Below are 57,671 nucleotides of genomic sequence, written 5' to 3'. Positions count from 1 at the left end.
ACTGAATATTTACAGACATTAAAAGAGCTGCTGCGAGTACAACAACAAGACGAATTGAATCTTTTTTTAGGTTTGCCTTCATTTAAAATCCTCTGACAAAATATATTAATAATATACGCATATATTTGATGCGTTTTGTTATATAATCTCAGTATAATGCAGAAAAATAGCAATAACAACAAATAGATTGATTTATAATATCTACTGTGATAACTTTGTTGTGCAAATAATGAAAGCAGGGGACACCTAATATGTCAAATAATGATAACAAAATTAAGTATGGATTATATGGCAGTTTCTTCAAAAGATTGCTGGACATAATAATATCCCTGCTTGTACTGATATGCTTTTCCTGGTTGTATCTGATACTTGTAATCCTTGTGAGAGTTAAGCTTGGAAGTCCTGTCATTTTCAAGCAGCCCCGTCCCGGTAAGGATGAGAAGGTCTTTAATCTATATAAGTTCAGAACCATGACAGACGAAAGGGATGCAAAGGGAGAGCTTCTTCCGGATGAAGTAAGGCTTACAAATTTTGGTAAAAAGCTTCGAAGCACAAGTCTTGACGAACTTCCGGAGTTTTTCAATATCCTTAAGGGGGATATGAGCTTTGTGGGACCAAGGCCTCTTCTTGTGAAATATCTTCCTCTTTATAATGAAGAACAGCATCATCGTCATGATGTCAGGCCCGGACTTACTGGATGGGCACAGGTGAATGGACGTAACCTCCTTAGCTGGGAGGATAAATTTGAGAAAGATGTTTATTACGTAAGAAATCTTTCCTTCGCACTTGATGCAAAGATTATAATTATGACAATTAAGGTAGTACTTGATCACAGCGATGTTAACAGCGCGACGGATGCCACAATGGAGGCATTCACGGGAACACCAAAGGAAAAAGAAAGTGATCAGTAAGGAGCATTAAAATTATGAATATATTGTTTTGCAGTGTTGGTAGAAGATGTGAGCTTTTAAAGGACTTCAGAAATACCCTTGGTGATAAGGTAAGGCTTGTGGTAACGGATAACAGCCCCTATGCACCTGCCCTTGCTTTTGCTGATGCCAGCTATCAGGTTCCTTTAATAACAGATCCTACTTATATCGGAATAATCCTTGATATCTGTAAAAAGGAAAAGATAAATGCGGTTACGACTCTGATCGATCCGGAGATATCTATTCTTGCAGATAACCGTGCAAAATTTGAAGAGATCGGTGTGGAGGTTCTTGCTCCCTATAAGGAGACAGCGGACCTTTGCTTCGATAAATATGAGATGTTTAAGTACCTTAGTGATAAGGGGATTAATACTGTTAAGACCTATGGCAGCTTTGCAGAGTTTCATGAAGATTATAAAAAGAATGCCATATCACTGCCCGTTTTCGTAAAGCCGAGAACAGGAAGCGGAAGCGTTGGTGCCAGAAGAGTAGATACAATAGAGCTTCTTGAGGAAGTAACAGCAACTGATCCGTCGCTTATCATCCAGGAGCTTATGACCGGAAACGACATGGATGCAGATGTCTATGTTGATACCATTTCCAATGAAGTAGTGGCGATTTTTTCAAAGAAAAAGATATCAACTACAATAGGCGGTGCCAATAAGACAATATCCTTTAAGGATGAAGCGCTTTTTGATTTTGTAAAAAATGCCCTTAAGGTATTTAGATTTAACGGACCTCTTGATATGGATCTGTTTTATCAGGACGGAAAATACTATCTGTCAGAGGTTAATCCCAGGTTTGGAGGAGCTTATCTTCACGCCTACGGAGCAGGAGTTGATTTCCCTGCTTTCATATATAAGAACGTCCATGATAAGGAGAAAAATGAGCCTGTTATAGGACAGTATGATGAGGATGTTGTCATGATGATGTATGACAGCGTGGTTATCGATACGCTTTCTAACATAAAGGGCAGAATGCAATGAGAATTCTAATTTTGACCAATTATGCCAACGGTCTGTTTCTTTTTAGACGAGAGCTTCTGGAAGCATTTCTGGCGGACGGACATGAAGTTATTGTGTCAGTTCCTCCGGACGAAAATGTGGCAAAGCTTGAGAAAATAGGCGTTAAAATTGCAGAGACAAATTTCAACAGACATGGAATGAATCCTGCAAAGGATTTTGCCCTTATGCTGGCGTATAAGAAGCTTATTAAGGAGCTTAAGCCCGGATTTGTGCTGACCTATACCATAAAGCCAAATCTCTATGGAGGAATGGCAGCAAAGCTTACCCATACTCCCTATATCTGCAATATTACAGGCCTTGGAATGGCTATTGAAAACGGCGGAATCATGAGTAAAGCACTTATAGCTTTTTATAAGACTGCTACTTCCGGCGCAAGAAAAGTGTTTTTCCAAAACGAGCGTAATAAGAAATTCATGCAGGACAGAGGCGTTGCCCGTAAAAATGCCGGTCTCCTTCCGGGATCCGGAGTAAATCTGGCTGAGCATCCTTTTAGGGAATATCCTTCGGAAGCAGAGGGCATACATTTCCTTGCTGTGATAAGAATTATGAAGGATAAGGGAATATCTGAGTATCTCGAGGCTGCAAGGACCATTACCTCAGAATACGAAAATGTCCACTTTGACCTTGTGGGAGAATATGAAGAGGATGAGTGGGGGAACTATGAGTCTCTTATAAAGGAGATGGAGGAAAAGGGCATTATCACCTACCACGGACACCTTGACACTGTTGAGCCTATTATGTCGAAGAGTCACGTTGTTATTCATCCCTCCTATCATGAGGGAATGTCAAATGTGCTCCTTGAGGCAGCAGCCTGCGGAAGGCCTATCCTGTGCTCTGACATTAACGGATGTATAGAAGCAATCGAGCCTGAAAAAAGTGGCTTTACCTTTGAGATAAAGAGCGCAGAATCTCTGGAAGCAGCCATAAGAAAAATGCTCTCACTGTCAGAAGAAGACAGGGCTAAGATGGGAAAGCTTGGCAGAGAATATATTGAAAAGCACTTTGACAGACAGCTTGTTATAGATGCCTATAAAAACGTGCTTGAAGCTGCCAGGTAAGTTGACACGCAATTTGCATCAATCTTGAATCTTTGATTCAAGATTGTATAATATATTGGTAATATTCTATCTTACAGTCATGTGAGATAAGAAAATTTGACGAGGTATAAAAATGAGTTTATATGAGAGACTCCTTTCAGGAGAGGAGAAACTGTCACTTGTTGGACTTGGTTATGTCGGAATGCCTATTGCTGTGGCATTTGCAAAGAAAATCAAGGTAGTTGGATATGATTTCAATGCAGAGAAGGTTGCCCTTTATAAAAAGGGAATCGACCCTACAAGAGAGGTCGGAGATGCTGCAATAAAGGAGACAGCTGTAGATTTTACCGCTGATCCTGAGAAGCTGCGTGAATGTAAATTCCATGTAGTAGCAGTTCCAACTCCGGTTAACGAAGATCATACACCTGATCTCACCCCTGTTGAGAGTGCCAGCAGAACTCTTGGTAAATATCTCACAAAGGGTTCTATTGTAGTATATGAGTCAACAGTTTATCCCGGCGTAACGGAGGATGTTTGTGTGCCGATCCTTGAAAAAGAGTCTGGTCTTAAATGCGGAGTAGATTTTAAGGTTGGCTATTCACCTGAACGTATCAATCCCGGTGATAAGGTTCACAGGCTTGAGACCATAACCAAGATTGTTTCAGGTATGGATAAGGAGACTCTTGAGGAAGTAGCAAACGTTTATAAGCTTGTTGCTCTTGCAGGTGTTCACGAAGCTGAGAGCATCAAGGTTGCAGAGGCTGCAAAGGTTATCGAGAACAGCCAGCGTGATATCAATATCGCTTTCATGAATGAGCTTTCAATGATCTTCCACAAGATGGATATAGATACAAAGAGCGTACTTGAAGCAGCAGGAACCAAGTGGAATTTCCTGAACTTTAAGCCTGGACTGGTAGGAGGTCACTGCATCGGTGTAGATCCCTACTACCTTACATATAAGGCAGAGTCCCTTGGCTATCACAGTCAGATCATTCTTTCGGGACGCCGCATCAATGATGACATGGGTAAATACATTGCAGAGTCCTGTGTGAAGAAGCTGATTGCAGGTGATGTTCCTGTTAAGGGTGCAAGAGTTGGAATTCTTGGTTTTACCTTCAAGGAGAACTGCCCGGATACAAGAAATACCAAGGTAATTGATATCTATAATGAGCTTAAGGAGTACGGTATTGATCCTATCGTAGTTGATCCTACAGCTGACAGTGATGAAGCAAACAGACTTTACGGAATAGCCTTTGATACTATGGATGATATCCATGATATGGACGCTGTCATTGTGGCGGTTGCACATGAGGAGTTCCTTGGAATCACTAAGGAAGATATTAAAAAGTGGTATGCGCCTTCTCATACGAAGAGAGTATTCCTTGATGTTAAGGGAATTTACAATAAGAATGAGTTCGATGAAGCAGAGTTTGCTTACTGGAGACTTTAATTAAATGGGGGAATGCCGCCACCTTAAAAAGTGGCGGCGTTGTTGTATGAAGATATTAATTCGAATGGATGATATCGCGCCGGGTATGGATATGGGCAAATTCAGAAGATTTAAGAGACTTCTGGATGAGTACAATATCAGACCTCTTATAGGCGTGGTACCGGATAATAGGGATCCGAAGCTCAAGGTGGAGACTGAGGAGCCTGATTCAAAGCAAAAAAAGGGGATGGATGAAGAAGCAGAAAGCGAAGAGAATCCATATTTCTGGAGAATGGTGAGGGACCTTCAGTCAGAGGGATGGATTATAGCAATGCATGGTTTTCATCACGTTTATACCACCAAGAAGGGCGGAATGCTGCCTTTAAATAAACAGTCTGAATTCGCAGGAATTCCATATGAAAAACAGCTGGAGATGATTAGCGAGGGCAAGAAGATTCTGGAGAGCCACGGAATTGCCACAGATTTTTTCATGGCGCCAAGTCACAGCTATGACAGAAATACCATAACAGCTCTTGTGGAGAAGGGCTTTAGAAGAGTGACAGATGGTTTTGGAAGGAATGCCTACAGACGTTTTGATATGACCTTCTATCCTATTTCATATAGGAAGGACAGTGCTCTGACAGACGATCATGAAGGCTACACCACGTTTGTCGTTCATACAAATACCCTTACCAATGAAGATTTTAATTATTATTCCAAAGTCTTTGAGACGGGAAAGGTTGTCAGCTGGAATGAATGGCTTATGACCGACCCTGTGGAAGCAGGAGAGCTTCAGGGAATTAAGGAATACATTCTTGCAAGGATTAAATATATTTTAGTGCACAAGAGGTGGTAACAATGGCTGAGCCTATTCGAATATTACATGTTTTTGGTACATTGGGTCTTGGCGGAGCCGAGAGCCGAATAATGGATCTTTACAGACATATTGACAGGGATAAGGTGCAGTTTGATTTTCTTGTTCATTCATCAGCTGAGCCTACAGGTAAAAAGTGTCCCACATCCGATGAGCTTATGGCTGTTCGAAAGCCTGATTATTTCGATGCGGCAGTAAGGAAGCTTGGCGGAAATATCTACTGTGTTCCCAGATATCATGGAACTAACTTAAGGGATTATAAAAATGCGGTCCGTATGTTTTTCATGCAGCATAGGGGCGAGTGGAAAATGGTGCAGGGACATATGACAAGTACCGCTGCCATTTATCTTCCTATTGCCAAGACCTGCGGCATCGGAACTACAATAGCCCATGCCAGAAGTGCAGGAGTCGATCCCGGTATTAAGGGAATAGTAACCAAGATTATTCGTCATCCTTTGAGTAACACTGAGACCTGTGACCTTAGATTTTCATGTACAGAGAATGCGGCAAGAGCAGTGTTTGGAGATACCCTTACAGATGGCGGTCTTGTCAGAATAATTCCAAATGCCATAGACCTTAGAAGGTTTATTTATAATCCCGAGGCTAGAGAAAGGATCAGAAAAGAGCTGGGGCTTTCCAATGCAATAGTTATCGGTCATGTGGGCCGTTTCCACTATGCAAAAAATCATGAGTATCTGATAAAGGTATTTGCAGAGTTTTTGAGGATTCTAAGTCACGATGAAGCTAATTCCTTCAGTATGCTCCATGGCATGAGGATAAGGCTTTTGATGCTGGGTGAAGGCGAGCTGATGGATACAATGAAGCAGCTCTGTCACGACCTTAAGATTTCGGATAAGGTAATCTTTGCAGGCAATAAGAGTAATGCCAATGAATATTATCAGGCAATGGACTATTTTCTTTTCCCTTCACGCTACGAGGGTCTTCCCGGAACAGTAGTGGAGGCGCAGGCAGCAGGACTTCAGTGCCTTGTATCAGATTCCATTACCCCTGAGGTTGATATTACACCTCTTGTAAGCAGGATGAGCATCGAGGATGCACCTGCAACCTGGGCAAGAAAGATATTAAATGATCTGATGCTAAGTGGCATAAATGATGATGAATACGGCATTCCCATCGGAGACAGGGAGGCTTCATCAGGACCGATCACAGCCCAGATTGGCGCCGCAGGCTTTGATGTTAAGACTCAGGCAGAGATGATGTCGAAATTCTATTTAACAGGAAAATTTTCATGAAGAATATATGGAAGCATGTCACTGTAAATCAGTGATGTGCTTCTTTTTTTGCTGCGAGCGAAAGCGAGGGAAGAACATCCTTAGTTAACCGGTGTGTAGACATTTGTTGGACAGCAGGTGTTAGAATGCAGGTGTTAGAATACAGGTGTTTAATTTTTGAATAAGTTAGTGTATTATTTGTGTTTTTTTATAGGGGGAAATAGTAATGCCAAAGAAATCTTTGAAAAATGACAAAAACGGAATAAGTCTGTTTAATTACACCATTGCTGTAAGATCTGACTATTTTAGAAGACTGAGATACGTAGATATTTTCAGTGATGGAAATCAGGTTCCCAAAATGCCCGATGACCTTGAGATAGCAATTGATTATATAGCAATGACAGATGAAGAGCTTAAGGCAGAATATGATAAGCTTCTTGCTGATAATCCGAGCCTTTGGGAATACTCTTCAGGAGTGGATGATCAACCAAAAGGGGCGATGTCCCTTCCAAGACATATAAGAAATACCGGAGACAAAGATGTCCTCACAGAGTATTTAAAGGAAAATGAAGATAAGCTTAATTATGAACAGCAGTATCTGATAAACAGACGTATTAAAGCTACGGATAAAAAGCTTCAAAGCCAGGCAGAAAAGGCTCAGCAGATGGAACAGGAGGCTGATTTATATATTCTTCCTGAGGTTCATACTGAGATGCGTTTAGATGGTGATGAGGCCATAGAACTTACCGGCGTTCATCAGGAAAGTAAACAGTCCAGCGGAAACGGGTGCTGGTCTGTTTTCCTTGCAAATGCTGCAGGAAGCAGAGGAGTAGATATTACTCAGGAGGATATTCGTAGTTACAGACCTGAGCTTAAACCTGAGGCTGGGACAAAGGCAGATGTTTTTACTGATGATGCTTACAATACTGACAGTATTAATAATGCCTTGGAAATGGGCGACGGAGTCCTTGCCTATATGCCGGGTCAGATGCTGAGCGAGTTGGAGATAGCAAAATACAGTGATATCCACAAAAATAACGGTATAACACGTCGGCAGTTTGAAGAAAAAGCTATTACACAGCTTAAAACAACCATTAAGCATGCGCTAAAAGAAGACAAATCCCCGGTAGGACTGCTGGAAGCAGGTCACTATCTGACTATTGTCGGAATAGACGGAGACATTATTAAGTACAAGGATTCAGCAGGAGTAGATCCCGATCCTGATCATACTTATGAAGGCTCGCTAACAACGATAGCTACATCTGTGCTTAATGATCCGGAAATATCCGGAATACAGCTTACCTGGATGAAGGACGTTCAGCTATCAAAGGATGGCAGAACTATTTTTGGTGTGCCCAGCGATTATGTCCGCATGAGTCCGGACGGAACAGTTCAGGGACAGCCTGATCCCATACGACTTGGCGGCGGAATGCCTGAAGAAGGTCTGCAGATACAAAGCGTGGGTGTTGCGGTTTCCAGATATGCCGGAACAGAGGATACCAAACCTGAGCAGAATTACAGACCTGTTCTTACTGATGGAATTATAAAGACAGAGAAAGTATATCTTCCTAAGAAACTTAATGCCACATATCTGAATCAAAAGGCGGCTAATCGTTCAAATGAAGAAGAGAGACGCCTCCGAGAGGTTGATAACAATTACTATAATATGAACCGCCCATTGGAACCTGTTATGGCAGATCCCGGTGTGCCTGACTATGCACCTGCCATGGAGCAGGCTATGCAGCGCTATGAAAATGAAATCAATGAGTCCTGGAAGCATTCCATTGAGAACGGTATAGAGTTTATTAAAAACGGTGCCTCTGTTGAGTTTGATGATCTATCATTTATGACAACGGATAATCTTGATATTACAAAAATCAGCGATGAAGAGCGCCAGATAGCAACCAATGTATGTGAAGACATTTTCGGAACAGACAAGAGAGAGACATCTGTTTTTGATTCTGATAGTGTACTTAAGAAATTCACATATAAGAAAACTCCTGATGGTGAAACAGTGAACTTATGGGATGATGTAGAGTCGCAGCTTCGTAAGAACCCTGAGTTTGCAGGTTCAAATAATGAGGTTATCAGAAGCTTTATAAGACCGGTTATCCTTAGGGAAATGATGAACAAGGACAGTGCTCTTACCTTTGAAAATGGCGAAGGCAGTGTCAGAAATATTTTTGTAAATAAGTCAGAACAGGAAGTGTTCCCTGATATAAATTCAGTCCTTAAGGAAGATGAGTTTGTAGATAACACTATTAATTTGCCCAATGCTTATTATGAGGAAATTATCAATCCCTTTGGCAAGAATGATTTATTCTATGACGAGGAGGAAATAGACGACGAATTACCGGAGGCTGAGGCAGAAGGCAAAGATGCTGAGAACAAGCAGATTGTAAATGATAACGCTGATAACAAGGAGCCTCAAAATAACAGCGTAGAGAATAAACAGAATGTAAATAGTAACGATAATAATACTGACGCAAATAACGTAGATGATAAGAAAACAGATAACATCGTTAACATCAATGAAATGGCTGAGAAGGAAATCTACAAGGTTAGCGACATAGAAGATTACGATCCTGATGTTATTCTGAAATCTTTTGATGATGCGGGAACGGGCGCTGCTGATGGAAGCGAATTCCCCGAAACTAATCATGAGGCTCAGGGAGAGATGGATGCCTTTGCAGATTCGCTTCCTGTATCTGAGGATATGCGCCAGCCAAATCCCTTCGATGGTGTTAATCCGGAGGATGAAGCTACAAGTCCTTATAGTAAGGATGCCTGGGCTGAGCAGATCAATCCATTTGAGGACTATTCTGAAAATGTAGCCGGCGCTATGTATGCAGAAGCATCCAAAGTAAACGATGATGTAAAATTCTTCCGTGATCCCGAAAGAGAAGAAACTTACGCTGCACAGAGAAATACTGCAGAAAAGATCTGGTTTACAGAGTTTTATCTGGCTAAGGGTAAGGCTATCGAGGACACACACGGAATCTATACACCTTATGAACTTCAAAAAAAGAGTGACCTCATTGCAGATGCCATCGTAGATATAAATTCTTTTGAGGAGGCATTAGACGCTTTCGTAGCTATTGAGGCAAAAGCAAATATAGCTATAGGTAAGGAAGCAGCAAGGAAACAGCAGCAGCTCGAGCAGAGAGTAAGAATAAATACTGATAAGAAGCAGGCGGCGGATTATCTTGTTAAAGATGGTTCTTCCAAAGAAATTCAGTTAGGACGCGCCAAGAATGAAATGGAAGAGCTGATGCGTCAAAGGTTCCTTGAACTTCAGGGAGCAGAAGTTGATCCCTTCGGAAATATTGATTTTGACTCAGAACTGAATTATGCCCGTGAAAGATATCGCAAGGATTATCTTAAGGCAGCAGATGAGGGTGATTATGAGAGAGGAAGACTCATAAATGATGCAGATGAAATTGAAAGGCCTGAAGGAATTCTTCCTCCTGTAAAACATGGCAGGAATATTGATGAGTATGACAGGGTTCTCCATGCAAAGAAGCCTGTTGAAGTTGACGATATCGATACCATGGAAGATATATTTGACAAAGGGGCAAAAGCTGAGATGCCTACCAACTTTGTCAATACATATTATCAGGAACTTGACTCACTGCGAAAGCTTACGCCTGCCACGGAGAAGGTTAAAAAGACAATTAAATCAAGTAAGACCTTCTATAGAGCTCATAAACATGATTTGGATACTGTAGAAGATCTTGTATCAAATCTGTCGGGATATTATACAAAAAGTGAGACCGGTAATACCTATCCTCAGCTGGGAAATGCAGAGCTTTTGGAACTCCGCAGTGAATACATGCGGAATATTAATCGTATAAAGAATCTCCGTGATAATTACAGGGATTACAAAAATCATAAATATGAGAGCAAAGGAAGCAGAAAGCGTGTAACAGAAAATGACCTTAAGTCCTTTAATGATGCACTTAAATTATTGACAGATGATCTGCAGGTAATTGACAAGGCATTTAAGGCAAAGGAGAAGACAAGTCTTCCTCTTGCAGCATTCAAGCATTCAAAAGAACTGGAGAAGATCAATTATGTAAACGGTGTCTTCAAGCATCCGGGGCTCGTTGAATACAGTAGAATTTTTGTGAGAGATAATAAGACACCTGAAGAAATTCGCAAGCGTTTCGAGGAGTCTACTCCCGGCCAGATACTGACCGAGTACCAGACTGCTCTTGCTACGAAGACCTGGCTTTATGAGTATCTGCCTAAGGATAATAAGATTCCTGCAAACATAGAGAACACCTCTGATATAGAGCAGATAGAAAAATATATGAAGCGCAATAGTCTACTGCTCACAGATCAGGAGAAGGCTCATTTACAGGCTCATATTAATTCTGCAATTCGTGCCGAAAACATCAACGATATTGCAGAGAATAACTTTAATAATCTTGAGGATTACTACAAGGTTGGGAAGCCTACCGTTATCGTTACAGGTGAAGAAGGTGCCGAACTTGACATTCATCAGGAGGGCTTCCAGTCCAGCGGAAACGGATGCTGGTCTGTTGCCGGCGCCATGATGGTTAACAGCCGCGGTGGTCAGAGACTTGTAAAACAGGAGGATATCAGAAACTACAGGCCAAAGCTTGCAGAGGGTGAAGTATTCGACAAAAACGGAATGCTTGACAGTGCCTATAACGAAGACAGGGGCAAAAACATAATGGATATGGGTGACTCTATCCTTGAGTATGCACCTAACACCATGCTAAGACAGCTTGATATTGCTCCATACAGTGATATTGCAGAGAAAAAGGGCATTTCTCCAGACGAATACATAGAAAATGCTACTAACGCTATCAAGAAGCAGCTTTTATATAGCATAAAAGTTGACAGGAGCCCTGTTGCTTTCCTGAATGGTAGTCATTACATCACAATCACCGGAATAGACGGTAATATCATAAAGTACAAGGACAGCTCTGAAAATAAAGCTAAGAGGCTGGGAGTAAACGCAGATCATACTTATGTTATGTCCATAGATGAGCTTATAGGAGATAAACTCACAGGTCCTGCCGCAAAATGCGCTCCTTTGCAGTTTACATGGATGTCTGACATAAAGCTCAACAAGGATCTGAAGCAGATTCATGGAGTGCCCAGTAAGTATGCAACTGTTGCAACAGACGGAACAGTTTATCCTGCTCCTGATGCAATACAGGCTTTTTCAGATGCAGAAAATACTGTTGCCAACAGAAACGGTGTGAGATTCTGTCGCCTTGGAGGAGATGAAGAAAATAATAAGTCAGGAGCTAGAAATGAAGATATCATCGGATCCGATGGTATTTTAAAGGTGGAGAAGGCTTATCTTCCCAAGAAGCTCAATATGATGTATCTCATGCATGAGGCTGAAAGAAGACCTCATGAAGAGGATGAGAGGCTTAATAATAACGATAAGGAGATGCTCGGAATAGACAGGGGCATTCCCTACAATCCGGAAGAGGTTATTGACCTTCCTGAAGTTCCTACAAATGACCTTGGACAGGACGGCCCCAGTGCAGGAACCGGAGACTTTGGAGCATCAGGTAAAGACGGAAAAGCACAAGGCGGACAGGACCACGAAGGAAGTAACGGGGACGCTGATTATGGTGATGAAATGTCTGAAGATAAAAAGCTTCAGATGGTCAGAGACATAAACAAAGTTGCAACGCAGCTTTCCGAAAAAATGGATAAATCCACACCCTGGTATATTAACAGCTTTACTGACGCACTATGGATAACTGATACAAGTGTTGATTTTGATGATCTAAAGGATGGTCTTAATAGTCTTAAAAGCCTTTCAGCAGATGCTTTGAAGGATGGCGGTAAGAATATCACAGATCAGAAGCTGAATGAGATGATGGAAGTTATGAATGCATCCATAACTTCATCTAAGGAGTATTTGAACTATAAATCCGATCAATTCAAGGAAGATGGTACCAGAAAGAACGGTAAATCCAAATCAGGCACAGAGCAGGCTAGAATAAAGGCAGTTGTTGAATCCTATGATGAACTGACCAAACTAAGTACAAGTATTACTGCGGTTGTTAAAAAGCAGAGTAAGGACTATTTGAAAATTCAAAAGAAGAAGGCAGCAGATAATACGAAGGATTATACAGATCTTTTGGTATCTACAAACTCTGTTGAAATTAATAAGCTTCAGGCTGATTCTTATAAAGACAGAGCCGAAATACCTGAGCATTATAAGAGACGACTTGTAAGGCTGGAAGCTATATATAGCAAGAAACCGGAATTCCTTGAAGAATTTCATAATAGACACGTAATTAAATATAAGGAAGTACAGAAAGGCGATAAGACAGAAAAGGTTTCGATATTTACTGAGCTCAAAGAGATTAAGGATGAGTTCAAACCCATAGGACCTGCAAGCAAAAATGCAAAACTTTCTGACAAAGATTTTGCTGCAATTGCCATGGCAGAATCTACAACGAAAGAGGTCTTCAAAGCAGAACTTGATAAGCTTAAAAAGAATAAGACATTTGATGGAATAAGTGAGGAAGTAATGATAAATAATTATGCTTCCCATACTTACAACTGTATCTGCGCTGAGGTCCTCTACAAACTTACGGATATTATTCCTTTTGCAGAGAAAGCAAGACAAAAAGCTGTAAAAGATCTTAAAGCTTATGAAGCAGGCGATAAGAAACCTCTCGCAACTGTTCTTGCAAATAGTCTGAATTTTATGACTGCTAAATGGAAAGCAGAACTGACGGCTACTAATGGTACTGAGGGAGAATTTGCCATAAATTCTGAAATGGGTCAGCGTATGTACAAAATGCTGGAACGTGACCCTGAGCTTATGGATCTTGCAAGGCAGGCAGGGCTTAAATCTGAAACATATTTTAACCTTAAGGCAATGGAAAAGCATGGCAGAACGATTATTAATGGTGATAACATGCGCAATGAGCTTTTACAAGCCAAAGAGAAAGAATTGTTAAAGGATAAACAGTGGAAGGACAAAGATGTCAAGGATGACCGTTATGCCGATTTAATCCTTACAGAGGCACTAAGACAGGAGAAGTTTAAAGCGGAAGCAAGGAAAGATAATTTGGTCTCAGAGATAAAAAAGCATAACGATGCGATGGACAAGGAGTTCTGCGAGAAGAGAAGAATTGCCACAGCCAGACAATTGATTGGAGTAATCAGGGCTTATAAGGACAAGGCAGATTTCAAGGATATTGCTGACAGATTTTACAGAGAATATAGGGCCGAAGGATTTACAGACAAGGATACTGTCGATAATAATGAAAAACTTGTGGACTTATTGGACAAGTATAATGCTGAGATATTCACTTATAAAGATAATAAGTATCGTAGTATGGAGGACCTGGAGAGGGAACTTATAGCCTACTACCATGATGAAATACATGCAATCAAAATAAGAAGAAGGCTTGAAGATGGGCCCTCCTTTGGTGACGAAGCATCTCTTGAATATGCTGTTGCTGAGACAAAGAAGTATTTAAATAAATGCGAAAAGAAAATGAAGGAGGGTATAAAACTCACTTCCGAAGAGGATGACAAGTACAGATATCTTAAGGATATTACTGACAGATATGCAGAACTTGGAGCAGACAATAGAAAGCTCGGCGAATTCGAAAGACAGAAGCTGGATGAGACAGGCCACATAAAATTGAGGCAGCTCCTTATCGCTAATGATCTATATTTGAAGAATGTAGATCAGAATGAGATTGCCGAACAATTTAACATTGTAGATCAACATGAAGACCTGAAAGAGAGATTTAAAGTCTTCATGAGATATAAGGGTCTTGATCAACTGTCTCCCAAGGAATTTGCCCGTGCTATTAACACTAATAGCAAGCTTATAGGTAGTAATCTCTTTGGCGATTTAATTCAGTTTGAAAGAGACTTAAAAGCAGGTAAGATCAAGCTTAATGAGCAGCCCGTCATCAATAAGGAAGCCGATAAACAGGTTGAGAATGCAGGTAAAGGAAAGAACAAGGCTGAGAACGTAAATGAAGCAAATAAGGTCACAGAAGCCCAGGGCGTAAAAGAAGTTGAGGATATGAAGATTGGCGAAGTTAAAAAGGTTACCGTCGATGACATATTGAAAGTCAAGATCGGCGAAGATGCCAAGCCCGGAGCTGATGCTTCCAAGATTACCGCGAACGACATACTGAATGTTGAGATATCTTCAGAAAAGAAACCTGCTGCAGGTGCAGACAACGAGAAAGTGCACAAGATTACAGCTGATGATATTCTCGATGTGAAGATAGGAGTGGACGAACCCAAGAAGGCAAAGAACAAAAAGATCGCTATTATGGAAGGCAGCGGAAATAGTCACTCTACCGGTAAAAAGAAAAACACTATTATTATGAACTGATATGTACCCTCTTTACTGGACAAAACAGTAAGGAGGGTATTTTTATGCGCTCAAACTTGTTTGTACAACTTGAACATATATGTTTAAAAAGCTATAATAGTGATAAATAATAAAAAGGAAGTCTGCGTATGATTGACATAGATTGTGAATATAAACTCAAAGAAGATATTGAGTTTATTATCGAAACAGAAAAAATAAATAAGATAGAATTATCAAAAAAGACTGGAATTTCCAGGGTGACATTGGATGGGGTTTCTAAAAACGGGACAATAACTGATAGTGTATGTGAGAAATTTTATTCATATGTTTATGAGAGCAACTATAGGATAAACGCTGTAAAAGAGGAATTGATAAAAGAAAAGTATGGTTACGTGCTTTTTCATGGGTCTAAAAATGGTTTATCACAGGTTACTGTAAACGGTTCCAGAAACAATTGTGATTTTGGTAATGGTTTCTACTTAGGAGAGACTTATGGTCAGGCATTATCGTTTGTTTGTGAAGGTGATAAATCCTCAGTATACTCATTTAGATATTCTCTCGATGATTTGAATGTTTGTAAGTTCGATTGCTCTATGGAATGGATGCTTGCGATTTGCTATCATCGAGGAACTCTTGGGGGATATTCGGATAATGAGAAGGTAAGAAGCATAATAGAAAAAATAAATAAGGCTGACGTTATCATCGCGCCTATCGCGGACAATAAGATGTTTTACGTTATGGCGCAGTTTACTGATGGTGAAATAAATGCTGATGTAGCTCTTCATTCATTGTCGGCATCGAAGCTTGGATTTCAATATATTTTTAAAACAGATAAGGCACTGGATAAGTTGATTCCAATTGAAAAGTATTATCTATGTATTCCTGAACGTGATGAATGCAAGAAATTACTCATAGAGCGAGGATTCGAAATTGATACTAAGTTAAAACTTGCAAAAAGAGAGTTTAAGACGGGGCTTTATATAGAGGAGATTTTTGATGAGAGAGTTTGACCACAATGGGCTGTTGCTTGCGGAATATCAAGGGAAACTGTTTGAAAAATCTAATGACTTAACTTGCTCTACAGCTATCTTTTTAAGGAGATTTCTTCATTCCGATTTACTAAAGTCTTTAGATACAAATAACCCATCGTTATTATCATTGGACGTGAATGAAGGCATTACAAGTATTATCCAGCAGTTTGGTGACACGGATTACGGAAAGATAAAGTACTCTAGAAGTTCATTATTCTGGATGGGATATATGTATCGATATATTTCATATACAAGAGAAGTTTCTACCAAATTTGTTATGGACTTATTCGCTCATAAGCAACTGAATGATGTATATTACACTTTTCATACTCAGGATCCGGAATGGTGCATCAGAAGCTTGCTTGATATCAATGATTTAGATGATGATATTTTTGATTGCAATTTGCGGTTAAAAAAGACAATAAAAGATAAAGGCGTGTATTAATCTTGTTTGTTTGAAATGTACAAACAAGTTTGATTTGCTTTATGCCTCTTTGTTTTTTAATTTTGCATTTATAAAATCTTCCCATTCTTTACAGATTTTGTCTGGTTGAACCCTTGACACTACAGATTTGGCGGTCTCTCCCAGTGTGGCTGCGAATTCGTTATCCTTTAGAATTCGTAACATGGCATCGGTTAGAGCTTTCTCATCCCTCACAGGAGTAAGGAGGCCGGATTTGCCATTATCTATGAGCATACGGGAACCGCCACAGGGACAGTCCGTTGAGATGCTGGGGATGCCAAGGGCCATTGCTTCTATAAGGGCATTTGGCATGCCTTCAAAATCAGAGGACAGCACGAACATGGCAGAGCCTGTGATTTCGTTTTTAAGATTTGAGCTTGGAGGTAAAATGAAAACCTTCTCTTCGAGATGATTCTCTCTTATGTATGATGTAAGGCCATCCAATATATCCCCTTCCTGGGAATCACCGTAGATGTACAGTGAATAGTCAGGATAGTCTCTTGTTATATTGTTAAATGCCTTAAGAAGAAGCAGCTGGTTTTTCTGAACCGAGATTCTTCCCACATTTACAATTTTCTTTGAATTAGCTCTACTTCCATCGGAGCTATTCATATCCGCATTAAGGTAATTTTCATCGATAGGATTAAAAATAATTGTTGACCTTTTCTGGAAATCTTCGGAAAAATAATGCATGGCATCCGGGGTCTGGAATACGCAGCCCACTGCCTTTTTCTCCATGTACCGGGTTGCAAGCTTATGAGGTGCATAGTCAACCTCCGGATTATTGCGGACAGAGACTATAAGAGGCGTGCGTGTCCCAAAGAGGCTGAAGGCACTTCTGAAATTGGCCTTGGCGCAAAAAGAGATAACAAGATCAGGCTTTTCGCTTTTTACGCAGTCACGAAGTTTAAAAAGTCTGGTGAAGGCCTTCTTGATGCGGCTGTCTTTTTCTTCGTCCTTGGTTAAGCCAACGGAAATACGCCTTACCTTTTCTGAAAGCTTATATTCATTTTCTGAAAACCACTGGGTTGCAACGATGACGTCGTGACCTGCATCAGCAAATTTTCCTGAGAGGATGCTGACTACATGCTCTGCGCCGCCGCGGCCCATGCTGTTTAAATGAAAAAGAATTTTCATGTTTAAATGTGCCCCTTGTTTTTTACAAGATCTGATAGGAAATCCTCATACCAGCTAACGAGCTGCTCAAGGTCGTAGCCGTGGGAACGGATGGATTCACGCTGGCAGGATCTGTCTGCCTGTTCATTTTTATTTCTTATACTGATAGCTTCATCAGCCCAGCTCTCTGCTGAGTCGGAAAGAGACTTTCTTGTGATAAGCCCAGCTGTTACAGATACATTCGGAGTGATGGTATCCGATATCAGCATGGGGAGTCCGCTTACCTGTGCTTCTATCAGAGTCAGCGGAAGTCCTTCAAACAGTGACGGGAATATCATCGTATCGAAGGCTGAAAAGAAAGCCTGCGCATCATGCCTTATTCCGGTCAGGATTACCTTGGTTACAAGATTGAGAGATTTAATCTTTTCCAGAATTTCAGGCTTTAAGTCTCCTTCGCCAAGACAGATGAGAACTGCTTTATCGTCCTTCTCTGCAATCTTTGCAAATACATCCATAAGGAAGGTGTGATTTTTTGATGCAATGAAGTTGGCGATATGGCCGTAGATATGCTTGCCCTCAAGATTAAACTCACGAATTATCTGCTCTCTGTATTCATTCCTGAACTCAAACTTGTTGAGGTCGATAGCATTGTTTATTACTTCAAAGCTCTTATTTCCATACATCCACCTGCCTGCATTTTCCGAGCATGCAAGCCTTACATCCGTGTTCTTAATAAGAATGGGTCTGCTTAGGAAATGAGTAAGCTTCTTGGGATCAGTTTCGTTGTGTGAATGACAAACAGTTATTGCACCTGCCTTTTTCGCAACCAGTAACTGCGGTGCCACAAGCGCATTGGCAGTATGCCTTATGACAATGTCATATCCTTCAGCACTTATGATATTGCTGAGCTTATTGAAATTCTGGATAGGATGAGCCATCATCCTGGGCAGCTGAAACACCTTTCCACCCATTTCTCTGATCAAGTCATCATAACCGCCGTTTCGCACATCATGAACCGCAAAATCAAACTGAAACCGTTCCTTATCTATGTTCTCATAGATATTCATTATGAAGTTTTCCATTCCGCCAGGATACATCGCCCCAACTATATGCAGAACCTTGATCTTTCTATCCATGTCCACCTCATAAAAGTTTGCTAAAAAAGTAAGAGTAGTATAACATATTTAAAGGATAATACATAGAAGGAGCGCCTATGTGCGGAATCTGCGGATATATTTCCAGAAACAGAATAACAGAAGATGAGCTTCGTGCCATGAATGACACCATAATACACAGAGGCCCCGATGACAGCGGAGTCGAGTTGTATTCCGGTAAAGATGGATACGTAATAGGCTTTGCGCAGAGAAGACTTTCAATCCTGGATCTGTCACCTCTTGGACATCAGCCAATGACAACGACAGATGGCAGGATTTCTGTCGTTTTTAATGGAGAGATTTATAATTACCGGGAGCTGAAAAAGCAGCTTTCTGATTACCCTTACAAATCAACCTGTGATACAGAGGTGATACTGGCGTCCTACCTTAAATGGGGAAGAGACTTTGTAAAGCACATCCATGGAATGTTTTCCATAGCTCTTTATGACAGGGAGAATCAGGACGTTCTTTTTGCAAGGGACAGAATAGGCAAAAAGCCCCTCTATTACTGGCTTGAAGATGGTAATCTTGTATTTGGTTCTGAGCTTAAGCCCATAATGAAGTGCCCGGGCTTTAAGGGACAGATAAGAACATCCATCATTCCAAGATACCTCTATCAGCAGTATATAAATGCACCGGAGACCATTTTTGAGAACGTATATCAGGTAGAACCGGGTCAGCTGCTTGTTTTCAATCAGGGCAATATCACTAAGGAAAAATATTGGAGCATCAGAGATGCTTATAAAGATAATGTAAACAGGAAGGTAGAGAGCTATGAGGAAGCCAAGGCAGGTCTAAAGCAGCGTCTTAAAAAGTCTGTGGCAGACAGAATGATAGCTGATGTGCCTCTTGGAACATTTTTATCAGGCGGCTATGACTCATCACTTATAACGGCCCTTGCTCAGGAGAATTCTGAGAGCCCCGTAAAGACCTTCAGTATAGGTTTCAATGTTCCAGAGTATAACGAGGCAGAATATGCAGCTAAGGTTGCAAAGCACCTTGGTACAGAGCATACAGAGCTTTATATAGATGAATCCGAGATGCTTGAGCTGGTGGACAGTATACCGCAGTATTTTGATGAGCCCTTTGCGGACGAGTCAGAGATTCCTACAATGCTGGTGTGTAAGCTGGCAAGGCAGAATGTAACCGTAGCCCTTTCCGGGGATGGCGGCGATGAATTCTACTGTGGCTACAATATCTATGACAGAGCAGTTCAGGCAAAAAAGCTTGACGGCGTAGGTGCAATAGTTAATGCCGTTGGTCAGATACCTCTTGGCAATGAAAAGCTCCTTAGAAAGCTTCCCTACAGTGTTCAGGCTGTGGCTGATAACAGAGATCCTGAGACAAAGACGCAAGTTTCTGCACCTAAATACATTCCTGCAGCCCATGCTTTTATTTCCGGCAGGGAAGAGATGGATCAGAGAATGACCTATGCGCAGTATATGAGCAGGGAGTTTTTAGAGGATGGTGTTTTCCCCTGCAAGTATCCTGTTGAGTCCTGCTACGGTGTGGAAAACTGGCAGGTTCGAAGAATGCTCCTTGATATGGATACATATCTTCCAAGTGACATTCTGGTTAAGATGGACAGGGCGGCCATGAAGTATTCTCTTGAGTGCAGATGCCCTATCATGGATACGGAGGTTATGGAGTACAGCTTCCGAATCCCTCATGAATTTAAATATAAGGACGGCGTTAAAAAATATATCCTTAAGGATATCGCCTATGACTATATTCCAAGAGAGCTTTTGGACAGGCCAAAGAAGGGCTTTAGTGTCCCTATGGATGCATGGCTTCGCGGTCCATTAAAGGACAGACTTATAGATTACAGTAATGAGAGCTTTCTTAAAAATCAGGGAATCTTTGATGCTGCTTATGCATCAGGTTTCATAAGAGATTTTCTTGTAAAGGGAGATGGAGGCTCCGGCAGCGGCGCCAATTTCTCCAACTTGGCATGGAGCTTTTTCATATTCCAGCAGTGGTATGAGAAGCACATTAATAATAATTAACGAGAGGTACCTATGTCCGCAAAAAAGGATTCGGGAAAAAAGCATATTGCAATGTATATCGGATCCCTAAATAAGGGCGGTGCCGAGCGCGTCATGTGTAACCTTGCAGAGTATTTTTATAATGAGGGCTACAGGGTTACGCTGGTTACCACATACCTTGCGGATGATGAGTACGAGGTAAAGGACAGAAAGTGGGAGCCTGTAACAGATACGGACAAGGCAGATGAAGCAGGACGCGTTATAGAAGTTCTGAATATGGATGAGCATATAAAAACTGTCCGTATGAAAGCTTCTGATAAACCGGGAATAGACAGGGTTTTCACAGCTCTTATGCCTGATGAAAAAGGCAAAAGAGTAGCTAATTTCAGAAACAGAGTAAAGAAACTAAGAGATACCTGGAAGACCTTAAAGCCTGACCTTATTCTCTCATTTCTCGGAAAAAATAATTGCATGGCAATTTACTCAGCAAGAGGCCTTGGGATTCCGGTAGTTGTTTCCGTAAGATCAAATCCCTCAAGAGAATATGCTTCTAAGGGGCTTAACCTTGCAATGAACATGCTGTTTCCAAGGGCAGCAGGTGTTGTGGTTCAAACTACGGGAGCTGCTGAGTATTTTAAAGACAGCATCAGGAAAAAGTGCAGGATACTTCCAAATTCAATAAATCCTTCTTTTATGAAGGGGGATATAGTGCCTTTTTCAGACAGAAAAAATACCATTGTCTCGGTTGGGAGACTGGATGATAACAAGAATCAGATACTTTTGATAAGAGCCTTTGGGAAGATCATGGATGAGTTTCCGGAATATAAGCTTGTCATTTACGGCGATGGCCCATCAAGGCAGAAGTTTGAGAAGGAGGCAGCTGAGATGGAAGCTTTTAAGACAGCTGTTTCAGGCAGCTCTGTAGATGGCAGCAAGACAGATGACAGCCGCATTATTTTCATGGGGAATGTAAGCGGTGTTGCGGATAAGATTCGCGATGCAGGGATTTTTGTTCTCACATCAAGGCAGGAGGGTATGCCAAATGCTCTTATTGAAGCAATGTCCATGGGACTTGCCTGCATATCAACGGACTGTCCCTGTGGAGGACCAAGAGACCTTATAAGAGATGGCGAAAATGGTATACTTATTCCAATGGGAGATGATTCTTCCATGGAGAACAGTCTTGCGGATGCTCTCAGAAGCCTTATGAGTGATACTGAGAAGAGCGCATCTATGGCAACGGCTGCAGCTGACGTTAGGAATAATTACAGTCCGGATAAGATTAATTCTTTGTGGAAAGAGTATTTTGAAGGATTGATGAAAAATACTTGAGGATATAATCAGTGAAGTTTAATTCGTTTATTTTTATATTTTGTTTCCTTCCGTTAACCCTTTTGGGCTATTTCGGATTGGAGAAATGGGGCAGGGATAAATACGCCAAGTGCTTTCTTATCCTTATGAGTCTGTGGTTTTACGGATATTTTAATCCGTCATATCTTGTTATAATCTGCGGTAGTATTGCTGTGAATTATGGCTTATACAGACTGATGGAGAAATTTGGCAGGCGAAAGATATATCTGTTTTTGGGAATAATATTTAATGTTTCCCTGCTTTTTTATTTTAAGTACTTCAATTTCTTTGTTGAAAACATAAATTTCTTTTTTAAAACGAACTTTGTTTTTGAAAAGGTTTTGCTTCCGCTTGGAATCAGCTTTTTCACTTTTCAGCAGATTTCCTTTATTATCGATGCCTACAAGGGAGAAGCGAAGGACTACTCATTTATTGAATATGCGCTGTTTGTGGCATTCTTCCCTCAGCTTGTGGCGGGACCAATAGTTTTACACAGTGAGCTGATTCCGCAATTTAGGGATAAGAGTAACAAGAGCTTCGACTACACCAACGTATCCATAGGAATAACTATGTTTACTGTAGGCCTGTCCAAAAAGATCCTTCTCGCGGATACCTTTGGGAAAGCAGTAGACTGGGGAATTCAGAAAGCGGCAGAAGTACCTGTTCATGAAGGTGCATTGACAATTTCAGAGATCATCATAGTGATGCTTTCGTATTCTTTTCAGATATATTTCGATTTCAGCGGATACAGTGATATGGCCACAGGACTTGGAAAGATGTTTAATCTTACGATTCCAAGGAATTTCAATTCTCCATATAAAGCCATGTCAGTATATGATTTCTGGAAGCGCTGGCACATAACTCTTTCAAGATTTCTTACGACGTATATTTACATTCCTTTGGGCGGAAGCAGGAAAGGAACCCTTAGAGCCTATATAAATACTTTTGTGGTATTCCTGGTAAGTGGTTTCTGGCACGGCGCGAATTGGACCTACATTATGTGGGGACTGGTTCATGGTGTAGCACAGTGTGTTAATAAGCTAACAGGTAAAGCCTACAAGGCATTTTGTGACAGCGTTGAGAGGTCTTTTTTGGGAAAGGCCGGAATCACAGTTGTTCGTGTGATTCAATGGATACTTAACTTCATATTCATTAATTTCACAATGCTTCTTTTCAGATCTGAAAGTGTCACAATGTTTATTCAGATTCTGAGAAGGCTTACGGTTCTTAATCTTGATGTTCGCTCAGACCTTATTGAGCCGTTCAGGATACCGAAACTGTACTACGCGTTAAGACCTTTTGGTATCGAAGTGTCAGATAACAATGTGCTTATGATAAGCATGTTGGCGTATATGATAGTTACTTTGATCATATGTCTTTGCTTCAAAAATAACTACGAAAGAAAATACAAGCTCAATGCGTTATCCCTTGTATCAGTATGGGGATTATTGATGCTGTGTATTGTTTCGCTGAGTTCTGTTTCAGCCTTTTTATACTTTAATTTTTAAGGACAGATTTGAATATGAATGGAAAAAAGTGGTTTATTTCTATTTTGATAATGACCATATCGGCGCTTACGATCTTGGCTGGATGTGTTTTTTGGACAGATCCCTTTTTTCATTATAGGAAGCCACGGGATTACTTTTTTTATAAACTCTATGATCAGCGTTCCCAAAATGATGGTATCACCAGACATTTTGATTATGATGCAATAATCACCGGAACATCCATGGCAGAGAATTTTCTGCCATCACAGTTTGACAGCCTGATGGGAACCAATTCCATAAAGGTTACCTATGCAGGGGCAACATATAAAGAGATTAACGATAATCTTAACGTGGCCTACGAGAGCGGTCATGAAATTAAGTATGTGCTCAGGCCGGTGGATTATACGCTTCTGATAAAGGATAAGGATGAGATGCGACTGGATATGGGTGAATATCCTGTTTATCTTACAAATAAGAATCCTTTCGACGACATAAAATATCTTATAAACAAGGACGTTATAGGAAGATATATGCTGCCGCTGTTCGTTGAATACTTTAAGGGAACTCCCGGCGGACATACAAGCTTTGATGAATACAGCTATAATGCCAATCTCCATACTTTTTCAAAGGATGATGCTTTGGTTGGAAGGACAGTATTTGAGGCACCTACGCAGATTAACTCTCTTACGGATGAAGAAACTACGATGATTTCGGAAAACGTCCGGGCAAATGTGGTTGATATAGCTGCAGCTCATCCGGAGACTACCTTTATATGTTTCTTCCCGCCCTATTCTATGGCTTATTTTGGCGGAATATGGGAATCCGGTGATCTTAATAAGATACTTACAGCTAAGCAAATGGCAACAGATCTAATGTTGGAGTATGACAACATTCATGTATATGATTTTGCAACTGCTATGGATATTACACAGGATCTTAACAGATACAGGGATGAAGCCCATTATGATCAATATGTGAACGAGTGGATCATAGAGCGGGTGGCCGATGGAGAAAACAGTGGAGAATCATCTTTCAGACTTATGAAGGATAATGCAGAGTCTGTTATTGAGGATGAAAGAGAGCAGTTTAATAATTATGACTATAACAGCCTTATAGATTAAGTACAGACTACCGGAGGAATTATATGTGCGGAATAGCAGGACTTTGCGGATATAGAGGCGATGCTGAAAAAAATATCAGAAGGATGAATGAGAGACTCCTTCACAGAGGACCTGACAGTGGGGATATCTGGAACAGTCCCGATGATATGGTGTGGCTTGGACACAGAAGGCTTTCCATAAGGGATTTATCTTCAAACGGATCACAGCCCATGCGCTCAAAGAGCGGTAAGTATGTAATCGTATATAATGGCGAAATATATAATACGGATAAGCTGTCGGAGCTTCTTATAGGAAAAGGCTATGTTACAGGCTTTAGGGGAACCTCTGATACGGAGGTTTTGCTTGAAGCCATCGAGTACCTTGGCATAAGTGAGACTCTGAAATTCTGTAAGGGAATGTTCGCCCTTGCCGTATATGATCTTGAGACCCATGAGCTTTGCCTTGCAAGGGACAGGATTGGTGAAAAGCCGCTTTACTACGGCTTTGTAAATGGCAGCTTTGTTTTTGCTTCTGAAATTACTGCGATCAGAGCCATAGAAGGCTTTAAGAACAGAATATTTGAAGAGGCTTTGAACCTGTATTTTGTTCATGGATATATTCCTGCGCCATATACAATTTACAATGATATCTATAAGCTCGAGCCGGGAACCATACTTCGTATCACTGCTCCTTTTTCATACTTTAGGCCCGTTCATGAGGACGATGACGAGGGAAAAATCACGGGAGTACAGAGATCCGGTGGCGAGTACAGATTCGAGACCTATTATGATATCACTGAGGTTGCAAGAAAAGGGCAGGAGAATCTTTTTAAAGGGACAGCTGATGAGGCAGCAGATGAGCTGGAGCGTCTTTTAAAGGAAGCAATTAAGGGACAGCTGGTTTCGGATGTGCCAATAGGAGCGTTTTTATCTGCAGGAATTGATTCAAGTACCGTGGTATCCCTGATGCAGGAGGTGGCAGAGGGGAAGGTTAAGACCTTTACCATAGGTATGGAGGATCCTAAGTATAATGAAGCGGAGATTGCAAAGGAGATCGCAAGGCATCTTGGAACCGAGCATACGGAGCTGTATATTACAGAGGCAGATGCAAAGGCGGTTATACCAAAGCTTCCGGCTATTTACGGCGAGCCCTTTGCTGATTCTTCCCAGATACCCACATACCTTGTAAGTAAGATGACAAGGGAGCATGTGACGGTATCCCTTTCAGGTGACGGCGGTGATGAGCTGTTTTGCGGTTACAGATCCTATGAATCCGTGCAGAGAATATGGAATAAGATGAAAGCAATTCCCGGCGGCGTAAGGAGCGGCGCGGGAAAAGTACTGCAGCATTCGAGAGCAGCAAGAAGGAATGATGTTTTCAGAGATAAGACAAGGCTGCTTCAGGCAAGAAGTCCCGAGGATCTTTACAGAATTCAGTTTGAAATGGTTCCGGGAGCCCTTAATATTGCAAGAGAAAAGGATATGCCTCCCTACAAGCTCAGTACTGCTGAGGGTGACAAACTTAGGGAAGTAAATCATGATATAATGCTAATGGATATGAGGATGTATCATCCGGATGATATCCTTGTTAAGGTGGACAGGTCCGGTATGGCGGTATCTCTTGAGAGCAGAATACCTATGCTTGATCGGGATGTAATGGAGTTTGCCTGGAGCCTTCCCCTTTCACTTCTTAGAGATAAAAACACAGGTACCGGCAAGATGGTACTAAGAGATGTTCTGTACAGACATGTTCCGAGGGAACTGGTGGACAGACCCAAGAAGGGCTTTTCCATTCCTGTTGCCAAGTGGCTTAAGGAAAAGGAGCTGCGTCAGTGGGCGGAGGATATGATATCCGTTGAGAAGCTTCAAAGAGAAGGCTTCCTTAATCCTGAGGCAGTAACAAAGGTGTGGAAGAAGTTTACAGAGGAGGACGGTCAGTGGCAGCCGCTTATCTGGTACATTTTGATGTTTGAGCAGTGGCTTTCGGAAAACAATTGATATATGTAGGCGTTTGGTATGGAAGAGAAAAATCATTACATGGAAGACATTCCTATAATAAAACAGAATACGCTGATATCCATAATCGTTGCCTGCTACAACGTTGAGCAGTTTTTGCCAAGATGTATAGAATCCATAATGGCACAAACCTACAAAAATCTCGAGATAATACTCATCGATGACGGTGCAAGGGATAATACGGGAAACATCTGTGATCATTATAAGACCCTTGATGAGAGAATCGTGGTGGTTCATCAGACAAACGGCGGGGCAGCCGTAGCAAGAAACGAGGGCATAAAGCTTGCCAGAGGGCAGTATATCGGCTTTGTAGACGGTGATGACTACATAGAGCCATATATGTATGAATATATGTTAAGCGCTATGCTGACTACAGATGCAGAGCTTTCCGTTTGCAGATACTTTGAGGACAGTCAGGAAGATCTGAAAAAGGCCAGAACCTACAGGAAAAAGGGACTGGTTCATATTAAAGATGACGGGAAGGCAAAGGAAATCGTAGAAAGAGGAGTAAGACTCCTTGAACTTACAGGAGGAGAGGCGCTTAAGGAGTATGTAGAAGAGAGCGATAAGATAGTCATCAGAAATGCTCCATGGAATAAGCTGTACAAGGCGGAGCTTCTTGATGAGGTATCTTTCCCCGTTCAGAGATATTACGAGGACATCCTTTTCTCGGCTCAGATTTTGTCTAAAGTAAGGAAAGTGGCATATATTGACACGCCTTTGTATCATTATATAATAAACAGAAAAGGTGGGGCCATGGGCGCCGGCCTTAGAAAAGAGATTCTCACAGAGCAGATTCCCTCGTATCATGCAAGGAGCGAATTGCTTGAGGAGATCGGAAGGCGGGACCTTGCCGCAAGCCATGATTATATGGTTTATAAGAAGCTTCTTCTTTTATATACCGAGGCAAGAAGAGATAAGACCGGAGAAAAGAAGAAATTCATGGAGCCTCTGGCAGAGGAGATCAAAACCTGTGCAAATCAGATGTACAGGGTGTTTTCATGCGATATAGCTGATCCGCACCAGAAAATGAGAATGGAATTATTTTTAAAGAACCCCAAATTTTATGATCTGTTCATGGATCTGAATGAGGGGATAGTTTTGCCTTTACGTCAAAAGTTTAGTGGGGGACACAAAAAATGATAATAATAAGGCTAAAAGGCGGTCTTGGAAATCAGATGTTCCAGTATGCCCTTTACCTGCAGCTCAAGGCACTTGGAAAAGAAGTAAAAATCGATGAGGTCAATGGCTTTAAGGATGATCCTCAAAGGGATCCCGTGCTTTATGATCTTTTCGGAATCACCTATGATAAGGCCACAGATGAGGAAGTGGTGGAGATTACTGATGCTCACATGGACCTTCTCAGCAGGATAAAAAGAAAGCTGTTTGGAAGAAAGTCCGCAGAATATCAGGATAACACAGGTAATTTTGATCCTAAGGTACTTGAGATGGACACAGCCTATCTTAATGGTTACTTCCAGTCTGATAAGTACTTCAAAGACAGGAATGTCCTTTCAAGATTAAAGAGAGAATTTGAGATAAAGCCGGAGGACTGCCTTACGACATCCAAATCCTGGGAGATATACAGGCAGATTCTGCAGAGTAATTCTGCCAGCATCCATGTAAGGAGAGGCGATTATTTAGAGCCCGGAACCGTAGAGACCTTTGGCGGAATTTGTGATGATGACTATTATAAGAGAGCCATCGACACAATGATAAGCAAGTATCCGGATGTAGAGTTTTTCATTTTTTCAAATGATAATGAATGGTATGAGACCCATGTATCAGGCGACAGATTCCACTATGTAGAGACCGGTGAGGAGAAAGAGGACGTAGCGGATCTTCTTTTGATGAGTCTTTGCAAGCACCATATTCTTGCTAATTCCAGCTTTAGCTGGTGGAGCGCATGGATGAATGATGCTCCGGAGAAAACAATACTTGTTCCTCCCAAGTGGCTGAACAATAAGCCTATGGAGGATATCTACACAGATCGCATGATCAAGGTGTGAGGGCAGGCGGCTGCTTTACATGCCGGTGATACCCGATCTGACATATTAAGGAGTTATATGAGTTTAGGAAAACCCTCTGAAAATAAGGCGGAGAACCTTAATCTTTTTCAGAAGATAAATTATATTTTTGATAAAAAGCAAAAGAAGTATCTTATACTTCTTGGATTTATGATACTTGTGGGAGGCGTCTTCGAGACATTCAGTGTCGGAATGATGGTTCCCGTTGTCAGTGTAATTCTTGATCCCGAATCCCTTCAAAATGCCATGGACAAAGCGCCTTTTCTAGCAAATCTGGCAGTGGGAATGGGGCTTAATACCGTAAAAAGACAGATATGTGCGATACTTGCATTTCTTATAGTTATCTATATTGTTAAGAACGCATATCTTCTTTATCTTACATATCAGCAGAACACTTTTATTGCGAAAACAAGAAATGACATGATCTCAAGGGTTATGCGAGAATTTTTGAACAGACCCTATGAGGATTACCTTGGTGCGGATATACCTACGGTATTCAGAATAACGGATAGCGATATACCGCACACCTTTTCATTGATGCTGGCTCTGCTCGGCCTTGCCACCGAGGGCGTGGTTTCACTGTTCCTTGGTATTTATCTTATTTACACCAACTGGCAGATGGCACTTTTAATTATTGTGGTTCTTGGAGCAATGACGCTTCTTAGCACAAAGCTCATTAAGCCAAGAATGAACAGCATAGGTAAGAAGAATCAGAATATACAGTCAAGGATTGCCAAGTGGAGAATCCAGGCTATCTATGGCCTTAAGGATGTAAAGGTCTTAAACAGACAGGATTTCTTTATAAGAAATTATTATGAATCCGGAAAAATAGGTGCTGAGACCGCGAGAGATTACACAGTACTTAATAACATGCCAAGACTCCTTATCGAGACAGTTTTCATGGTGGCTGTTCTTAGCTACATTATGTTCTACATAATTGGCGGCGGTGATGTGACGCTTCTTATTACACAGCTTACAGCTTTTGGTGTTGCGGCAGTAAGACTTATGCCAAGTGCAAATCGTATCAATACCTATATTACTCAGATTGCATACGAGGAGCCCAGCCTTGACTTTGTATATAACAATCTTACAGAGTCCATGAAGTCTGATAAAAAGATGGCTGCTGAGAGAATGGCAATTGCCGGTCCTGCCATAACGCTTGAGGACAAGATTGAGCTTAAGAATATTACCTTTGCTTATCCTGATGCTGAGAAGAATATTTTCACCGGTGCGGATATGATTGTCCCAAGGGGTAAATCCGTCGGAATCATGGGTTCATCCGGAGCAGGAAAATCAACTGTAGTTGATATTTTGCTTGGACTTTTGCATGTAAAAGAGGGTGAAATCCTCTGCGATGGCAAGAACATTTTCAGTAACTACGAATCATGGCTGGCGCAGGTTGGATATATACCTCAGAGCATCTATCTTATAGATGAATCAATAAGAGACAATATTGCATTTGGTATAGATGCTGCAGAGATCAGCGATGATAGAATCTGGGAGGTCTGCAGAGAGGCACAGCTCGAGGACTTTATTAAGAGTCTTCCGGAGGGGCTTGATACCAAGATCGGTGACAGAGGCGTGAGACTCTCAGGTGGTCAGAGACAGCGTATCGGAATTGCAAGGGCTCTTTACCACAATCCTGAGATCCTTGTTTTTGATGAAGCTACAAGTGCTCTTGATAATGAGACAGAGGCAGCGGTTATGGAGGCGGTGAACAGCTTCCACGGCAAAAAGACAATGGTTATTATTGCTCACAGACTTAATACTATAGAGAAGTGCGATATTATCTACGAGGTAAAGGATCAGAAGATAGTAAAATCCAGCCTTGAAGGTAAGACAATTATTCACGGGTGATTGCGGAATATGATAGGAACAGAGTTTATACCGGGTTATGGCCTTGGTAATCAGCTTTTCTTCTATGTGACTACAAGATGTATAGCCATGGAGAAGGGTGTGGATTTTGGCTTTATAAATCCGGGGCAGGTAGGAAATGTTTTTCATTCAAAGAGGGGAATGTACTTTATGGACATAGACCTCGGCACAGAGATACCTGCTGAAGATAAAAGTAAATATACCATAATAAACGAGAAGGATGACCGCCTTTATATGGGAAATTCCAAGCATGATATGGCAAACGGTTGCTATATATCAGGTGCGGACCCAAGACTTTTTGAGGTTTCTGACAATACTCTTATTTATGGCAACATGCAGGATGAGAGCTACTTTGAGAAGTACAGGGATAAGATCCGTGAATGGCTCCATGTAAAAGAGGAGGCAGAGTCCTACGAGTATACTGCGGATGACCTTTGCATTATAAATATCCGTGGCGGCGAATATACGGACCATCCGGAGCTTTATCTGGACAGATCTTATTTTTTAAATGCCATTAAAAACATGAAAAAGATAAATCCCGCCATGAGATTTATGATAGTCACAGAGGACGAGGAGGCTGCAAAGAAGGTGCTTCCTGAGTATGAGTGTCATCATTTCGATATGGGCAAGGATTATGTGACGATCAAAAACGCAAGATACCTTATTTTGTCAAACTCATCATTTTCAATAATGCCTGTGCTTAGCAGTACAGAGCTTAAATACGCCATAGCCCCCAAGTACTGGGCAAGACATAATGTATCCGATGGATTCTGGTCATCGGAGCAGAATATTTACAGCTTCTTGCATTATCAGGATAAGAAGGGCAAAATCTGGGAGGCCGATGAGTGCAGGAAAGAGCTGGCGGAGTACAAAAAGAGATCAAGACTCTACGCCAGAAGAAATGAGCGTCCCGGTAAGGTAAGATACTACTGCCAGATTATCAGGAGAAAATGCCTCTACGGCGTATTCTATTTAAAGAAGATTGTCAGGTCCTTAGAGCGAAGACTTGGAATCATTAAGACATGGAAACCGTGAAACGGAGATAAGTAAGTTGAAAAAGCTAACGCTGAAGAATGTTACTTTGGCTGCCATGACCAGTGTGAATGTCTATGAGACGGTGCAGGCGCTAAAGTACAGTATGAAGGATATTGAGTTTGGTGATGTGGTTTTTATCTCTGATAAAAAGCCCTTTTATCTGCCTTCCGATATCAGATTCAGTTATACATCAAAGCTCGACAGCATAGATAAGTTCAATTACAAAATGACCTATGAGCTGCATGAGCATATAAATACAGAATTTGCCCTGATAGTACACGCTGATGGCTTTGTAATAAATCCTGATAAGTGGAGGGATTCATTCCTTGATTACGACTATATAGGATCTCCATGGCCACTGCCTGAAAACGATTATGCCTACAGAGATGCGGATGGCAATATCTGCCGCGTGGGAAATTCTGTATCAATCAGATCCAAGCGTCTTATGGAATATCCATCAAAGCATAATTGTGAGTGGGTTCCTGTGGATGATGGATTTTACAACGAGGATATTTTTATCTGCTGTCATCTGAAAAAAGAGATGGAGCAGGAGGGCATACAAATAGCTCCCATGGAGGAAGCCATATATTTTGCAAGGGAGCATAATCTCCCTGAAAATGCAGGTATAACACCCTTTGCATTTCATAAATGGAGAGGAGAGAATGGGGACTATCCGAGATTTTACAGTCCCTATAAACGATTTAAGATGGCGGTAAGACCGCTACTTTTCTGGAGAAGGACGAAGAGCTGGAGAGAGAAACATGGTCTATGATCTGATACCTTTTTTTAATGAAATAGATATACTGCAGCTTCGTCTGAATGTGCTTGATCCTTACGTGGACAAGTTTATTATCGAGGAAGCAACTACTACTTTTTCGGGGCAGCCAAAGGAGCTGTGCTTTGAAAAAAACAAGGATAAGTTTGCAAAATTCCTTGATAAGATTGAATATATCGTGGTTTCTGAGGACAGGGATTTTGAGGTAACCCATGAAAGGGACTATTTTCAGAAAAATCATCTGCTTCAGGGTCTTAAGAATGCATCGCCGGATGATGTGATAATATTCGGAGACTGCGACGAGATTCCAAATCCCAAGGTGCTTGCAGATATAATAGAGCATTTTGATAAGACAAAGGTTTATCACCTTGCCCAGAGGAATTTTTATGCATTCCTCAATATGGAGGAGTCATCGGGCAAGCTTTTGTCCATAACGGGAGAATTCCCGGAGATACCTGTACCCGAGAGAAAATGGCTTGGCACCAAGGTCTGCAATATTGAGAATATTCCGGAGGAGGGCATCGTAAGACTTCGCGATCTTGTTCCGCCTGCGGATGAGCGTTCTGTGAGAGTAGCAGATGGTGGCTGGCATTTTGGATATATGGGCGGCTATAAGGAGAGTAATCCTGTTAAGAGAATTGGCGTTAAGGTTAAGGCTGCTGCTCATCAGGAGTACAACGACAGAGAGGTTCTGGCTGAGACCATGGATCATCTGATCCTTGGAAGGGATATTTTTGGAAGAGATGCCAGATTCACAAGGGTTGAGGTGGATGATACCTATCCCGGATATTTGAGAGAGCATCTGGATGAATACAGACATCTGTATATGCCGGTGATCACGCCATTTATGAGATTTACCCATAAGTTTGATATCACTGTTGGAAGATTTTGCAGAAAGGCATATCACAAAATTTTAAGGACTTTGAGGCACAGATAGGCGGTTTATGAGTATTACTTCAAGGTATAATAACTTTATATCGAGGTTTTCACCTATCAGGGATTTTGTTTTTTACCTGATGCTTACGACGGAGCTTCTTTTGGCAATTTATGAGAGAAGTGACCTTCCGCTTTCAACGCCGAGCTATGTTTTCAGAGCAACGTTTGTGATGACGCTGGTGGTTATTCTGCTTACAGAGTATTCGACCAGGGAATGGCTTGTTATCGGCATAACCGCTGCTTTTACATTTTTCTGTTACAGAGTTTGCGGTAACAATGATCTGCTGAGACTTTCTATGTTTGTAATATCATGTAAGGGAGCGGACTTAAAGAAGGCTCTTAAGTATTTCTTCTCAGTAAGTCTTGTGGGATATGCGGTAATCTTTATTGCTGCTCTGGCAGGTATTTATGGCAATGTGAGTATTACGGAAGAGTTTGGAAGAGCTGTCGGAACTGAGACAAGATACTCTTTTGGATTCGGCCATCCCAATACGGTGCATGGGATATTTTTTGCGCTGTCCATGCTTTTGATGTACCTGATTAAGGACGAGAGCAGGAAAAAGAGAGGTATAGCCTTCACTGCTATATTTGCGCTGAATGTTCTGCTATTTGTTTTTACAGATTCAAAGACCGGATTTTTTATTGTAGTATTTATGTTGATATGCTTTATCCCGACCCTTCTTTTTGATGGGGATAAACCGGGAATTATATATCTTGCAGGTGCGGGTATAAGTGTTTTATCTGTTGCTTTATCGGTTGTGGCAGCAGTTATAAGTAAATACACTTTTGAGAATAAGTCCACATTGGCAGCAGCCCTGGACAGACTTTTTACAGGGCGTATAATATCGCTGTACCAGAATACCAGGGATCACAAGGGTACCATTGAGACATGGACACTTTTTGGAGATTCAAATAGCGGAGAGTCATTCTTCGATATGGGATGGGTAAGGCTTTTTTACTGGTATGGAATAATACCGGCTATCATTATATTGGCGGTTCTGTTTATAATGATTTACAGGCTGTATAAGAAAAAGGATTATGATACCTTCGTGATGTTCGTTTCTATGTTTTTATATACAGTAGTGGAAGCGACATTTGTTTCATCGTATATAGGCAGAAATTTCATGCTTATAATATTAGGGGCATATTTATTTTCAATATGCCGGGAGGACAGTAATGCAGGGGAAAGATAAATATTTGCTGACATATCTGCTCTGGGGAATAGATATGGTTGCAATCGGACTGGCGTTTGTTATCGCAACCTATGTCAGATATTTTAACTTCAGGGATATGAGGGATAAATCCACCCACTTCTATATCTGTATTGTGCTGGTACTTGTTGGTACCGTGTACAACTTCGCACTTGATTACAACAGAGATTTTATAAAGCGCACTATATGGCGTGAAGGTACTGCTGTTTTCAAATATGAGATTGCAATTGTAATAGGAACAATAGCAATCGCCTATGGTTTACAGCTGGCTGAACAGTTTTCGCGTCTTGTTATGCTGTATTTTGGAATAATCGATTTTGTGCTTACGCTTTTATTGCACCAGCTTTTCAGGAGCATGCTTAAAACATATTGGAAAAGCGGTGATACAGCGGTAAAGCTTCTTGTTTTATCTGAAAAGGAGATTCTGATGCCTACAATCAGGCATCTGCAGCACAGAATTGAGATAAATTATTCAATTGTTGGTGCCGTGTGCCTTGACGAAGACCTTACAGGTGAAGTTATAAGGGGAGTTGAGGTAATCTCAAACAAGGAGGATTTTATCAGCAAGATAACCTCCATTCCTCTGGATGAAGTGTTTATTCATACACCGAACATCTCTCAGAAGTCACTTAATGATACCATCGAAGCCCTGGGCGACATGGGTGTGACAGTACATTATTGCGTTGAGCTTCCAAATATCTCGGGAAGTACTCAGGTAGGAACCTTTGGAACGTATTCAGTTGTATCCTACATTAACGGAACTGGTCGATACAGAGCACTTATTTTAAAAAGAGCCATGGATATAGTTGGAGCGCTGGTGGGACTTGCTATTACTGCAGTTGTTACTCCCTTTGTGGCACTGGCTATAAAGCTTGATTCTCCCGGACCTGTCTTCTTTTCACAGGTTCGAATAGGTAGAAACGGAAGACGCTTTAGAATTTATAAATTCAGAAGCATGCGCACCGATGCAGAGAAGATCAAGGAACAGCTTGAGGATCAGAATGAAATGAGTGGTCTTATGTTCAAGATGAAGGATGATCCCAGAGTTACAAAGGTCGGTGCATTTATCAGAAAGACCAGTATTGATGAGCTTCCTCAGTTCTGGAATATATTAAAGGGAGACATGAGCCTTGTGGGAACAAGACCGCCCACGGAGAAGGAATTTGAGGAATACAATCAGTACTATCGAAGAAGGATAAGCATGACACCGGGACTTACCGGAATGTGGCAGGTAAGCGGAAGAAGTGATATTGATGACTTTGACGATGTGGTTAAGCTGGACCTTCAGTATATTGATAACTGGTCCCTGGCACTTGATATACGAATCCTGATCAAGACTGTGGGCGTTGTGTTGTTTGGAAGAGGCGCAGAATAATCTTTTACCAGGAGGAACAGATATGGCAAAAGAACTCATAAGTGTCATCGTGCCTGTGTACGGAGCAGAGGCCTATCTTAATAAATGCGTAAACAGTATAATCACTCAGACCTATGAAAATCTGGAGATAATACTTGTTGACGATGGCTCCAAGGACAGGAGCGGCGCTATGTGCGATGAATTTGCAGCCCGCGATGACAGAATAAGAGTTATACATAAAGAAAACGGCGGCCTCATGAGCGCTTGGATGGCAGGAGTAGAGATATCTACCGGAGCATATCTGTGTTTTGTAGATAGCGATGACTGGATAGAAAACGAGATGATTTCTGACATGGCATCGTATATCCGTGGTAAGGGAGAGATTATCTGCAGCAACTGCCTTTTTGAGCATGACAACGGCAAGCTTGATCCTATTTATCATGGAGCAGCTCCGGGTGAATACACAGGAGAAACCCTGGACAAAGAGATAAAAAAAAGAATCCTTGGCAATGAGAACAGGATCATCACAATGTCCAGATGTATGAAGCTCACCAGCAGAGAGCTCATTACTGATAATATGGTGTACTGCGATAAGAGAGTCAGGATGGGGGAGGATATGAATATCATGCTTCCTGCAATTCTCGATGCAACTCGTATCTATGTTATGAAGGATGCCTGCTACTATCATTATTACTACAATGATGAGTCCATGGCCCATGGGTATGATGCAGGGCTGAATGATAATATTGAATATCTTATGGATGCAGTCAGAAAAGTCTTTGCTGATAAATACGATGGTCCTGATGCAGAAGAGCTTATTGAAAAAGAAAATCTTTTTCTTTTCATGTTCCAGATAAAGAATGAATTAAAGAACAGTGCTCCTGACACTACGGGAAGAATCCTTAAGCTGCTTTCCGATTACAATATCAAGGCACGGGTTATGAAAACACCTCTTGTTGTAAAAAACAAGGTTAATCATTTATTATATTTATTAATGAGACATCCGGGAAGGTTTATGGCCTTTATTGTTATGACCGGATTTAAACTTAGATGATGTTTTTGGGGGAGTGACCACATGGCAGTAAATACCGGAATTAAAAAGAATGGGGAGAAGGATTTCTCTGGGCGTCTTTTTGGTGTGGCTACATTTATCTGCTTTGTGAGTATCCTTATCTATGAATTTCTTACTCCCATGCTGATGGATGATATGTCTTATTTGTCAGAGGTCAAAAAGGCGGGATCTGTATTTGGGCTGATCGCCCAGGAGAGGCATCAGTATCTTACATGGACAGGGCGCTCTGTTGCCCATCTTATTGCCCGAATCGTTATGTATATCGATTATCATTTCCTTTCAGGAAACAGAATTTTCTTCAATATTCTTGCAGCCACTGTGTTTACTATTCTGACACACCTTATTTACTGTAACATTAAAAGAAAAACCAAATATGATGTTCTGAGCTATGTGCTTATAGTTTTGCTGCTCTGGCTTTTTGGGATATCCTTTGCGGAGACAATATTATGGGAGACAGGTGCCTGCAATTATCTAATGACAACCACTATTATTCTTGGTTTCATGACCTGCTTCAGGAAAAATACGGAGAGGCTGCTTAATGGAGAAGCAGATGAGAAGGTTGCGGTAAAGACTATCGGCCTTTTCATATTTGGACTGATTGCCGGCTGGTGTAATGAGAACACAAGCGGCGGATGTCTTTTATTTATTTTGTTCTTTACATTCCTTTTTTACAGAAAAGAAAAAGGCCTTAGCCCCTGGATGATCAGCGCTGTAGTCGGTAATGTACTGGGACTTGCGATAATGGTACTTGCTCCCGGAAATATGTACAGAGCATCAAACAGAGAAGAACTGCACGGCGGAATGATTGGTATGGCTGCCAGATTCCTCAATATAACCAACGCGGTAAGAGATGAGATGTTTGTACTTTTTGCAATACTTATTGTTCTTGTGGTCTTTTTAAGAGTATATGGTAAGAGCTTTGAAGATATTTTTGAGGTGCTGCTGTTTGCCGGACTTTCGATAATAACTACATATAGTCTTGTTCTTACAGCAACTCCGCAGAACAGAGCACTTTTTGGTGCCGGTATATTCCTTATAATAGCTGTGGTTCAGGCCTTTGCTTATACAGAGGAAGGACCTGAGTTTGTAGTTGTGATACGTAAGTCTGTTATCTATATTGCATGCCTTTACATGTTTTTTACGTATCTGTCCAGTGGTGCAAGCCTTGCCAGAATATACAGAGAAGAGCAGGAAAGATATGAATATCTGGAGGAGTACGCAAAGACCGGGGAGAAGGACGTGGTAGTTCCAAAGCTAAGGCCCCAGTTTGAGACGAAATACTCATCTGCCTATGGGTGTGATGTTACAGATGACTGGCAGTATTGGGTAAATGTAATGATGGCAAATTATTACGGATTTAATACACTTGTTGGAGTGGAAAGAGATGAATGGACAGAGTATTGAAATCAGCATAATAATACCTGTCTATCAGGCAGCAGGATCCTTGGAAAAAACCGTAGCTTCCGTCAAGGAAGCGTTGTCGTACTGGGAGGATAAAAGCGGTAATCATGGAAAGACTCAGATAGTTCTTGTGGATGACGGCTCGTCGGATGGAAGCTCTGAACTATGCGACAGGCTAAGCGGAGATTCTGTAGTTGCCATACATACAAAGAATTTTGGCGTATCCCATGCAAGAAATATAGGGATGGAAAAGGCCGAGGGCAGATATATTTCCTTTGTGGATGCTGACGATACTGTTTCAAAGGAATATATACAGAAGCTATTTGAGGCAGCAGAAAGCGCAAAAACACCGATTGCAGATATGATGGATGGCGATTTTGATGGTGTTCGGGACGGATATGATTACATTGAAAAAGCCATACTTTACAGAGATACTCATGTGTGGGGGAAGCTTTTTCTTTCGGAGGCTGTAAAAAAAGCAGGCATTAGATTTCGAGAAGGGATGACAATAGGAGAAGACATGCTTTTTCTTATGGAGTTGTCTCTTAAGCTTGGAACCTTGAAGCCGGCTGTTTTTGTCACCCCTGTTTTGTATAACTACCTTGATAACGATCAGGGAGCAATGAAAAAGAGCTTCAAGGAAAGCTACTTGGATCAGCTGACCTGTTGGAGAGAGGCTGAAAAGCTTCTTAAGGAAAGTGAGCATAAGTTTAGCAGAGACGCCTACGACAGATTATCAGAGATACAGATGATGTCAGCCATGCTTGTTGCAGGTAAAATAGCATGTGTGGATTCGACATCAAAGGAAAGTGTGGATGGGGACCTTATAGCCATGGCACTTACCTCCTGCAGGGAGCTTATAGAAAGTGCAGGTAACCTTGGTAACGGATTTGGAAGATTATCAGCGGGGTACAAGCTGAAGGTTTTACTGTTTAAGATAAGCAGAAGGGCTTATCTTACAATTTACGGAAAGTGGAAAAGTTAACGGATGGGAAACATGGACAAAAAACAATTGCTTTTTTATATGCATGCAGGCAGCGGTAATCACGGCTGTGAAGCTATAGCTGTAAGCACCCTTAAGCTTATGGACGGACATGCCGCATTGGAGAATTACAATACACCTGTTATAGCATCTAATGATATCATTCAGGATGATCTATACGGGCTTGGTCAGCTTGCCACCAACGATAAGTGCAGACTTGTTGAAGACAGGCATATAGACAGAAATTTTTTAGCTCATGTGCTGTACTATGGTTATAGAAAAATAACCGGAGATGCTGAATCCTTTTACAGATACAGATATAAGGAAGTTCTTAAGACATATAATTACAGGAAGGGCGATATAGCTGTATCAATCGGAGGAGATAACTATTGTTACCCGGATCTCATCAAAGACCTTGTGCTATCACATAATGTTTTTCGCGGACTGGGTATGAAGACTGTGCTGATGGGATGCTCTGTGGAGCCTGAGACTGTACCAGGGCTTATAATTGACCTCAATGCCTACGACAGAATAATAGCAAGAGAGACCATTACCTATGAAGGTCTTCTTAAGGGAGGCGTAGATAAGGATGCACTCATGCTTTGCCCGGATCCTGCATTCGTGCTTGATCCTGTAAAAGTAAAGCTTCCACAGCTTTTTAATGAGAGAAGGGTAATTGGATTAAATGTAAGTCCCATGGCGGCAAGTAAGGAATCAAGTGCCGGAATTACCATGGATAATTACAGAGAGCTGATAAGCTATATAATAAATAACACAGAGTATGGTGTTGCTCTTGTTCCGCACGTTGTCTGGAGCAGCAATGATGACAGAAGGCCACTTACCGATCTCTATAATGAATTCGCAGGGGAAGATAGAAAAACACCTGTTGCTGACAGAATTGCCCTGATTGATGACATGTCTGCCGGCGAACTTAAATATGTAATCGGAAAATGCGAGGCCTTTGTGGGAGCAAGGACCCATTCCACAATCGCTGCATATTCACAGGCGGTTCCGACGCTGGTACTTGGTTATTCGGTAAAATCAAGAGGAATAGCAAGAGATTTATTTGGTACAGAAGAGAACTATGTAATTCCTGTACAGGCCCTTAAAGAGAAGAAGGATCTATTGAAGAAATTCCAGTGGATTATGGAAAATGGCGAGAGTATCGCTAAGACGCTGAAGGACAAGATGCCGGATATTAAGGAAAGAGCAAAAGGCAATGTAAGCTTTTTGGACGAGGTATAAAAATGCTGATAATAAATATTGCCGGCGGTCTTGGAAATCAGATGCAACAGTATGCGTTGTACAGAAAGCTCCTTAAGACCGGAGCAGATAAGACTATAAAGCTGGATGCATCCTGGTTTGATGCTGACAGTCAAAAGGGCGTTCTGGCAAAGAGAGAGCTTGAGCTTAGATATTTTGAAGGGCTCCCCCTTCCTATTTGCACAAAACAGGAGAGAGCAGCTTTTCTTGACAGAAATGTTGTAATGAAGGCTGCAGCAAAGCTTTTACCCGGAATGAACGTAAGATTTACCGAATCAAAGATGTATCATCCCGAGGTGTTTGAGCTTAAGAATAAATATATTGAAGGCTATTTTGCCTGCCAGAAATATTATGACGATATCATGGATGAGCTTCAGAGTCTGTTTGTTTTTCCTAAAAATCCGGATGAAGAGCTTCAGAAAAGAAATGAAGAGCTTATGAGAGAGATGGAGCAGCGTAACAGTGTAAGCGTACATATAAGGCGCGGAGATTACCTGGATCCGGAGAATGCTGCTCTTTTTGGCGGAATATCCACAGATGAGTACTATGAAAGCGCCATGAATTATTTCAGGGAAAAAAATCCCGATACTCATTTTTATATTTTTACGAATGACCCGGAATACGCAAGACAGAAGTATGCTGACAAAGGCAGATATACCATAGTAGATCACAATACCGGCAGATATTCTCTTCTTGATATTCAGCTCATGAGCCACTGCAGAGGGAATATTTGTGCGAATTCTACTTTTTCATTTTGGGGAGCAAGATTAAACAGCAGGAAAGACAAGGAAGTAGTGCGAACCTTTACCATGAGAAACAACCAGCCCTGTGACCCTGAACTTATGCATGACTACTGGAAGGGGTGGATTTTAATAGACAAGGATGGAAAAGTACGTTAAAATAATAGGATTGTAGTGCCTTTATTTAGCATGTACTACCGGGAGAGTTATCATATTCATGTCTGAGATAAAGATAGTTGTTGCGACTACAACTAAATATAGAATGCCTGAGGATCCGGTTTATATGCCTCTTCAGGTTGGGGCTGCTTTAAAAAAGTCTGTTATATCCGAATATACGCAGGATAATACGGGAGATAATATTTCTGTTAAGAACGCAAGATATTGTGAGCTTACAGGTCTTTATTGGGCCTGGAAGAATCTGGATGCGGATTATATCGGACTTGTTCATTACAGGAGATATTTTGCATCTCCACAGGCCAGATCAGATTTAGAGCCCTTTGATCAGATTGTGGGAGGCGAAGAGGTAAGGCGTCTTTTACAGGATCACAGCGTAGTAGTTCCCAGAAAGAGAAAATATTATATTGAATCCATTGAGTCTCACTATGCGCATACTCATTATAAGGAGCAGCTTGATGATACCTTTGAGATCATTAAGGAGAAGTATCCGGAGTATACGGAATCCTTTGAGAGAGTTATGGGACAGACTTCAGGTCACATGTTTAATATGCTGATAATGAGAAAGGATATTTTGGACAGATACTGCAACTGGCTTTATGATATCCTTGAGGAGCTTGAGAAAAAGGCTTCAGTGAGGGATCTGGATTCATATCAGGGCAGATTTATCGGAAGAATCGGCGAGATAATCTTAAATGTATGGCTGGACTATGAGATTAAGTACGGCTATATTCCGGAGTCAGAGATAGCTGAGCTTCCCTGTGTGCACATCGAGAAGGTGAACTGGTTTAAGAAGGGAACTGCATTTTTGGCAGCAAAACTTTTCCACAAGAAATATGACCACAGTTTCTAAGGGTAGACTGTGTTTCTTTAATGATACAGTAATGCAAATCCATCGTATAATAAAAGCGGTGGATTTTTTTCTATGGTGATGTATAGAAATGAAAATAATAGGCAAGGGTAAATAATATACATGGACAAAGATTTGTTTAAGAAAATAGGGAGAATACTGGTAGCAGAGATAGTTATTTTTCTGCTGGCAGTCCTGGTGTATCGCATTCAGCTGGACGGGTACTTTGATGATAACATTTTTGCAGGGCTTGAGTGGGATCACAAGGACAATTACGAATATGTCATGTCAGCGGAAAATCCTGTGGCGGAAGAAGATATTTATTTTGGTATGAGAGAGATAAAAACCATTGCCGTGACAGGAAGGGCTGATAATATCGATCCCGATACTCATATTGAGTTTACTGTAATAAACAAAGCAACCGGTGAGGTGCAATATTCAGAGAACCATCTTCTTAAGGATGTATTAGGACCAAAAGACAGAGATTATGTGATGTATGTGGACTCTGCAAAATGCAGTGAAGGGGAATACATTATCAGGGTAAGCCTTATTGATTGTAAGGCAGATACCGTTACTTTCGCGTACAATTTAAAGTACAGCATAGTAAAGGCGTTTAATTCAGATCCGCAAAATAAGATAAATATTATCACAAAGGTTACCTACGGGCAGGTAAGATCACTTACAAAGCTTTATTTTATCGTTGTATTTATAATAATGCTTGTGGTATTGCTCTGTTTTATGCATGTGATGAGACACGGCATTGTTGCAGGTAAAGGATTTCTTCCTATATTGTTGCTTCTTGGTCTGTGCTATCAGATTTTGATTCCTGTAGGCGGAGCACCGGATGAGAGCTGGCATATTGATACAGCTTATAAGTATTCCAATTATATGATGATGGTTCCTTCGACAGGTAATGTTCAGACGCTTTATAAAAGAGAATGTGATGCGCAGCAGTCTGATCTTCTGGGAAATAATGTAGAGACGAATTCTTTCTGGCAGCTTCTTGAAAATACCTTTGTCAGACCCGATAATACAGAGCTTATTGAAGTGGGATATGTAGATGCATCCGGAAATGCACCGGGAATAGTGTACTTTCCTATGGCCCTTGGTATTACCATTGGCAGACTTCTTGGACTGTCAGGTATGCTTACATACATTCTGGGAAGATATCTGGCATTTGTATGCTCTGCTGTACTGATGTATGCAGCAATACTTATAGCTCCTTATGGAAAAAACGTGATAGCACTTATATCAGTGCTCCCGATAACGATTCAGCAGTGTGGATCAGCATCCTATGATGCTCTGTTAATCGGTGCGGGAATGTTTTATACAGCATGCTGCCTCAGGGTGATGGAGAAAGACAGCCGCAGGAAGGACATAATACCTGCAGCCATAAGTGGTCTGCTGATTGTGATAACTAAGGGCGGGGTATATAGTCCTTTGCTGATTTTCCTGATCTATGCGCTGTATCAGAGGAATGCGAAGAAAGAGAAAAAGGGTCTTAGTAAGCGAACAATAATTCTTTTACTTGTAGGTGCGGCACTGCTTGTTGCGGGCATAATATTCATTTATAAGGATATTTTTGCCGCTATGAACGTTGCAGACAGGACCAGTGTCAGTACAGAACGCACCTATTACACAATTTCTTACTTTATCAGTAATCCCACGGAGCTTGTATGTATTTACTGGAACACCTTAATTCATAATTCTGATGATTACGTCCTGGGGCTTATGGGAGGAAAACTTGGCTGGAATAGTATAGAACTTAATTGGTTCTTTGTGCTTCCGCTTGTTTTGGTAATGCTTCTCTTTGCAAATGTGGAGAATGATAAAATGAATTTGCAATATAAAAAGAGAGTCGTTTTCCTTGTGCCATGTGTTTTGTCGTATGTGGCTATTCTACTTGCACTTTTGCTGGCATACACAAGATTTGGCAATGTTGTTGTCAAAGGTGTTCAGGGAAGGTATTTTCTTCCTTTTGCGGCCATGCTGTTTATAATGACAGAAAACAGAATGGTTAATGTAGATAAAGCTGCGTCAATTAAGCTTTGGAAATTTACCATGTATCTCCAGAGTTTAATGATCATGCAGATAGTTGTAAATGCATGGAAATAATCAGGCCCTGCAATACTATGTACAGGAGTAATGGAGTTTATATGAGGGAGCCACTTGTAAGCGCTATAGTTATAACCCATAACAGGCTTTCTATGTTGAAGAAAGCAATAGACAGTGTATTAGCCCAAACATATAAGAAAATAGAATTGATAGTAGTAGATGATGCTTCTGATGATGGTACTTATGAGTATTTCAGTGAGAACCAGGATATGAAGCTCACCTACATTCGCATTATGCCGGAGGATTCTAAAGGCGGTAACTATGCCAGAAACAGAGGTATAGAAGTTGCGAAAGGAGAACTCATAGCACTTCTTGATGATGATGATGAGTGGCTCCCTACAAAAATAGAAAAGCAGGTAGACTGCATGATGTCATCTGATGACATATCCTTTGTGGGATGCGGAATTTTCTATGAATACGAATCCGGTAAGAGGCATTATTTTAACCCGGATGATCTGCCCGAAGGAGATTTGAGCGAGTATATTTTTTATAATATGCCATATCTGTCATCTACGATGCTGGTCAGAAAAACGGCCCTTATTGATATCGGAATGTTTGACGAGGATTTGCCATGCTGGCAGGACTATGAGATGGAGATAAGACTTTTTCAGAGAGTTAAGGTTGGAACTGTTAGAGAAAACCTTGTTTCCTACAGAGTATTTAAAAGTGACAAACACAGACTTACCAATAAACTTAAGCTTTGGGAAGATACTGTTGAGCACATAAATAAAAAACATGAGAGTCTTATTAAAAAGCTCCCTCCGGAAATAAAAAAGAAAAGGGAGCTTATGATAATAATGGATGGTGCCATGCGAGCAGAGAACTCCGGAGATAAGAAAAGAGTCCGGTACTATCTGGCAAAGAGTCTTAGTATGGAGCCCTCTGCCAAGAATATGTTAAAATATATTCTCGGTGTTTACAGTTTTAAAAATAATCTATTAGGCTGATATAGCTACAGCCATGAATGCTGAAATAAGGAGTATTATGTGAGAGACGTTAACATAGCAATTACAGCAGCAAGCTACAGCGGTAATAAGGGTGCCGCAGCCATGCTGCAGAGCTCAATAAAACAATTACATGACAGATATGGAAAAAGATTAAATGTCTTTCTTATGTCAGTGTATCCTACCGACGATAAAAAGCAGTGTCCATGGGATTTTGTAACCATCATTCCAAGCGGACCGGTTAAGATTCTTATAGCATTTATTCTGGCAGTACTATATAAGGTTTTTCATTTCATTCCGCCCATTAAGTATTTACTTTTAAAAAATCAGATACTGCGAACATATAAGCAGACAGATGTTGTCCTGGATGAGGCCGGAGTAGCCCTTATGGATAGCAGAAGCTTTGTGATGAATGTTTATGCCTTTATGACCAATGCTATTCCGCTTTTAATGGGGGCAAAGGTTGTAAAGTATTCTCAGGCACTTGGTCCCTTCAAGAAGGCCTATAACAAGATTTTGGCTAAAATCCTTCTTCCCAAGATCAGTCTTATCTGCGCAAGAGGTGAGATCACTCTTGAAAGCTTACACAGAATCGGTATAAGCAAAAACGTCGTAAAGTGCGCTGACGGTGCTTTTACCATGGAGGACAATGAAGAGATTGAGAAACTGGTTGAAGAGAGATGTAAAAAGGACGATTTCTTTCTTGATAAGAATATTGTAGGCGTATCTCCAAGTACTGTAGTAAATAAGAAGTGCACCAAGAAGGGCATCGATTATGTGAGTGTTATCGCAGGTTTTATTGATAAGCTCACCAGTCAGGGATATAAGGTTTATATCATCGCAAACAGTGCAATTGAAGGAAGCACTGCCACCAGAAATAACGATCTTATGATCTGCGATGCTGTTTATGAGAAATGTGGAAATAAGGACAATATCCGTTGGTATCACGAGGAGATGGATGCTGAGGAAATCCGTTCATATATCGGAAGATGCAGATTTGTTGTTGCTTCAAGATTCCATACAATGATTGGAGCCCTTCAGAGGAAGGTACCATGTCTTCTTATAGGATGGAGTCACAAGTATCAGGAAGTCCTTGATTTCTTTGAATGCAGCGGCTATGCTACAGACTTTTCAAATCTTACGTCGGAAAAGCTTTATGAGGACTTCTGCGAACTTGTTGAGGATGAAGAAGATATCAGAGTCCGTCTTGATAAAAACTATGACAGCGTAATGGAAAGCTCATATGAGAATATTAAGAAAACTTCCGAGGTTATTGATGCTGTCATTGAAAAGCCAAAGAAATATAAACTGCTTGATTACAATAATCCTGAGAAATATATTGGAGAATTTGTAGAAACAAGAGTTGGTTATGCCACAGATGACAGCATAAGAGAGAATGCTGCATCAGGCGGAGTGGTAACCGCTTTTCTGTGCTTCCTTCTTAGAAAGAAGATTATAGATGGTGCCTGGATCTGCAGGACTGTTATAGCAGATGGCAAGGTTGCTTACGATACTTTCATTGCTACTACAGAGGATGAGATACGTTCAGGTTCATCCAGTATATATATGTCAGTTCCTATGATGAAGCATATTGACGTGGCAAGGGAGTTTGACGGAAAGCTGGCTGTTGTCATGCTTCCATGTATGCTTAAGGCGTTTTCTAAAGTCTGCGAGAAAGATGCGCAGTTAAGAGAAAAGGTTGTAATAAAGCTTGGACTTTTCTGTAGCGGAAATCATTCAGAAAAAGCTACTGAGATGGCTTTTTATAAAGCAGGCGTCAGCCTTGATAATGCGAAGAAGTTTTATTACAGAAGAGGTCACTGGAGAGGGCTTTCATCAGTACTTTACAACGACGGTAACGAGAAGACCTTCTCATACACAAAGTATCTGTGCTCCTATAAAAATGCATTCTATTTTGAACAGGAAAGCTGCATGGCTTGTCAGAATCATTTTGCAAAGGATGCAGACATAAGCTTTGGTGATGTATGGCTTAAGGAAATAAAGGATGAGAACATTAAGCCTACAGGTATAGTTATTCGAAATGAAAATGCCAAAAAGCTTTATGATATGGCAAAACAGGAAGGCGTTATTTCCGACAGATACATATCTGGAAGTAAAGTTGTAAAAAGCCAGAAGAGAGCGCTCGTATTTAAATATAACTGCGCCAAGGCAAAGGTTAACAGCGGTATTAAGGCGGACCTTGATACGTCAGATCCATGCAGATGGAATCATAAGCTGGCATTTAAACTGGCTAAAAGGAATAAAAAAAGATCCGAGAACTTTGATTCATTAAAGAAAGTTCCCACTACCGTGATCTACTATTATATGTGCTTTGTTAGATTTTTACTGAACTTTTAATGCGTATTTTGATTGGAATCATTGATGGAAAATAAAGAAAACAGTACTAAAACCACGCCCAAACGCAATATCTGGATAAAGAGAATATTCCTTATTCTGGTTGTGTTCTTTTTGGGAAGATATTTCTACAATAACTATGATACCTATAAAGAACTGGATTTAAGCATTTCGTGGTCTGTGTTTTTTATTGCGGTGCTCCTTCATTTTGTGTATAAGGTTATGCAGGCTCTTTTGTGGCATTATATAACATACCTGAATGGATGCCCGATTGATGTTAAAAAGGCAGTTCTTACGTATTTTTATTCAATTCTTGGAAAGTACATTCCCGGTAAGGTGTTTATGCTTCTTGCAAGAATACCTGCGTACGAGGAATCCGGAGTTCCTCCGAGAAAGGTTACTGTATGCTTTTTCCTTGAAAATGTATGCACACTTTTGGGAGCAGGATTTTTGTTTTTGATATCACTTTTATTTTTCCAGAACAATGTACTTCAGCAGTACAGGTTTGCAACAGTTGCCCTTATTGTAATTGCAATAATAATGATCAATCCAAGGATCATAAATTTCTTCTTAAAGCTGTTGGAGAAGGTTACTAAGAAGGATCTTCAGATACTTATAACTTATCCGCAGATGATCCTCCTCGTTCTGTTATTTGTGGTTAACTGGGCTGTGCTTGGTGTTGGATTTTATCTTTTGGTTTATTCAATATATCCTGTGCCATTATCACAGATGCTTTATGTTTCGGGAGTTTTTGCTCTGTCAGTTATAATAGGTATTCTTGCTTTGTTTGCACCTTCGGGGCTTGGAGTAAGAGAGGGAATAATGATTCTTGGCCTTGGTTCAATTATGCAGAACGAGTATGCTGTGCTTATTTCAGTAATAGCAAGACTTTGGATGACCTTCTCAGAGTTATCGGTGATACTTTTGGCATGGGGCATTGATTTTGTGAAGAATAAGGTATTTGGCTCAAAGCAGGCGAAGAAATAAGTTGGATATTTAGGAGTGGGAAGTATGGGCAAATGGTTTGAAAATAAGGAACGCTTAATTAGCATTTTCGGTGCGCTAGTTATGCTGTCTCTTCTGATTGCGGTGATATCGAATAAAGTGGGATATCACATAGATGAAATAAGTAGTTATACAAGAGCTAATCATACATATGGGTATGTTGGCGAAGAGGGCGTTTGCTATACTCCCGCTAATGAGCCATATATATATCTGGCAACGGCTACTGAAGGTAACAGATTCAATTATATACAGGTCTGGAAGACTGCAGGAGAAGGTGTACATCCTCCAATCTATTATATTCTGCTTCATACACTGTGCTCCATTACACCCGGCGTATATAACATGTGGTACGCAGGCGGAATCAATATTTTCTTTGCAATTCTGACGTTCTTTGTCTTTAGAATGCTGCTTAAAGTTTTTGTAGATGATTTTAAGATAAGGACAGTGATCACGGCTTTCTATGTTACCTGCTATGGCATGCTGTCTATAGCAAGTTTTTTCAGGATGTATATCATCGCAATGTTTTGGGTGACTTTATTGTCCTATTTCTTCGTGAATTCAATCGGGAAAGAATTTGATAAATCCCTTGCCATAAAACTGTTTTTGACCACGGTAGGCGGTGCACTTACGCATTATTACTGTATTGTCTTTGCCGTTTTTATTTCTGTCACCTATGGTGTTTATCTGCTTATCAACAAGAGAAAAGCAGATGTTGGCAAGTTTTGTCTGACTATGGCGCTTGCAGGCGGATGCAGTGTGGTACTTTTTCCCCGTATGATCAAGCATATGTTTTTTGAGCATCGCGGAGAGGAAGCCATGGAGAATCTTTCCACTATTTCCAATTATCCCGAAAGATTGACAAAATTTGTGGGCTTTATAAATAGTAGTCTGTTCGGAAAATATATGGTGGTGATTTTTGTAGGTATAGCTGTTTTACTGCTACTTGGCCTTACAGGGATTAAGAAGGAAAACAAGGTTGCGGATAAGGACATGATCGCAAGATACCTTATGCTGATATGTCCTACAATTCTGTATTTTCTTATGGTATCTAAAATGGCATCCTTTGTTCACGAGAGATACATTATACCTATATATACAATAAGCATTCTCTGGGTAATCTGTTTACTATCGGCATCTGTTAACAGATTTTTGAATTCAAAAATTACAGCCATATTACTGGCAGTAGTACTTATTGTTGTTTCATATAACGGATACAGTAATGCGAAATGGACGTATTTACAGCTTGACGATATAGAGTATTTAAATGCACTTGAAGCATATAATGGCAGTGACTGTGTATGCTTGTATGACAAGATTCACAGGAAAAACAGACTGTTTACGGCAGCAGATTACTTTGGATCGATTACCTTTGTAGATGAGAATAATACCGAATTGATGAAGACAGTAGCAGAGAATCAGAAGAATCCGGTGATACTTGTGATATATGCTGAAAACACTGATGAAATATTGGAGAAGTTTAAAGAGAATTCTGATTTTACAAATGTTGAAGTTATTGCTGAGAAATCAGATAAGAAAATGTGTTATCTTTATTAATCCCTAAGCTTTCCAATAAATATGGACTTTGGCGTTATTCTTAAAGCGTATGGTGAATAACCTATAATGATAGGATATAAGATTTATGAAACAGGCGGTTATTAAAAAGATTTTCGATACTTTGATATACATATCATTTATTTTAGTATTGGTTTTTGCCTGCAGGCAAAAGGTGAGTGTGAATATTGATGAAGTATACTCCTATGGGCTTGCTAACCACTATGGTTCAAAGTCTATTCAAATAGAAGATGGATTTAAATATGTACCATCTGAAGAGGTATATTATAACTATGTGACTGTTTTTGACGAGCATAGATTCGATTATATAAATGTCTGGAATAATCAGGTTCAGGATGTTCATCCTCCGCTCTATTACTGTATACTTCACACCATATGTTCCTTAAGACCAAGGACATTTTCTATGTGGTATGGCTTTTTCATCAACATTGGTTTTGCCATTGGTGTTTTGCTTGTCATAAGGAAAATAGTTGATCTATATACCAAGGGCTATTTTGTTAAGAGCCTTATTTCTTTATCTTTTATCGCTATGACAGGTATTTACAATGCAGTAATGTTCATAAGAATGTATGTTATGGCGATGTTCTTTGTGACTCTTTTCATATATTGGGTTTTCAAATTTATAAAGGACAAAGATAATTTTAGGGAAGTTAGTCAGTACATTATACTGCTTTTAATTTCGGTAGGTGGTATTCTGACTCATTATTACTGCATGGTATTCTTTGGCCTTTTTACTTTTGTTTATGCTATCTGCCTGCTGTCCGGGAAAAGAATCAGGGATGCATTATTCTTTTGCGTTACTATGGCGGTATCAGTTTTGCTGTCGCTTATTATATTTCCCGGTATGTATTCACATTTCTTTTTATCCGGAAGAGGCACAGAGAGCTTTGAACACTTCGCATATAATGAAAAGTTTGTGGCGCAGTTGTCTGTAGTTGCGAATTTGATTAATAAACATATTTTTGGCGGACTCTTCCCCATACTAATTTTTATTGCATTATTAGGATTAATTGTTGCATTAGTTAAGAAAAAAATTGAAATCAAGGCGGGTACTGACCTGATAGTGACGGTTGTTCCTTCGCTGATGTATTTTGTTCTGATTTCGAGAATTGCACCATATGGAACAGATAGATACTATTTCCCAATATATGGAGTTCTATTTGTGATTTTTATTCTGTCTGTATCAAGAGCGATTAAGGTACTAACAAAGGGAACAGCTTTTAAGGTGATATTGGCAGCTATTCTGGTTGTTGTTTCTGTAAATGGATGGCTTGTTAATGAATGGAGTTATTCAGAGAAGTATACTGAAGATGCGATTAAGTTTGCGAGGGAACATTCCGATCTGGACTGCGTTTTTCTTTATGAAAGAAGAACGAGAACGCATCCTGCTTTTTTTGAGGTTAAGAATTATAATAGTGTAACTTTTGCTAATTGCAGGAAAGAGATTCCTGATATTAGTACAATGAGACCTGACGGTGATTTCGTATTTATAGTACCTAATACTGAACGACAGGAAGAAATTTTAGATTTAGCATATAAAGACGGCTACATTTGTGAATATGTTGGAACCTCAGGCTATAGTAATACTTTTTGGTGTCAAAAACAGAAAAAAGAATATTGAGTCAAAGAGTTTACAGGAAAAAACGCACCTTGAATATTATAAATCAAGGTGCATTTTTTCGTTTTAGTTATGAATTAAATCCTTTAAGCGGATATCCGCCAAATAGCAGTTCTAAGTCTCCCCACTGGCTTCTTTCACCAAACTGAGGGAAATACGGAGCAAATTTTTCAGATGCCATTTTACTAAGAGCTTCCTGGTATTCAACATTTAAGGTGCCTTTTTTCATGAACTTTCTGTACCAGGCAAAGATGTTGTTCATTTCATGTTCCAGAATCTGGAAGCGAACTTCTCCATCAAGACCATACTTATCGCAAAGTGAAAGTGCTATGTTGAATGATTCCATGTCACAATCAAAATGCTGTGCTCTTTTATCTACAAGAGATGTTCCGTTATTCTTTCTGTGCATAACGAAGGGTTTCTTTGTAATCATTACGCGTTTTGCAGTTATCATGGCATGTACGAAGAATGAACGGTCGTTAGAACAAAACAGGTTATTGAACTGTAGATTATTCTCAAGGACAAAGCTCCTCTTATAGATACCATTCCACGGAACAACATTGATATAATACAGCTGCTTGGGTTGTTCAGGTAAACTGAGAACCTTGTTGTACAGATCAGGATTAAAGAGCTTGAAGCTATAAACCTGATGCCTTGATGGGAGATGATAACGCTGGTCAAAGCAAATACATCTGGTTTTAAGCACATCAAGATTGTTATCATGAGCAATCCGATACATATAAGGATATGTATTTGGCAGAGCAAAGTCATCTGAGTCCATAAAGTGAAGATACTCGCCTTTTGCATGCTTGATACCTTCATTCCTTGACAGACCGGCATAAAGGTTGGTTTTGTTCCTATAAACATGCACGTTCTTGTGACGCTTTGCAAATTTCTCCAATATTGCAGGTGTATTATCTGTTGAGCAGTCGTCTACGCAAATGATCTCCAGAGATATTGGCTGCAATAATATACTTCTTAAGCATTTTCCAATAAATTTCTCAGCATTATAAACCGGAATAATTACTGAGATTTTTGGCGTCTTTTCCATATGTTTACCTCATGTTTTTAATAAAGCACTAAACCTTACTATACCGAATATAATAAGAAACTCGGGCTCTCTGCGGCTTTCTGGAAAAAATCAGCTCCGGCCCGCAGGGTCACGCAGGCTTTTTCCTTCCTCTGCCGAAATTCCAAAATCTTTCACTGGTTATATGTGTGATTTTGCAACATGTCTGAGTTTGTTTTCGGGCGATAGCGTAGCCTGTATACAGTTATTTCGAGTCTCGTTATCTTCGCGAGATTATTCTAATGCCCATGCACCCATTGTAATGCGCGCTTCAAAAGAAACTCGCAAGGGCTTCTAATAAGACTATAGCAAAACCTTTACATAACAGAAAGCCCTCGCTCAAACACTTTCTTCGCGCGGACAATGGATGCTTATGGGCATAAGAATAATCATCACTCAGCTATAGAGACTCGAAATGACTGTATGCAGTCCGTGCCATCGCTCGAAAATAAACGAGTTATGCAAAATCACACATGCTTATAACCAGTGAAAGATTTTGGAATGCCCTGAGGCACGGAAGGAAAAAGCCTGCGTGACCCTATGGGCCGGGCCGAAGTTTTTGTATTTGAAGCCGCAGAGAGCCCGGGTTTCTTTTCCTTTCAGGTATGGGAAGTTTTAGTAAAGCATTGACATTATACCATACGACATTTTGTTGCAACAAGTTTGTCAGATTGCAGGTAAATTGGATTGGTGTTATTCTTTAGTTGCTGTATCTTTTGGGAGGATTAAAGCAGATCATTATGAATATTTTTCAGAAAGAAGATTATTTTTTTATTATAGATTCGGATTCACTTGAGAATACACAATCACGCTTATATGGGTTTTCTTTGGTGGAAAGTAATATAGTTACTGATGAGAATCTGGGAAATAAAGTATTATCCGGTGAAGGCTCGTATATAAATGTAATAAGAAATGAAAAGGAAATAGTAATACAGCAGGATTTACTGGGGAGTCAGGGATTGTACCTGTATTCTGATGGGAATTATTTTGCTGTATCAAACTCCTTCTGGATGCTTGCGGACAGGGCAAAAACTCATGGCAAGCTGTCTTTTAACAGAAAATATGCGAATGCTTTTCTGGCTAGCGATGTTTGCACATATTCATTTTCTGAAACGCTTATTAATGAGATCGGTAAAATTGACAGAAGTGCTGAGATAATAATAGATATTCCTACCGGGAAAATATCGGAAAGAATGTGTGTGCTTGATGAAAATACAGTAGATATCAGCAGCAGAGAAGGAATAGAGCTTCTGGATCGCTGGTACGAAAAATGGACAAGTCTCATATATACACTTATAGCTAATGATGAAGCTATTACTGTTGATTTGTCAGGCGGTTTTGATACCAGAATGGTGTTCACGCTCTTTTTACATCCTGATATCGATCTGAGTAAGATAAGGATAAATTCAAATTCTGATAAATTGCATACCCATGAGGAAGACTTTAAAATCGCATCACAGATCGCTGAAAAGTACGGATTTTCATTGAACAGGGAAATAAAAACATCCGGATGCCATTTCAATAATTCGATGGAGGATATCCTGAATATTGCATTTTATAACAAGCTTGGATTTCATAAAGAAATGCAATGGAAGCTAAAGACAGCTTCTCGAAGGGGATATCAGTTTAGCGGAGCCGGCGGAGCAACTATTCGTTCAGGTTTTTGTCGTGAAAAAAGCGTTCTTATAAATAATGAAAAAAACATGTCAAAGGACATACCGGGAAAGCTAAAGAAAGAGGTTGATGCTTCTATAGGCAGCTTACTTGAGGATGCCTGCAAGCTGACTGTGGAAAAATACAGAAGAGCAGGGAGAGAGATACCTGATGCCGACCTTACCAGATTTATGTATAGGGAAACCAGGAACGGTGCGCATTTTGGGAAGTCTATTTATGATAACTTCATGGGTGGAAGGTATAAGATGTGTCCGCTTTTGGATCCTGATTTTCAGAAAATTAAACTTTCAAGCGATGAATGTACAGACGGTGACCTTCTGATGGCCATGGTTTATATAAGATACGGAAGGGGAATAATCGACTGTCCTGTGCAGGGCGGAAGAAGTATTAAGCCTGAGACAATAGCCTATGCTGAAAGTGTAAACACCAGGTATCCATATGAATTAAAGAAACTAAAGGAAGTAAGTAAAGTAGATGGACGAGCTGCATCCATCCAATCAGATAGTGCACAGAATCCGCAGATACAGCTTAAGGAAGTAAATAAAAAGGTAGACGATTTATTTTATTCCCATGAAATAAGAGATGTAGTTGAAAAATTGTATGGAAGAAAAATGTATAAGAATATGTGCTATGCACTTACTAATGCCGGATATCATAAATATGCCATGGCATATTTTGCACTGTCAGTATATTTGGCAGATAAAGCTGTGAAGGATTCAGGGAATCGTAATGGTGAAGAAGGGGCAGATTCTATCAGTTCTTTGAATTTACTCAGACCAATAGATGAAAATTTGAGATACAGACCAAAGAACAATATTTTAAGAAAATCAGTCAGATTTCTTGAAAGGTTATTATAGGAATGTAATATGAGGAATGCATTATGAATAATTTTAGAAAAGAAGAGTATTTTTTTGTCATAGATTCCGAGTCACTTGATAATGTGAAATCGCATCTGTACGGTTTCTCAATAGTGGATAGTTCTGTGGTCACGAATGATAACCTGAATGGAAGAGAATTATCCGGAGAAGGATCCTATGTAAATATAATCAGAAATGAAGATCGGATTGTTATTCAGCAGGATTCGATGGGGAGTCAGGGACTTTACTTTTTTCTCAAGGAGGGTTACTTTGCTATATCAAACTCGTTCTGGATGCTTGCAGACAGGGTTAAGACTGTCTCAAAACTATCACTAAACAAAAGATGTACAGACGCATCTCTTTCAAGGGGTATTTGTACATATTCTTTTTCTGATACCCTTATTAACGAGATAACAAGATTAGACAGAAGCATAGAAGTTCATATAGATATTAAGTCTAAAACAGCCAAAACAAATATGTGTCCACTGGTTGAAAATACCGTAGATTTAGACACTAAGGAAGGTATGGGGTTGCTGGACCATTGGTATGAAAAGTGGACTAATCTGATACATGATCTCATCAGTGATGGAGATAGTGTAACAGCTGATCTGTCAGGAGGCTTCGATACCAGAATAGTATTTACCCTGTTTTTACATCCTGATATTAATCTTGGCAAAATAAGAATTAATTCGAATTCGGATAAACTCTATACACATCCGGAGGATTTTAAGATTGCATCTCAGATTGCTGAAAAGTATGGATTTGTCTTGAATAAGGATTGCAATAATGCGGTTAAGTCCTCCAACAATACAGTTGAGGATATTCTTAATATTGCATTTTATAACAAACTTGGATTTCATAAAGAAATGCAATGGAAGTTTAAAAAATCCATTCCCGGAGATTATCAGTTTAGTGGCTCCGGCGGCGCTACTATACGCGGAGGATATTGCAGTAAACAAAGCGAACTGATAAGCAATGAGCTCAACAAGGCTAAAGATATTCCCTGGCCAATAGATGAGACGGTGTCAGAATCTGTAGAAAATATAGTCGAAGATGCCTGCAGACTAACTGTAGATAAATACAGAAATGCCGGCAGAGAGCTGTCTGATGATGAGTTCACCAGATTTATGTACAGGGAAACAAGGAATGCTGTGCATTTTGGAAAGTCGATCTACGACAGTTATTTAGGATCACGATATAAGATGTGTCCTTTACTTGACCCTGATTTCCAAAAACTGAAGCTGTATTCGGGCGATTGTCTGGATGCAGATTTGCTTATGGCGCTGGTATTTATTAGATACGGAAGAGGAATAATAGATTTTCCTATTCAGGGTGGCAGAAGTATCAAGCCGGACACAATAGCATACGCGGAAAGTATAAATAACAAGTATCCTTATGATTTTAAGAAAATATCGGAAAAGACTGCAAGAACTGTCAGGACTGTAAATGACAGTGTCAACCTTTCAGAAAATCCTTCGGTAGATAAAAAGCAGGTTTTTGATAAGGTTGAAGATATCTTTTATTCATATGAAATAAAGGATACTATAGAAAAGCTTTATGGAAAGAAATTGTATAAGTATATATGCTATGCAATAACAAACACGGGGTATCATAAATACTCTTTGGCATATGCTTCAATTGCTATATATCTTGCAGATAAGGCAGTACAGGAATCAAACGGTGTGGAAACTGACAAATATGAGGATTCCATCAGTTCGTTATTTTCTCTTAGGCAGATAGCTCAAGATAAGAGGTACAGACCCAAAAACAATATCTACAGAAAAGCCTTGCGCTTTTTTGAAAGAAAAATTCTCAAAAAAATAAAATAAGGAGTACCATGAGCAACTTTACGAAAGAAAAGTATTTTTTTGTTATAGATTCTGATTCGCTTGAAAAGACGGAACCGTATCTATATGGATTTTCAATCATAGATAATTGTCTTGTTACTAATGATAATTTGAATGACAGGGAATTATCCGGAGAAGGTTCCTATGTAAACATTGTAAGAAGAGGCGAACAGATAGTAATTCAGCAGGATTCATTAGGGAGCCATGGCCTGTACTATTTTTCTGAGGGTGGTTACTTTGCAATTTCCAATTCATTTTGGATGCTTGTCGACAGAGTTAAAACTGTTGGAAAGTTGTCCTTGAACAAAAGGTTTGCGGATGCATTTCTTTCTAAAGGTATTTGCAC

The 57,671-nt window shown here is 40.4% G+C and carries 41 protein-coding genes (2 of these 41 cut by a window edge); 37 read left to right on the top strand and 4 right to left on the bottom strand.

All coding sequences use genetic code 11. The annotated features are described in order from the left end of the window. A protein-coding gene (locus tag G608_RS0110705) for a YitT family protein (protein WP_026496016.1) crosses the window boundary here: on the bottom strand, positions 1–82 show its 5' end (the start). 779 nt of this gene lie to the left of the window's left edge; 82 of the gene's 861 nt are visible here — the first part of the coding sequence; it begins with the start codon at positions 80–82; the stop codon falls past the left edge of the window. 169 nt (positions 83–251) lie between these two features. Here G608_RS0110705 and G608_RS0110700 point away from each other — a divergent pair, with 169 nt between their 5' ends. The 9 genes from G608_RS0110700 (at position 252) to G608_RS0110660 (ending at position 16,349) form a co-directional block, all read left to right on the top strand. Continuing rightward, a complete protein-coding gene (locus G608_RS0110700) occupies positions 252–911 on the top strand; it encodes a sugar transferase (RefSeq protein WP_035795334.1) in 660 nt (219 codons plus the stop codon). A gap of 14 nt (positions 912–925) precedes the next feature. Beyond that, positions 926–1,915, top strand: coding sequence for an ATP-grasp domain-containing protein (locus G608_RS0110695; protein WP_026496014.1), 990 nt, complete (start codon positions 926–928; stop codon positions 1,913–1,915). Continuing rightward, positions 1,912–3,012, top strand: a complete 1,101-nt coding sequence (locus tag G608_RS0110690; RefSeq protein ID WP_026496013.1) for a glycosyltransferase family 4 protein — start codon at positions 1,912–1,914, stop codon at positions 3,010–3,012. Before G608_RS0110695 ends, G608_RS0110690 begins: the two co-directional genes overlap by 4 nt. A 112-nt stretch (positions 3,013–3,124) precedes the next feature. After that, positions 3,125–4,441, top strand: a complete 1,317-nt coding sequence (locus G608_RS0110685; RefSeq protein WP_026496012.1) for a nucleotide sugar dehydrogenase — start codon at positions 3,125–3,127, stop codon at positions 4,439–4,441. A 46-nt stretch (positions 4,442–4,487) separates the two neighbouring features. After that, entirely contained in the window at positions 4,488–5,276 is a 789-nt protein-coding gene (locus tag G608_RS0110680; RefSeq protein WP_026496011.1) for a DUF2334 domain-containing protein, read from the top strand. 2 nt (positions 5,277–5,278) lie between these two features. Next, positions 5,279–6,547, top strand: coding sequence for a glycosyltransferase (locus G608_RS0110675; RefSeq protein ID WP_026496010.1), 1,269 nt, complete (start codon positions 5,279–5,281; stop codon positions 6,545–6,547). Positions 6,548–6,752: 205 nt separating this feature from the next. Next, positions 6,753–14,894 (top strand): hypothetical protein, encoded by an 8,142-nt coding sequence (locus G608_RS0110670; RefSeq protein ID WP_026496009.1) that lies wholly within the window; start codon positions 6,753–6,755, stop codon positions 14,892–14,894. A gap of 128 nt (positions 14,895–15,022) precedes the next feature. Beyond that, positions 15,023–15,883 (top strand): DUF3990 domain-containing protein, encoded by an 861-nt coding sequence (locus G608_RS0110665; RefSeq protein ID WP_026496008.1) that lies wholly within the window; start codon positions 15,023–15,025, stop codon positions 15,881–15,883. Continuing rightward, entirely contained in the window at positions 15,870–16,349 is a 480-nt protein-coding gene (locus tag G608_RS0110660) for a hypothetical protein (protein WP_026496007.1), read from the top strand. The genes G608_RS0110665 and G608_RS0110660 overlap by 14 nt, the downstream gene beginning before the upstream one ends. 39 nt (positions 16,350–16,388) lie before the next feature. Here the strand turns inward: G608_RS0110660 and G608_RS0110655 are convergent, their stop codons facing one another. Beyond that, on the bottom strand, positions 16,389–17,504 hold the full coding sequence (locus G608_RS0110655) for a glycosyltransferase (protein WP_026496006.1): 1,116 nt from the start codon (positions 17,502–17,504) through the stop codon (positions 16,389–16,391). Between the two features lie 2 nt (positions 17,505–17,506). After that, positions 17,507–18,619 carry a glycosyltransferase family 1 protein gene (locus tag G608_RS0110650; protein ID WP_026496005.1) on the bottom strand — a complete coding sequence of 371 codons (1,113 nt, stop codon included), beginning with the start codon at positions 18,617–18,619 and terminating at the stop codon, positions 17,507–17,509. A gap of 77 nt (positions 18,620–18,696) precedes the next feature. On the opposite strand from G608_RS0110650, the gene asnB (G608_RS0110645) reads away from it, so the two are divergent. The 25 genes from asnB (G608_RS0110645) to G608_RS0110525 all read left to right on the top strand — a co-directional run bounded on the left by asnB (G608_RS0110645) (position 18,697) and on the right by G608_RS0110525 (position 51,881). After that, complete coding sequence (gene asnB / locus G608_RS0110645; protein ID WP_026496004.1) at positions 18,697–20,643, top strand: asparagine synthase (glutamine-hydrolyzing); 1,947 nt, start codon at positions 18,697–18,699, stop codon at positions 20,641–20,643. Positions 20,644–20,655: 12 nt separating this feature from the next. Further along, positions 20,656–21,954, top strand: a complete 1,299-nt coding sequence (locus tag G608_RS0110640) for a glycosyltransferase (protein ID WP_026496003.1) — start codon at positions 20,656–20,658, stop codon at positions 21,952–21,954. Between the two features lie 125 nt (positions 21,955–22,079). Beyond that, entirely contained in the window at positions 22,080–23,480 is a 1,401-nt protein-coding gene (locus G608_RS0110635) for an MBOAT family O-acyltransferase (protein WP_242829377.1), read from the top strand. A gap of 221 nt (positions 23,481–23,701) precedes the next feature. Further along, positions 23,702–24,580, top strand: coding sequence for a hypothetical protein (locus G608_RS0110630; protein ID WP_196810181.1), 879 nt, complete (start codon positions 23,702–23,704; stop codon positions 24,578–24,580). Between the two features lie 23 nt (positions 24,581–24,603). Then, positions 24,604–26,556 carry an asparagine synthase (glutamine-hydrolyzing) gene (gene asnB, locus G608_RS0110625; protein ID WP_026496000.1) on the top strand — a complete coding sequence of 651 codons (1,953 nt, stop codon included), beginning with the start codon at positions 24,604–24,606 and terminating at the stop codon, positions 26,554–26,556. Positions 26,557–26,574: 18 nt separating this feature from the next. Then, positions 26,575–27,717, top strand: a complete 1,143-nt coding sequence (locus tag G608_RS22480; RefSeq protein ID WP_051209173.1) for a glycosyltransferase family 2 protein — start codon at positions 26,575–26,577, stop codon at positions 27,715–27,717. Further along, complete coding sequence (locus G608_RS0110615; protein WP_026495999.1) at positions 27,714–28,583, top strand: alpha-1,2-fucosyltransferase; 870 nt, start codon at positions 27,714–27,716, stop codon at positions 28,581–28,583. The genes G608_RS22480 and G608_RS0110615 overlap by 4 nt, the downstream gene beginning before the upstream one ends. Before the next feature lie 57 nt (positions 28,584–28,640). Next, the gene (locus tag G608_RS0110610) at positions 28,641–30,458 is read left to right on the top strand and encodes an ABC transporter ATP-binding protein (RefSeq protein ID WP_026495998.1); all 1,818 of its coding nucleotides are present in this window, start codon (positions 28,641–28,643) and stop codon (positions 30,456–30,458) included. 9 nt (positions 30,459–30,467) lie between these two features. Further along, the gene (locus tag G608_RS0110605) at positions 30,468–31,511 is read left to right on the top strand and encodes an alpha-1,2-fucosyltransferase (RefSeq protein WP_026495997.1); all 1,044 of its coding nucleotides are present in this window, start codon (positions 30,468–30,470) and stop codon (positions 31,509–31,511) included. A gap of 16 nt (positions 31,512–31,527) precedes the next feature. Then, positions 31,528–32,283: a DUF5672 family protein gene (locus G608_RS0110600; protein WP_242829376.1), complete on the top strand. Its 756-nt coding sequence runs from the start codon at positions 31,528–31,530 to the stop codon at positions 32,281–32,283. Further along, positions 32,273–33,223: a glycosyl transferase GT17 family protein gene (locus tag G608_RS0110595; protein ID WP_026495995.1), complete on the top strand. Its 951-nt coding sequence runs from the start codon at positions 32,273–32,275 to the stop codon at positions 33,221–33,223. The genes G608_RS0110600 and G608_RS0110595 overlap by 11 nt, the downstream gene beginning before the upstream one ends. 7 nt (positions 33,224–33,230) lie before the next feature. Then, positions 33,231–34,415 (top strand): hypothetical protein, encoded by a 1,185-nt coding sequence (locus G608_RS0110590; RefSeq protein WP_026495994.1) that lies wholly within the window; start codon positions 33,231–33,233, stop codon positions 34,413–34,415. Continuing rightward, positions 34,399–35,808 carry a sugar transferase gene (locus G608_RS0110585; protein WP_026495993.1) on the top strand — a complete coding sequence of 470 codons (1,410 nt, stop codon included), beginning with the start codon at positions 34,399–34,401 and terminating at the stop codon, positions 35,806–35,808. Before G608_RS0110590 ends, G608_RS0110585 begins: the two co-directional genes overlap by 17 nt. Positions 35,809–35,830: 22 nt before the next feature. Continuing rightward, the gene (locus G608_RS22475; protein ID WP_051209171.1) at positions 35,831–36,841 is read left to right on the top strand and encodes a glycosyltransferase family 2 protein; all 1,011 of its coding nucleotides are present in this window, start codon (positions 35,831–35,833) and stop codon (positions 36,839–36,841) included. A gap of 21 nt (positions 36,842–36,862) precedes the next feature. Continuing rightward, positions 36,863–38,263 carry a DUF3329 domain-containing protein gene (locus tag G608_RS0110575; protein ID WP_026495992.1) on the top strand — a complete coding sequence of 467 codons (1,401 nt, stop codon included), beginning with the start codon at positions 36,863–36,865 and terminating at the stop codon, positions 38,261–38,263. Further along, positions 38,244–39,245, top strand: coding sequence for a glycosyltransferase family 2 protein (locus G608_RS0110570; RefSeq protein WP_026495991.1), 1,002 nt, complete (start codon positions 38,244–38,246; stop codon positions 39,243–39,245). The genes G608_RS0110575 and G608_RS0110570 overlap by 20 nt, the downstream gene beginning before the upstream one ends. Before the next feature lie 12 nt (positions 39,246–39,257). After that, the gene (locus G608_RS0110565) at positions 39,258–40,487 is read left to right on the top strand and encodes a polysaccharide pyruvyl transferase family protein (RefSeq protein WP_242829375.1); all 1,230 of its coding nucleotides are present in this window, start codon (positions 39,258–39,260) and stop codon (positions 40,485–40,487) included. A gap of 2 nt (positions 40,488–40,489) precedes the next feature. Further along, on the top strand, positions 40,490–41,404 hold the full coding sequence (locus G608_RS0110560; protein WP_026495989.1) for an alpha-1,2-fucosyltransferase: 915 nt from the start codon (positions 40,490–40,492) through the stop codon (positions 41,402–41,404). A 58-nt stretch (positions 41,405–41,462) separates the two neighbouring features. Next, positions 41,463–42,272, top strand: a complete 810-nt coding sequence (locus G608_RS0110555) for a DUF4422 domain-containing protein (protein WP_035795331.1) — start codon at positions 41,463–41,465, stop codon at positions 42,270–42,272. A 120-nt stretch (positions 42,273–42,392) separates the two neighbouring features. Continuing rightward, entirely contained in the window at positions 42,393–44,384 is a 1,992-nt protein-coding gene (locus G608_RS0110550) for a DUF2142 domain-containing protein (protein WP_026495987.1), read from the top strand. Then, positions 44,375–45,331 carry a glycosyltransferase family A protein gene (locus tag G608_RS22470; protein ID WP_051209168.1) on the top strand — a complete coding sequence of 319 codons (957 nt, stop codon included), beginning with the start codon at positions 44,375–44,377 and terminating at the stop codon, positions 45,329–45,331. The genes G608_RS0110550 and G608_RS22470 overlap by 10 nt, the downstream gene beginning before the upstream one ends. A 39-nt stretch (positions 45,332–45,370) precedes the next feature. Next, complete coding sequence (locus tag G608_RS0110540) at positions 45,371–47,686, top strand: polysaccharide pyruvyl transferase family protein (protein ID WP_026495986.1); 2,316 nt, start codon at positions 45,371–45,373, stop codon at positions 47,684–47,686. 24 nt (positions 47,687–47,710) lie between these two features. After that, positions 47,711–48,670 (top strand): lysylphosphatidylglycerol synthase transmembrane domain-containing protein, encoded by a 960-nt coding sequence (locus G608_RS0110535; RefSeq protein WP_026495985.1) that lies wholly within the window; start codon positions 47,711–47,713, stop codon positions 48,668–48,670. A 24-nt stretch (positions 48,671–48,694) separates the two neighbouring features. Next, entirely contained in the window at positions 48,695–50,242 is a 1,548-nt protein-coding gene (locus G608_RS0110530; protein ID WP_026495984.1) for a hypothetical protein, read from the top strand. A gap of 178 nt (positions 50,243–50,420) precedes the next feature. Then, positions 50,421–51,881: a hypothetical protein gene (locus G608_RS0110525; RefSeq protein WP_155833270.1), complete on the top strand. Its 1,461-nt coding sequence runs from the start codon at positions 50,421–50,423 to the stop codon at positions 51,879–51,881. 67 nt (positions 51,882–51,948) lie between these two features. On the opposite strand, the gene G608_RS22465 is transcribed toward G608_RS0110525, so the two are convergent. Further along, complete coding sequence (locus G608_RS22465; protein WP_026495982.1) at positions 51,949–52,929, bottom strand: glycosyltransferase family 2 protein; 981 nt, start codon at positions 52,927–52,929, stop codon at positions 51,949–51,951. A gap of 848 nt (positions 52,930–53,777) precedes the next feature. On the opposite strand from G608_RS22465, the gene G608_RS0110515 reads away from it, so the two are divergent. The 3 genes in view from G608_RS0110515 to G608_RS0110505 are tightly spaced (at most 23 nt apart) and all read left to right on the top strand, a layout consistent with a single transcriptional unit that may run on beyond the window. Then, positions 53,778–55,478: a hypothetical protein gene (locus G608_RS0110515; RefSeq protein ID WP_155833269.1), complete on the top strand. Its 1,701-nt coding sequence runs from the start codon at positions 53,778–53,780 to the stop codon at positions 55,476–55,478. 23 nt (positions 55,479–55,501) lie between these two features. After that, positions 55,502–57,307: a hypothetical protein gene (locus tag G608_RS0110510; RefSeq protein WP_026495980.1), complete on the top strand. Its 1,806-nt coding sequence runs from the start codon at positions 55,502–55,504 to the stop codon at positions 57,305–57,307. 8 nt (positions 57,308–57,315) lie between these two features. After that, positions 57,316–57,671, top strand: partial view of a hypothetical protein gene (locus G608_RS0110505; protein ID WP_026495979.1) — the 5' end (the start) only. The gene runs 1,441 nt beyond the window's last position; only the first 356 of its 1,797 coding nucleotides appear in the window; it begins with the start codon at positions 57,316–57,318; the stop codon falls past the right edge of the window.

The organism is Butyrivibrio sp. WCD3002 (assembly GCF_000424265.1).
GTDB lineage: Bacteria > Bacillota > Clostridia > Lachnospirales > Lachnospiraceae > Butyrivibrio.
The sequence above is the reverse complement of the archived record's forward strand: the minus strand, read 5'-3'. Positions and strand labels throughout refer to the sequence as shown.

Bases quoted from the DNA above. Each gene is read 5' to 3' on its own strand.
- G608_RS0110700 (WP_035795334.1), top strand. From the start codon at position 252: ATGTCAAATAATGATAACAAAATTAAGTATGGATTATATGGCAGTTTC.
- G608_RS0110695 (WP_026496014.1), top strand. From the start codon at position 926: ATGAATATATTGTTTTGCAGTGTTGGTAGAAGATGTGAGCTTTTAAAG.
- G608_RS0110690 (WP_026496013.1), top strand. From the start codon at position 1,912: ATGAGAATTCTAATTTTGACCAATTATGCCAACGGTCTGTTTCTTTTT.
- G608_RS0110685 (WP_026496012.1), top strand. From the start codon at position 3,125: ATGAGTTTATATGAGAGACTCCTTTCAGGAGAGGAGAAACTGTCACTT.
- G608_RS0110680 (WP_026496011.1), top strand. From the start codon at position 4,488: ATGAAGATATTAATTCGAATGGATGATATCGCGCCGGGTATGGATATG.
- G608_RS0110675 (WP_026496010.1), top strand. From the start codon at position 5,279: ATGGCTGAGCCTATTCGAATATTACATGTTTTTGGTACATTGGGTCTT.
- G608_RS0110670 (WP_026496009.1), top strand. From the start codon at position 6,753: ATGCCAAAGAAATCTTTGAAAAATGACAAAAACGGAATAAGTCTGTTT.
- G608_RS0110665 (WP_026496008.1), top strand. From the start codon at position 15,023: ATGATTGACATAGATTGTGAATATAAACTCAAAGAAGATATTGAGTTT.
- G608_RS0110660 (WP_026496007.1), top strand. From the start codon at position 15,870: ATGAGAGAGTTTGACCACAATGGGCTGTTGCTTGCGGAATATCAAGGG.
- G608_RS0110655 (WP_026496006.1), bottom strand. From the start codon at position 17,504: ATGAAAATTCTTTTTCATTTAAACAGCATGGGCCGCGGCGGCGCAGAG.
- G608_RS0110650 (WP_026496005.1), bottom strand. From the start codon at position 18,619: ATGGATAGAAAGATCAAGGTTCTGCATATAGTTGGGGCGATGTATCCT.
- asnB (WP_026496004.1), top strand. From the start codon at position 18,697: ATGTGCGGAATCTGCGGATATATTTCCAGAAACAGAATAACAGAAGAT.
- G608_RS0110640 (WP_026496003.1), top strand. From the start codon at position 20,656: ATGTCCGCAAAAAAGGATTCGGGAAAAAAGCATATTGCAATGTATATC.
- G608_RS0110635 (WP_242829377.1), top strand. From the start codon at position 22,080: ATGAGTCTGTGGTTTTACGGATATTTTAATCCGTCATATCTTGTTATA.
- G608_RS0110630 (WP_196810181.1), top strand. From the start codon at position 23,702: ATGGCAGAGAATTTTCTGCCATCACAGTTTGACAGCCTGATGGGAACC.
- asnB (WP_026496000.1), top strand. From the start codon at position 24,604: ATGTGCGGAATAGCAGGACTTTGCGGATATAGAGGCGATGCTGAAAAA.
- G608_RS22480 (WP_051209173.1), top strand. From the start codon at position 26,575: ATGGAAGAGAAAAATCATTACATGGAAGACATTCCTATAATAAAACAG.
- G608_RS0110615 (WP_026495999.1), top strand. From the start codon at position 27,714: ATGATAATAATAAGGCTAAAAGGCGGTCTTGGAAATCAGATGTTCCAG.
- G608_RS0110610 (WP_026495998.1), top strand. From the start codon at position 28,641: ATGAGTTTAGGAAAACCCTCTGAAAATAAGGCGGAGAACCTTAATCTT.
- G608_RS0110605 (WP_026495997.1), top strand. From the start codon at position 30,468: ATGATAGGAACAGAGTTTATACCGGGTTATGGCCTTGGTAATCAGCTT.
- G608_RS0110595 (WP_026495995.1), top strand. From the start codon at position 32,273: ATGGTCTATGATCTGATACCTTTTTTTAATGAAATAGATATACTGCAG.
- G608_RS0110590 (WP_026495994.1), top strand. From the start codon at position 33,231: ATGAGTATTACTTCAAGGTATAATAACTTTATATCGAGGTTTTCACCT.
- G608_RS0110585 (WP_026495993.1), top strand. From the start codon at position 34,399: ATGCAGGGGAAAGATAAATATTTGCTGACATATCTGCTCTGGGGAATA.
- G608_RS22475 (WP_051209171.1), top strand. From the start codon at position 35,831: ATGGCAAAAGAACTCATAAGTGTCATCGTGCCTGTGTACGGAGCAGAG.
- G608_RS0110575 (WP_026495992.1), top strand. From the start codon at position 36,863: ATGGCAGTAAATACCGGAATTAAAAAGAATGGGGAGAAGGATTTCTCT.
- G608_RS0110570 (WP_026495991.1), top strand. From the start codon at position 38,244: ATGAATGGACAGAGTATTGAAATCAGCATAATAATACCTGTCTATCAG.
- G608_RS0110565 (WP_242829375.1), top strand. From the start codon at position 39,258: ATGGACAAAAAACAATTGCTTTTTTATATGCATGCAGGCAGCGGTAAT.
- G608_RS0110560 (WP_026495989.1), top strand. From the start codon at position 40,490: ATGCTGATAATAAATATTGCCGGCGGTCTTGGAAATCAGATGCAACAG.
- G608_RS0110555 (WP_035795331.1), top strand. From the start codon at position 41,463: ATGTCTGAGATAAAGATAGTTGTTGCGACTACAACTAAATATAGAATG.
- G608_RS0110550 (WP_026495987.1), top strand. From the start codon at position 42,393: ATGGACAAAGATTTGTTTAAGAAAATAGGGAGAATACTGGTAGCAGAG.
- G608_RS22470 (WP_051209168.1), top strand. From the start codon at position 44,375: ATGGAAATAATCAGGCCCTGCAATACTATGTACAGGAGTAATGGAGTT.
- G608_RS0110535 (WP_026495985.1), top strand. From the start codon at position 47,711: ATGGAAAATAAAGAAAACAGTACTAAAACCACGCCCAAACGCAATATC.
- G608_RS0110530 (WP_026495984.1), top strand. From the start codon at position 48,695: ATGGGCAAATGGTTTGAAAATAAGGAACGCTTAATTAGCATTTTCGGT.
- G608_RS22465 (WP_026495982.1), bottom strand. From the start codon at position 52,929: ATGGAAAAGACGCCAAAAATCTCAGTAATTATTCCGGTTTATAATGCT.
- G608_RS0110510 (WP_026495980.1), top strand. From the start codon at position 55,502: ATGAATAATTTTAGAAAAGAAGAGTATTTTTTTGTCATAGATTCCGAG.